This is a genomic window from Streptomyces sp. NPDC021356, assembly GCF_040641015.1.
Lineage (GTDB): Bacteria > Actinomycetota > Actinomycetes > Streptomycetales > Streptomycetaceae > Streptomyces.
The window spans coordinates 56,410-105,585 of record NZ_JBFACU010000031.1 but is presented as its reverse complement, the minus strand read 5'-3'; the positions used below and the strand labels follow the sequence as shown (position 1 = coordinate 105,585).

The 49,176-nt window shown below is 69.8% G+C and carries 40 protein-coding genes and 7 pseudogenes (1 of these 47 only partly in view); 27 read left to right on the top strand and 20 right to left on the bottom strand.

Going from position 1 to position 49,176, the window contains the following annotated elements; translation table 11 throughout:
• The 6 genes and pseudogenes from AB0G56_RS32330 to AB0G56_RS32305 all read left to right on the top strand — a co-directional run.
• A partial coding sequence (locus AB0G56_RS32330) for an integrase core domain-containing protein (protein ID WP_360976456.1) occupies positions 1-370 on the top strand: 370 nt, incomplete at its 5' end.
• Between the two features lie 901 nt (positions 371-1,271).
• Positions 1,272-2,759, top strand: a complete 1,488-nt coding sequence (locus AB0G56_RS32325; RefSeq protein WP_360976453.1) for a hypothetical protein — start codon at positions 1,272-1,274, stop codon at positions 2,757-2,759.
• 222 nt (positions 2,760-2,981) lie between these two features.
• Positions 2,982-3,799, top strand: a pseudogene (locus tag AB0G56_RS32320) (IS5 family transposase).
• 1,158 nt (positions 3,800-4,957) lie between these two features.
• Positions 4,958-5,536: a TetR/AcrR family transcriptional regulator gene (locus AB0G56_RS32315; RefSeq protein ID WP_360976450.1), complete on the top strand. Its 579-nt coding sequence runs from the start codon at positions 4,958-4,960 to the stop codon at positions 5,534-5,536.
• A gap of 234 nt (positions 5,537-5,770) precedes the next feature.
• Positions 5,771-6,652, top strand: a complete 882-nt coding sequence (locus tag AB0G56_RS32310; protein WP_360976447.1) for an alpha/beta fold hydrolase — start codon at positions 5,771-5,773, stop codon at positions 6,650-6,652.
• A 457-nt stretch (positions 6,653-7,109) separates the two neighbouring features.
• A complete protein-coding gene (locus tag AB0G56_RS32305) occupies positions 7,110-7,907 on the top strand; it encodes a DUF1963 domain-containing protein (RefSeq protein ID WP_360976445.1) in 798 nt (265 codons plus the stop codon).
• A 426-nt stretch (positions 7,908-8,333) separates the two neighbouring features.
• On the opposite strand, the gene AB0G56_RS32300 is transcribed toward AB0G56_RS32305, so the two are convergent.
• Positions 8,334-8,843, bottom strand: a complete 510-nt coding sequence (locus AB0G56_RS32300; protein WP_360976468.1) for a hypothetical protein — start codon at positions 8,841-8,843, stop codon at positions 8,334-8,336.
• 175 nt (positions 8,844-9,018) lie between these two features.
• Between AB0G56_RS32300 and AB0G56_RS32295 the strand changes: the two genes are divergently transcribed.
• Positions 9,019-10,077, top strand: coding sequence for an NAD(P)/FAD-dependent oxidoreductase (locus AB0G56_RS32295; protein ID WP_360976442.1), 1,059 nt, complete (start codon positions 9,019-9,021; stop codon positions 10,075-10,077).
• Positions 10,078-10,107: 30 nt separating this feature from the next.
• On the opposite strand, the gene AB0G56_RS32290 is transcribed toward AB0G56_RS32295, so the two are convergent.
• On the bottom strand, positions 10,108-10,680 hold the full coding sequence (locus tag AB0G56_RS32290; RefSeq protein ID WP_360976439.1) for an XRE family transcriptional regulator: 573 nt from the start codon (positions 10,678-10,680) through the stop codon (positions 10,108-10,110).
• Between the two features lie 135 nt (positions 10,681-10,815).
• Between AB0G56_RS32290 and AB0G56_RS32285 the strand changes: the two genes are divergently transcribed.
• From AB0G56_RS32285 to AB0G56_RS32240, 10 genes and pseudogenes are all read left to right on the top strand, one after another.
• On the top strand, positions 10,816-12,321 hold the full coding sequence (locus AB0G56_RS32285) for an MFS transporter (RefSeq protein WP_360976436.1): 1,506 nt from the start codon (positions 10,816-10,818) through the stop codon (positions 12,319-12,321).
• A gap of 18 nt (positions 12,322-12,339) precedes the next feature.
• Positions 12,340-12,990: a class I SAM-dependent methyltransferase gene (locus tag AB0G56_RS32280; RefSeq protein WP_360976433.1), complete on the top strand. Its 651-nt coding sequence runs from the start codon at positions 12,340-12,342 to the stop codon at positions 12,988-12,990.
• A 71-nt stretch (positions 12,991-13,061) separates the two neighbouring features.
• Positions 13,062-14,129, top strand: coding sequence for an alkene reductase (locus AB0G56_RS32275; protein ID WP_360976430.1), 1,068 nt, complete (start codon positions 13,062-13,064; stop codon positions 14,127-14,129).
• Between the two features lie 1,249 nt (positions 14,130-15,378).
• Entirely contained in the window at positions 15,379-16,485 is a 1,107-nt protein-coding gene (locus AB0G56_RS32270) for a serine hydrolase domain-containing protein (protein WP_360976465.1), read from the top strand.
• 94 nt (positions 16,486-16,579) lie between these two features.
• Positions 16,580-17,743, top strand: a complete 1,164-nt coding sequence (locus AB0G56_RS32265) for a serine hydrolase domain-containing protein (RefSeq protein WP_360976427.1) — start codon at positions 16,580-16,582, stop codon at positions 17,741-17,743.
• Positions 17,744-17,885: 142 nt separating this feature from the next.
• Positions 17,886-18,341 carry a hypothetical protein gene (locus AB0G56_RS32260; protein ID WP_360976424.1) on the top strand — a complete coding sequence of 152 codons (456 nt, stop codon included), beginning with the start codon at positions 17,886-17,888 and terminating at the stop codon, positions 18,339-18,341.
• A gap of 69 nt (positions 18,342-18,410) precedes the next feature.
• Positions 18,411-18,704 (top strand): annotated as a pseudogene (locus AB0G56_RS32255) (NADP-dependent oxidoreductase); the annotation flags it as partial.
• A 305-nt stretch (positions 18,705-19,009) separates the two neighbouring features.
• Positions 19,010-19,807 carry a maleylpyruvate isomerase N-terminal domain-containing protein gene (locus AB0G56_RS32250; RefSeq protein WP_360976421.1) on the top strand — a complete coding sequence of 266 codons (798 nt, stop codon included), beginning with the start codon at positions 19,010-19,012 and terminating at the stop codon, positions 19,805-19,807.
• 59 nt (positions 19,808-19,866) lie between these two features.
• A complete protein-coding gene (locus tag AB0G56_RS32245; RefSeq protein ID WP_360976418.1) occupies positions 19,867-20,031 on the top strand; it encodes an SDR family NAD(P)-dependent oxidoreductase in 165 nt (54 codons plus the stop codon).
• Positions 19,985-20,248 (top strand): annotated as a pseudogene (locus tag AB0G56_RS32240) (SDR family oxidoreductase); the annotation flags it as partial. The gene AB0G56_RS32245 and the pseudogene AB0G56_RS32240, both read left to right, overlap by 47 nt.
• Before the next feature lie 84 nt (positions 20,249-20,332).
• Here the strand turns inward: AB0G56_RS32240 and AB0G56_RS32235 are convergent.
• The 4 genes and pseudogenes from AB0G56_RS32235 to AB0G56_RS32220 form a co-directional block, all read right to left on the bottom strand.
• Positions 20,333-20,727, bottom strand: a pseudogene (locus AB0G56_RS32235) (IS5/IS1182 family transposase); the annotation flags it as partial.
• Between the two features lie 99 nt (positions 20,728-20,826).
• On the bottom strand, positions 20,827-22,077 hold the full coding sequence (locus AB0G56_RS32230) for a PP2C family protein-serine/threonine phosphatase (protein WP_360976415.1): 1,251 nt from the start codon (positions 22,075-22,077) through the stop codon (positions 20,827-20,829).
• A gap of 132 nt (positions 22,078-22,209) precedes the next feature.
• Positions 22,210-22,413 (bottom strand): annotated as a pseudogene (locus AB0G56_RS32225) (integrase core domain-containing protein); the annotation flags it as partial.
• 560 nt (positions 22,414-22,973) lie between these two features.
• The gene (locus AB0G56_RS32220; protein WP_360976412.1) at positions 22,974-25,049 is read right to left on the bottom strand and encodes a glycoside hydrolase family 36 protein; all 2,076 of its coding nucleotides are present in this window, start codon (positions 25,047-25,049) and stop codon (positions 22,974-22,976) included.
• Between the two features lie 429 nt (positions 25,050-25,478).
• Here AB0G56_RS32220 and AB0G56_RS32215 point away from each other — a divergent pair, with 429 nt between their 5' ends.
• The 6 genes from AB0G56_RS32215 to AB0G56_RS32190 all read left to right on the top strand — a co-directional run bounded on the left by AB0G56_RS32215 (position 25,479) and on the right by AB0G56_RS32190 (position 31,826).
• Positions 25,479-26,267 (top strand): GntR family transcriptional regulator, encoded by a 789-nt coding sequence (locus AB0G56_RS32215; protein ID WP_360976409.1) that lies wholly within the window; start codon positions 25,479-25,481, stop codon positions 26,265-26,267.
• Positions 26,268-26,440: 173 nt separating this feature from the next.
• A complete protein-coding gene (locus AB0G56_RS32210; RefSeq protein WP_360976406.1) occupies positions 26,441-27,736 on the top strand; it encodes a D-tagatose-bisphosphate aldolase, class II, non-catalytic subunit in 1,296 nt (431 codons plus the stop codon).
• Positions 27,733-28,890 carry an SIS domain-containing protein gene (locus AB0G56_RS32205; RefSeq protein WP_360976403.1) on the top strand — a complete coding sequence of 386 codons (1,158 nt, stop codon included), beginning with the start codon at positions 27,733-27,735 and terminating at the stop codon, positions 28,888-28,890. The genes AB0G56_RS32210 and AB0G56_RS32205 overlap by 4 nt, the downstream gene beginning before the upstream one ends.
• Positions 28,891-28,939: 49 nt before the next feature.
• Complete coding sequence (locus AB0G56_RS32200) at positions 28,940-29,932, top strand: BadF/BadG/BcrA/BcrD ATPase family protein (RefSeq protein ID WP_360976400.1); 993 nt, start codon at positions 28,940-28,942, stop codon at positions 29,930-29,932.
• The gene (locus AB0G56_RS32195) at positions 29,929-30,879 is read left to right on the top strand and encodes a DMT family transporter (RefSeq protein ID WP_360976397.1); all 951 of its coding nucleotides are present in this window, start codon (positions 29,929-29,931) and stop codon (positions 30,877-30,879) included. Before AB0G56_RS32200 ends, AB0G56_RS32195 begins: the two co-directional genes overlap by 4 nt.
• A gap of 95 nt (positions 30,880-30,974) precedes the next feature.
• Positions 30,975-31,826: a ketose-bisphosphate aldolase gene (locus AB0G56_RS32190; protein ID WP_360976394.1), complete on the top strand. Its 852-nt coding sequence runs from the start codon at positions 30,975-30,977 to the stop codon at positions 31,824-31,826.
• Positions 31,827-32,078: 252 nt separating this feature from the next.
• Here AB0G56_RS32190 and AB0G56_RS32185 read toward each other — a convergent pair.
• From AB0G56_RS32185 to AB0G56_RS32135, 11 genes and pseudogenes are all read right to left on the bottom strand, one after another.
• Positions 32,079-32,364: pseudogene (locus AB0G56_RS32185) on the bottom strand (IS701 family transposase); the annotation flags it as partial.
• A 153-nt stretch (positions 32,365-32,517) separates the two neighbouring features.
• Positions 32,518-32,749, bottom strand: a pseudogene (locus AB0G56_RS32180) (IS3 family transposase); the annotation flags it as partial.
• A 158-nt stretch (positions 32,750-32,907) separates the two neighbouring features.
• Positions 32,908-34,281 carry a tryptophanase gene (locus AB0G56_RS32175; protein WP_360976391.1) on the bottom strand — a complete coding sequence of 458 codons (1,374 nt, stop codon included), beginning with the start codon at positions 34,279-34,281 and terminating at the stop codon, positions 32,908-32,910.
• A gap of 61 nt (positions 34,282-34,342) precedes the next feature.
• Complete coding sequence (locus AB0G56_RS32170; RefSeq protein WP_360976388.1) at positions 34,343-35,512, bottom strand: tryptophan dimethylallyltransferase family protein; 1,170 nt, start codon at positions 35,510-35,512, stop codon at positions 34,343-34,345.
• A 334-nt stretch (positions 35,513-35,846) separates the two neighbouring features.
• Positions 35,847-37,187, bottom strand: a complete 1,341-nt coding sequence (locus AB0G56_RS32165) for a cytochrome P450 (RefSeq protein WP_360976385.1) — start codon at positions 37,185-37,187, stop codon at positions 35,847-35,849.
• Positions 37,184-37,789 carry an ATP/GTP-binding protein gene (locus AB0G56_RS32160; RefSeq protein ID WP_360976382.1) on the bottom strand — a complete coding sequence of 202 codons (606 nt, stop codon included), beginning with the start codon at positions 37,787-37,789 and terminating at the stop codon, positions 37,184-37,186. The genes AB0G56_RS32165 and AB0G56_RS32160 overlap by 4 nt, the downstream gene beginning before the upstream one ends.
• A complete protein-coding gene (locus AB0G56_RS32155; RefSeq protein WP_360976379.1) occupies positions 37,764-38,147 on the bottom strand; it encodes a DUF742 domain-containing protein in 384 nt (127 codons plus the stop codon). Before AB0G56_RS32155 ends, AB0G56_RS32160 begins: the two co-directional genes overlap by 26 nt.
• Positions 38,144-38,545, bottom strand: a complete 402-nt coding sequence (locus AB0G56_RS32150) for a roadblock/LC7 domain-containing protein (RefSeq protein WP_360976376.1) — start codon at positions 38,543-38,545, stop codon at positions 38,144-38,146. The genes AB0G56_RS32155 and AB0G56_RS32150 overlap by 4 nt, the downstream gene beginning before the upstream one ends.
• Entirely contained in the window at positions 38,542-39,732 is a 1,191-nt protein-coding gene (locus AB0G56_RS32145) for an ATP-binding protein (RefSeq protein ID WP_360976373.1), read from the bottom strand. The genes AB0G56_RS32150 and AB0G56_RS32145 overlap by 4 nt, the downstream gene beginning before the upstream one ends.
• A 449-nt stretch (positions 39,733-40,181) precedes the next feature.
• Positions 40,182-40,457, bottom strand: coding sequence for a hypothetical protein (locus tag AB0G56_RS32140; RefSeq protein WP_360976370.1), 276 nt, complete (start codon positions 40,455-40,457; stop codon positions 40,182-40,184).
• Between the two features lie 720 nt (positions 40,458-41,177).
• Positions 41,178-42,044 carry a helix-turn-helix transcriptional regulator gene (locus tag AB0G56_RS32135; protein ID WP_360976367.1) on the bottom strand — a complete coding sequence of 289 codons (867 nt, stop codon included), beginning with the start codon at positions 42,042-42,044 and terminating at the stop codon, positions 41,178-41,180.
• Between the two features lie 148 nt (positions 42,045-42,192).
• Between AB0G56_RS32135 and AB0G56_RS32130 the strand changes: the two genes are divergently transcribed.
• Positions 42,193-43,158, top strand: coding sequence for an SDR family NAD(P)-dependent oxidoreductase (locus tag AB0G56_RS32130; protein WP_360976364.1), 966 nt, complete (start codon positions 42,193-42,195; stop codon positions 43,156-43,158).
• 274 nt (positions 43,159-43,432) lie between these two features.
• Here the strand turns inward: AB0G56_RS32130 and AB0G56_RS32125 are convergent, their stop codons facing one another.
• Positions 43,433-43,927, bottom strand: a complete 495-nt coding sequence (locus AB0G56_RS32125) for a Type 1 glutamine amidotransferase-like domain-containing protein (protein ID WP_360976361.1) — start codon at positions 43,925-43,927, stop codon at positions 43,433-43,435.
• A gap of 145 nt (positions 43,928-44,072) precedes the next feature.
• On the opposite strand from AB0G56_RS32125, the gene AB0G56_RS32120 reads away from it, so the two are divergent.
• The gene (locus AB0G56_RS32120; RefSeq protein ID WP_360976358.1) at positions 44,073-45,065 is read left to right on the top strand and encodes an aldo/keto reductase; all 993 of its coding nucleotides are present in this window, start codon (positions 44,073-44,075) and stop codon (positions 45,063-45,065) included.
• A 545-nt stretch (positions 45,066-45,610) separates the two neighbouring features.
• Here AB0G56_RS32120 and AB0G56_RS32115 read toward each other — a convergent pair.
• Together AB0G56_RS32115 and AB0G56_RS32110 are read right to left on the bottom strand one after the other, a co-directional pair.
• Complete coding sequence (locus AB0G56_RS32115) at positions 45,611-45,802, bottom strand: hypothetical protein (RefSeq protein WP_360976355.1); 192 nt, start codon at positions 45,800-45,802, stop codon at positions 45,611-45,613.
• 245 nt (positions 45,803-46,047) lie between these two features.
• Positions 46,048-46,632, bottom strand: coding sequence for a CGNR zinc finger domain-containing protein (locus AB0G56_RS32110; protein WP_360976352.1), 585 nt, complete (start codon positions 46,630-46,632; stop codon positions 46,048-46,050).
• Positions 46,633-46,683: 51 nt separating this feature from the next.
• Here AB0G56_RS32110 and AB0G56_RS32105 point away from each other — a divergent pair, with 51 nt between their 5' ends.
• Entirely contained in the window at positions 46,684-48,216 is a 1,533-nt protein-coding gene (locus AB0G56_RS32105; RefSeq protein WP_360976349.1) for an MFS transporter, read from the top strand.
• Positions 48,217-48,268: 52 nt separating this feature from the next.
• A protein-coding gene (locus tag AB0G56_RS32100; protein WP_360976346.1) for an epoxide hydrolase family protein crosses the window boundary here: on the top strand, positions 48,269-49,176 show its 5' portion. The gene runs 214 nt beyond the window's last position; the window shows 908 of its 1,122 coding nt (coding positions 1-908); its start codon is at positions 48,269-48,271; its stop codon lies off the right edge, out of view.

Here is a 49,176-nt window from a genome sequence, read left to right as displayed (position 1 = left end):
CGTCGACGCGCTGAGGATGGCCGCCGGCCGAGGCGGGCTGAAGGAGGACTGCATCGCGCACTCGGATCGCGGTTCGGAATACACCTCACGCGAATATCCCACTCTCATAAGGGAGTTGGGTCCTCGGCAGAGCATGGGCAGAACGGGCTCATGTTACGACAACGCCGCAGCTGAGAGCTTTTTCGGGCTGTTGAAAGCGGAGATCGGTACCACGATCTGGGCATCCCGCGAGGCGGCTCGCGCCGATGTCTTTCGCTTCATCGAGGTCGAGTACAACCGCACCCGCCTGCGGAAGCATCCCGTCTACGGATACGTCACCCCGATCGAAACCAGGGCCCTGACAGCACAAGACCTCGCCCCCGCAGCGTAACCATCCGCTGTCCACGATCACGGGGGAACCTCACCTGTGCCCAGGTCACGACCCTGGCGAGCAGGTCATCGGCTTCCGCCGGGGTGCACTGGTGCTCCTGGAACACGGCCAGTCCCGTGGCGCTGTCCGCTCCCACGGTTATGGTCACGCGCGGCCCGGCCGTTTCTGGGCGGGCCAGGGCGTGGCGGCTGCTGAACTCGAACGGCGTCGCCACGCCCGCGTACGACTATAGGGCGAGCAGTACCAGGCGTCGGAACGCTTGCGTGTGCCGAACGGGGGTGCCGCTGCTGTACCAGGTGCTGCCGCACTCGGGCAGCAGAAACCGGGGCCGGGGATGCGGACGGCTTTCCAGCCTCCCCCCGTCTCGCCCCCGGCCTCGATCGTCGCCCACCGGCGTGTGCCTGCCACCAGGCCCTCGTCCGGCACGCGGCCCCGCGGTAGCGGCTGGCTCGCCCTGCACCCGTCCGGCAGACGCGTCCCGCACTGCCGGCATCGAAGGGCATTTCTGCTTGGAGGCCGGGTGATGGCGGAGGGGTGGGTCCGGGGATGCGGCCGCCCGCGGTGGCCGGCTGCCGAGGGGCGGGGCCGGGGCCCGGAGCGGCCAGAACAATGCGATGGCCACGAACCGGTGTACAGAACCGATACACAGAATGAACGCGAGAGGAGAAACACCTTCCATGAGAGTCATGGGGCAGTCGATACTGTGGGGGGGCGCAAGGCCCCGCCGGATGCCCCGCCTTGCCACGCACCCGGTGTCAGCACGAGCCCGGAAAGGACACCGGTGGGTAGTAACACTGCTTTCGGCAACCGTACGAGGCAGCCGGCTGTTCCACGGCCCCGGCCCCTCATACGCGGCGCGGAGAATCTGGCGGGGGCGCCGGACCGCCACAGCATCGGACCGATGATGGGGTCCATACAGGCGCTCGCCGGCAACAAGGCCGCGTCCGCCGTCGTCCAGCGTCTCGCGGGGAACGACGAGACGGCGAAGCCCGCCGACGAGCAGGCCAAGCCGGAAGCGAAGAAGAAGTCCCGTACCGGGCTGAACATCCGGGAGCGGATCGCCAGCGCGCTGGAGCGGGCCAACAAACACCTCGACGTCCTCGACACCTTCGTCCTGCGCGGCATGGTCCCGGCCAACGCGGAGATGAACTGGAAGTCGTCCCAGAACGCCGACACGCACTTTTCGGAGCAGGCCGGCGCGTCCACCGCCGCGGCCGGTGCCGAGATGGGGCTCACCGACGGGGTCACGGCGGTCAACAACATCATCGACGCCACCAAGGCGTACAAGGAGTCCAAGGAGAACCCGACGGGTCCCTCTTCCCACGCCCCGCGCAAGAAGTACCCCTCCAAGATGCTCGACGCGATCCAGAACACGGCGACCGACGCCTCCGACTTCATCGGCGTCGCCAAGAACGCTCTGCACGCGGAGGGTCTCGTGACGGCGGCGAGTGTCGCCGAGGCCGGGAGCGGGATGGTCGGCGCCGTCGCGGGCGTCAAGAGCGTCCGTGCGGCGCGCCGGTTCGGGCTGACGACGCGCAAGTACCAGAACGTCAAGAAGATCGACGTGCCCGCGCCGCCGGTGCAGGAGCCCGAAATCAACCGGCTCCGTAAGGCGGAGGTGGACAGCCACTGGGCGCTCGCGCGGGCGTATGTCGCGCTGGAGCGTGCCCATGACGGCGACGACGAGGGCCTCGCGGACCGGCTGGGCGCCGCGCTGGACCAGACCAGTGCGGCCTTCACGAGCATCGAGAAGGCCGCCGACGACGTCAAGAAGGCACAGGACACCACCGCCCTCAACACCGCCCGGGACTACGCGCTGGCGAAGCAGCGCAACAAGCTCTGGAAGCAGGGGGTCGGCGCGGTCGGGGACGGCGTGAGGTCGGCCGGCGGCGCGGTGGCGATCGCAGCGGCTGCCACGGGGACGCTGGCGAGCAACCCGGTCGGCTGGGCGCTGGCCGCGACAGCGGCGGGGCTCCTGCTCTCGGTCACCGCGTACAAGGCCGGGCGCGCCGGCAAGAAGCGTTACGACGGCGCCCGCCACCCCGAGCGCTGGGCCCCGCCCACGGAGGAGGGCGAGCAGACGACAGCCGAGCCCGCCTCCCGCCAGGACGCCCTCAAGGAAGCGCTGAAGTTCTGGAAGAAGGCCGAACACAGCAAGCGCGACGCCATGGCGCGCACCCTCTACGACCTCGCCGCGGGCCCCGAAGTCCCGGCCGGCAAGGGCACCTCGCCCGAACTGCGCACCTCGGCCCGGGAACTGCTCGTCGCGCTGAAGTCGGGCCCCGGGAACCTGCACATGACGGAGGAGGCGTGGGCGGCGTCCCTGAACGACCCCGCCGACGCCGAGAAGTGGCACAAGGAGATCGCCAACCAGCTGGCTTCTAGCTGAGGTTGGCCGGATGCCCGGCTGTCCGGGTGTCCGCCCGGTTGCCCCGCTGACGGTCTCCGGCGAGAGGCACCGCCCCAGCGGCGCCTCTCGCCGACCCCGGGGCGCGGACCGAAAATCCGGAGGGAGCCGGGCGGCATTCGGGTCCGTAAACGAAGGGTGCTCAGCTTGTCACTTAGAGCTTGTCTCACGTGGTTTGAGGCTGATGCGGCATGATGCCGTGTCATGGGTGTAGGTCTGTCGCAGCGGTTGGTTCCTGACGAACTCTGGACGCTCGTCGCACCGTTGCTACCTTCGTTTGCTTCCCGTCCGCAGGGCGGAGGCACGGCCCCGGTTGATGAGCGAGCGGTGTTCACGGCCTTGGTGTATGTGCTGACCAGCGGCTGTGCCTGGCGGCACCTGCCGGAGACGTTCGGTGTCTCGCCGGCGACCGCGCACCGGCGGTTCTCCGCATGGACCCGGGACGGGCTGTGGCGGCGGCTGCACCGTGCCGTCCTGGATGAACTCGGAGCCCGCGGCGAGGTGGACTGGACCTCGGTGATCGTGGATGCCGCCTCCGTCCGTGCGAAAAAGGGGGATCGCTGACCGGGCGCAATCCGGTCGGCCGGGGCAAGAAGGGCAGCAAGCTGCACATCCTGTCCGACGCGCAGGGCTTACCGCTCGCGCTCGGCGTCTTTGGCGCGAACGTCCACGACAGCCAGGCGCTGCTGCCGCTGGTCCTGGGCATACCCGCCGTCCGTTCCCGGCGCGGCCCCCGCAGACGCCGTCCCGGCAGGCTCCGCGCCGACAAGGCGTACCACTCCGCCGAGAGGCTGAAGTGGCTGCGCGAGCGGCGCATCGTCCCGCGCATCGCCCGACCCGGCATCGAGTCCGGCGAGCGCCTCGGCCGGCACCGCTGGAAGATCGAGCGGTCCATCTCGTAGCTGTTCGGCTACCGCCGCCTGACCGTCCGGTACGAGCGAAAGGGCAGTCACTTCCTGGCCTTCCTCGGACTCGCGGCAGCTCTGACCTGCTACAAGAAGCTCGCCAAACCCACCACGTGAGACAAGCTCTTATGGTCCGGCGTCGAACATGGCTCGAACTTCGTCTCTGAATGGGTCGGCGGCTTGGAGACCGTGACCGTGTTCGCGACGTACGCCTCGGTGAGGCTCGGAATCATCCAGCGCGCTACACCCCGCGGCTGGTGGCGAGCATGAACCAGGGCTCCCCCGTCTTCGGTCCCGTCGCATACAAGCTGAAGCTGTCGGACGCGATCCGCGTGGGGTGGGTGGCCCCGTATCAGGTGCTGTGCCTGGACATCCGGGACCCCGGCCTGTGGGCGGCGTTCCAGGCCGGGGACGTGGCCTCGGACGCGGTACGCGGAGCGCGGCTGTCCGCGATCACGGCGGGGTTGATGCGGGCCGCGTCAGCGGAACGCTACCGGCGGCTATTGCCTTTCCACTCCCGGGTGGGAGAGGCTGAGGCTATCCCGCACTATTCCCAGCGTAGCGCTGCGATTGGCCGAGGACGACCCCGAGGAATCGGCCTCCCAGATGCGGGCCGTGGCGGTCATGCACACCCGTCCCGCCCGCAGAGCGGGTATGGGCTGACTGGCATTACGGCGAGCGCCCACGCTCACCGGCGGAAGGTGCTCCATGAATTCGCCACCGATTTCCTCGGTGGTGATGAATTCACGAGTCGTGATGTGCCCGCCAAATTGCGGGTGCCTTCCTCAGTCCGTGTACTCGGTGAAGGAGCCGACACCGCCGAGTGTGACTCGGTTCTTTTCGCGGACGCCTGGGGGCTCCATGGTGGACATCGTGCAAATGGTCGGGCGCGGGCGCCGATCGGCGCCCGCCCGGTCTGAGCTGCCGTGCCGCACGTATCCGGTCCCGCTGACCCTCGGGCCGACAAGCTGTCCGGAGGGGCGCGGAAGGGGACCGCCCCGTTCGCGCCCACGCCCCACCACCTCACCGAGCCGTCCATCCGCCACTCGTGGCCGCCGGACGCGACGGGTAAAGGGACACGCCACCGCGACACCCCCACCCGCAACCGCCGGGGCGCCCCGGACGGACTGACCTCGATGATGTCCGCACCGCGGTACATCCCGTCCGAGGCGAAGAGTAAGGGGCAGATCGCGGTCCCTCTGTCCCCGGACCGCCGGTGTGCGGGACGCCACCACGTTTCTTGAACGCTAGATCCAGATACGCTATGATGAAGTCATGGCGAGAACCCGGGAATTCGACACCGAGGCGGCGGTCAGCCGCGCCATGAACCTGTTCTGGGTGCGCGGCTACGAGGCGACTTCGGTACGTGACCTGACCCAGGAACTGGGCATCGGACAGGGCTCCTTGTACGCCGCGTTCGGCGACAAGGAGGGCCTGTACCGGGCGGCCCTGGAGCATTACCGCACCACCCTCGCGGCGGACGCCCTGCGCAGCCTGAAGGAGGGGGCCGACACCCGGTCGGCCATTCGCGGGATGCTGCTCGACCGGATCCGACTCGGGGCGGAAAGCGGCGGCCGGGGCTGCCTTGCCGTCAACGCCGCCTGTGAGCGTCTGCCGCAGGACCCGTCGGTCAGACGCGTCGTGCGGGACATGCAGGACGCCGGCCGCGACGCGCTCGCCGAGGTGCTGCGGGTCGCGGTGGAGCGGGGCGAGATCGCGGCGCGACAGGACCCGTACACCCTGGCGAGATTCCTCGTCACGTTCCTCAACGGACTCCTGGTCTCCTCCAAGATCACCCCGGATGTCCGCACTCTCGAACCCCTCGTGGAGGTCGCCCTGGCCGCCCTCGGCTGATTTTTTCACGTCCGCAAACTGTATCGTCCGATCCACAAAAAGGCAGGGCTGGCAAGACTTGGAGTCCTACGACGCCTCTCCCCGGCAATCACCGAAAGAACGCACACCGTTCCACGGCCTGCCCGGACAACCCCGGGGCCGCCGGGCCCCTTTCCGCCCGATGACTCTCGTCGGGTCTCCGCAGACCACTGCTCTCCACACCCATCGCGATCTGCAACCGAAAGGCAGGCGAACATGATCCTCGATCACCAGGGAACGCCCGTCCGTACGGGTCGAGCCGCCGTCAACGGCACGAGTCTGCACTACCGCACAGCCGGGTCAGGCCCCGCGGTGGTGCTCCTGCACGGTGTGCCCAAGACCAGCTACCACTGGCGCCACCTCGTCCCGACACTGACTCCGCGCTACACCGTCGTCGTGCCCGACCTCCGCGGTCTGGGCGACTCCGCCCGACCGTCGGACGGCTACGACTGCGCGACGATGAGCGACGACATCGCCGCCCTGATGGCCCACCTCGGGCACGAGACGTACGCCGTGGTCGGTGAGGACTGGGGAGCGGTGATCGGCTACCAACTCGCCGCCCGCCACCGCGACCACGTCACCGCCCTCGTGTTCGCCGAGGCTCTGTTCCCCGGCTTCGGTTTCGAGGACCACACTGCTCTCACCCCCGAGAACGTCTCCAGCGGCATGCACCTGTGGCACCTGGGCTTCTACTTCCAGCCCGACGTTCCCGAGATGCTGATCACCGGGCACGAGCGCGAACTCATCACCTACATGATCAAGAACGAGCGCAGCCACCCCGACACCGCCACCCCCGACGCGATCGACGAATACGTGCGCTGCTACTCCATGCCCGGCGGCATCCGCGCGATGCTCTCCATCTACCGGGCGATGCTCGTCGACGCCGAACAGAACCGGCAGGCCGCACAGAAGAAGCTGGACATCCCGGTCCTGGCGCTCGGCGGATCCGCGTTCATCGGCGACCGCAACGAGTCCCAGATGCGGCTCATGGCCCACGATGTCACCGGACACGTCTTCGACGCGGGCCACGACCTGGCGGAGGAAGTACCCGACGAGATGGCCGAGGTCGTCCTTCCGTTCCTGGCCGCGCATCTGTGACCCGGCTGCCGGGCTGAAGCGGCCCGCTGGCCACGGGCCTGCTGGCACGGCGGGCCGGCCAGTCCTGCGCCGCCGGAAGGCCCGTGGCTCAGGACGCCCAGGTCGATGTACGCACAGTCTTCGCGGGCGCACAAGGCCGGTCCACGGTGGGTGCTTCCGGCCGGGGGTGCAGAGGGTGTCGTGACAGTTCGCCGCCGGACTTGCCGCACATCGGCGATCCGGCCTGCATATCGGTACAGACAGGTGTCCCGGATATGCCAGGTGCGCGGCGGCCGTCCCGCCCCTTGGCCTCAGGGGCTCTCTCGGGGCGTCGTCGGCCTGTGGCGCTTTCGGAGCAGGCCGCCCGGCGCCGGGAACTCATAGGACGCTCGGCCGGGTCGGTTGCCCTGGCGACGGGGAACCGCTGCCGCGGCTGCGAACCCCCTGCGGGGTCCATGCTCCTGGCTAGGGTGTGGCTGTGATCGATGACTGGAATACCGACAGAGTGCGTCGCTTCCGCGCCGAGGCGGCGTCCCGTGGTCTGCCGTCGGAGGAGGTCGAGGAGTGGATACGGGCCGCTGTGCCGGGCACGTTCTTCACCCAGGGCGGTGACGGTCCGCTCGCGGTGCGGATGGGTGGTGATCCGGTATTGCCGGAAGGCGTCCCGGATCCCTGTCACCTCCTGATCGCCCGCGCCGATTGCGCGCTGATACCTCAGGGCGCCACCGGACTCCCCCTGCCGTCAGCCGGCCACCTGCTGTTCTTCGCCGACATGGAGCTGGGCCTGCATGGCCCGATGAGTGACGCGGTGTGCCATGTCCCCGCCGGGACACCGGCGGCCGCCCGGCGTGTGGACACCGGGTACGGGCCGTTCGAGTCGCAGGACATGCGCACGATGTGGCACCACTTGTCCCCGCCGATGCCGGAGAGCTTCGCGGAGGCCAGGTGGGACGCCCCCGACGACGAGGAGTACGAACTCGCCGAGGAGCTGCAGAGCGCCTGGACACACGTGGGGGGCTCCTGGCCGACCTGGACGTTCGCACTCGGCGCCCACCCTGTCGTCCTCAACGACGACCCTCTTCTCCTCGCCAGGGACGACGACTCGGAGACCGGCGACGCCGCGGCGGACACCGACGACTGGGTCCTGCTGGCCACCTGGCGTGGCGGTGAACAGATCCGCGAGCTGGACTCGTACGTCGTCAGCTGGATGATCCGCCGCCAGGACCTGGCGTTGCTGCGCTTCGACCGCGTGTACGTCCACGTCGACAGGGCATGACGCCCGGCCTTGCCCATGGGGTGGTGCGCCCCGCGGGGAACACGGTATTTCGTCAGCGCGGGCGGTGACCGCCAGTTGGTGCTTCGGTGTTTCGGTGCTTCGTCAAGCCGTTCTCGCCGCGGCACGCGGAGGCCTGTTCACTCGCGAGGCGCAAGATCCTCTCGTTCCTGAGCGACAACAGGCTCGGCAACCAGGGTCCGTCTTCGGAGATCATTAGGTGGTGGATCATGGTGTGGTGATACGTCGTCACGAACTCACCGACGTGAAGGGTGAGTTGCTCGCTGCGCGCCTCGCTGGGTCTTGGCGCGGGCGTGGAGTCGTCCTCGGCATTCAGTTGACGCGACCGGTGATCCCTGACGTTCTGCATGCGTGGCTGACTTGTTTCGACGAGAGGCGGTCCGGCAGGCCGTCACAGCCAGGACTGCCTCACGCGCGGGCGGCTCGCGGCGCATAGCTGAGGAGTGGGGGGAGAATGCGCGCAGTGGGGGTGTCGGGCTCGACCGTGTAGATGGCCAGCTTTTGGTCGGGGCACTGGGGAAGTGCCGCCGCTTCGACGCCGAACTCGAGCGGGCCGCCTACCGGGTGCGCGATGCGCTTGGTGACGGATGTGCGGTCGGTGACACCCTGGTCGTCCCACCACCGGTCGACATGGGGTTCTCGGACACGCAGGTCTTCGATGAGCGCGGCGAGTGCACGGTCGTGCGGGTATCGGCCGCTCTCGTAGCGCAGCGCTCCTACGGCGGCGCGGGCGTAGTCGGCCCAGTCGACGATGCGCGCGCGGGCGGCCTCGGCCAGCAGGAGCCACCGCACGAAAGAGGATCCCGGTTTGAACGCCGTCCCCAGGACCTCGACGAGCAGCGCGTTGGTGGCCAGTACTTCCGAGCGGCGTCCCAGCAGGAGTGGCGGCAGGTGCTTCAGGGCCGTCATCACGCGCAGGAGTCCTGGCTCCGGTTGTTTAGGTCTGGCTGGATCTCTTCGACCGTCTCGCCGTTCGCGCGGCGGCGGAGCACGGCGTGCGGCATGTCGTCGGTGACGACCGGCGGCCGGCTGTCTTTTGCCGGTTCGGCAAGAGGAGTGGCATCACCGACGAGGGCGCAGCACTGTGTGCCGGATGAACACGGAAGAGATGCCGGAGGAGTTCGATGTCGTTGTCGTCGGCGGTGGAACCGCAGGTCTGTCGGGTGCGCTGACCCTGGCCCGGGCCAGGCGTTCGGTGTTGGTACTCGATTCCGGGCAACCACGCAATGCCCCCGCAGACGCGGCCCACGGCCTGTTGTCGCGCGACGGGGTGTCGCCACGGGATCTGCTGCGCACCGGTCGTATCGAAGTCGCCCTCTACGGAGGCACGCTGCTCCAGGAAGGCGCGACGTCGGCCCGCCGGACGGAGGGCGGGTTCGTCGTGGGCACGCAGAGCGGCCGCACCTTTCGTGCCCGCCGTCTGCTGGTGACGACGGGCCTGGTGGACGAGCTGCCGGAGGTGCCGGGTCTCTGGGCGCGGTGGGGGCGCGACGTGCTGCACTGCCCGTACTGCCACGGCTGGGAAGTGCGCGACAGGACGATCGGGGTGCTGGGCACCAGCGCCGCATCGGTGCACCAGGCGCTGCTGTTCCGCCAGTGGTCACCGCGTGTCACGCTTTTCCTTCACTCCGGCCCCGAGCCGAGCGAGGAGCAGTGGGAGCGCCTCGCGGCACGCGGCATCGAGGTCGTGCAGGGTGAGGTGTCCGGCCTGGATGTCACGGACGACGCCCTGAGCGGTGTCCGGTTGGCCTCGGGCCTGCGGGTCCCCGTGGACGCGCTGGTGGTGGCGCCACGGTTCGTGGCGCGCGGCGAGATCCTGTCCGGCCTGGGAGTCGACCCGGTGGAGCACCCCATGGGTGTGGGCACCTGTGTTCCCTCCGAGCCGGGCGGTGCGACCAAGGCTCCCGGGGTGTATGTGGCGGGCAACGTCACCGATTTGATGGGCGGTCTGCCCGCGGCGCAGGCGTCCGGTGTGGCGGCGGCTGCGGCGATCAACGCCGACCTGGTGAACGCCGACGCCGACGCGGCAGTGGCTCGCCGCCGGTCCGCCCAGGTTTTCAGCGCGGCCGATGAGGCACTCGTGTGCGAGCAGGTCCTGGGCGATCGCCGGCACGGCCTGGATTCGATGCTGCCCCCCGAATCCGGCCGGTGACGGGAGGGCATACGCCCGGGCGCGAGGGCGTCAGGGGGTGGGGCGGGCTCGCAGGTGGGCGCGTTCGCCCTGCTTGCCGAAGATGACCAGCAGCTCCACCGGCTGGTCGTTGTCGGGGCCCAGCCAGTGCGGGACGTGGGTATCGAATTCCGCGACTTCCCCCGGCGCCATGACCAGGATGCGGTCGCCGAGGTGAAGGCGGAACCTGCCGTTGAGGACGTAGATCCATTCATAGCCCTCGTGCGTCCGGAGCTCGGGCTCGCCGGCGGTGGGGCTCATGACGAGTTTGTGCGCGTGCAGGCCGCCCGGCCTGCGGGTCAGCGGCACGTACGTCATGCCGTCGCGCGTGACGGGGCGCAGATGAAGGCGGGGATCGCCCGTCTCCGGAGCGCCGACGAGCTCGTCGAGCGGGACGTTGTAGGCCCGGGCCAGGGGCAGCAGGAGTTCCAGGTTGGGTTTGCGGCCTCCGCCCTCCAGGCGGGAGAGAGTGCTTTCCGAGATCCCCGTGAGTTCGGCCAGCGCGGCCAGCGTGATGGCGTGCCGGCGGCGCAGGTCCCGCAGCCGGGGTCCGACGCCGGCCAGCACGTTCTTGAATTCGTCCATGCGTCGAATCTTGCTGAACCGGCATGACGGATTGCAACTGTTCGGGGCCTGGGCGCACTCTCCTGGCGACGTGAGCCACGCACCCGTAGCTCACACCGAGGCAATCCCGCCCCTCATCGCTCAGGAGAGCTGCCGATGTCTACTCCCGCTCGCACCGCCGGGAAGGTCCCGGATGCGGATGTGCCGGATCCGCGCCGGTGGATGGCGCTGATCGTCGCGTCGGTCGCCACCCTCATGGTCGTGCTGGATGTGTCCATCGTGAACATCGCGCTGCCGCAGGCGCAGAGCGACCTCGCGATGGGCGACGCGAACCGCCAGTGGATGATCACCGCCTACGCACTCGCCTTCGGAGGACTGCTGCTCCTCGGCGGGCGCATCGCCGACTTCGCCGGGCGCAAGCGCATCCTCGTCATCGGCCTGCTGGGTTTCGCAGCAGCCTCCATGCTCGGCGGTCTGGCGCCCGACCCGGGCACTCTGTTCACCGCACGCGCCCTGCAGGGTGCTTTCGCCGCGCTCCTGGCACCCGCGGCGCTCTCCCTCATCACCGTTGCCTTCACCGACCCCAATGAACGCGCCAAGGCATTCGGGATCTTCGGCGCGTTCCAGGGCGGCGGAGGAGCCGTCGGGCTCCTCCTGGGCGGCGTCCTCACCGAGTACGCGGGTTGGCGCTGGTGCATGTACGTCAACGTCCCCATCGCCCTGACCGTCGCTCTCGCCACCCGGCCCTTCGTCCGGGAGAGCCGCGCCGCCGGAAACCGGCACTACGACCTTCCCGGCACTTTGCTGGTGACCGGTGGACTGGTCGCCCTTGTCTACGGCTTCACCCAGGCCGCCGACGGCGGAGGCTGGACAGCTCCCGCCACCGTGATCCTCCTGGCGGCCGCCGTCCTGCTGCTGACCGCGTTCGTGCTCGTGGAACGCCGCACCGCCCACCCCCTGCTGCCGCTGCGGGTAGTCATGGAACGCAACCGTGCCGGAGTGTTCCTGGCCAACCTCCTCATCGGCGCCGGCATGTTCGGCATGAACCTCTTCATGACGTACTTCCTCCAGGTCAACCTCCACTACACCCCGCTGCAGGCCGGCATCGCCTTCTTGCCCTTCAGCGCCGGGATCATCGCCACCACCACACTCGGTGCACCCCTCGTCACCCGCTTCGGCCTCAAGCCCCTGATGGTCGCCGGCACCGCCCTGGCCACCGCAGGGCTGCTGTGGCTCACCCGCCTGGACAGCGTCTCCGGCTACACCGGGGAGGTCCTGCCGACCCAGATCCTCGTGAGTGTGGGCGTGGGCCTGTTCTTCCTGGCAGGCCCCAACGTCGCGCTGTCCGGCGTCGATCCGCGCGACGCCGGAGTGGCCAGCGCCGCGCTCACCACCAGCCAGCAGATCGGCGCGGCCCTCGGCCCGGCACTCCTCAATACCCTCTACCTCGCCGCCGTCACCGGCTACCTCGACCCCCGCACCCCGGCCGGCGGCGAAGCATCCCGCGCCCTGCAGCTTCAGGGCTTCCTGCACGGCTACCGCATCGCGTTCATCGTCGCCGGTGCCCTCCTGGCCGCAGCCGTCCTCGCCCTGGCCGTCCTGGTGAAAACATCCAAGACCCCCGCAGACGCACAGCCCACCGCCCCCGTGCCCACCCACTGACCGGAAAGGCGCACCCCGATGAACGACCCCACCCGAGGAGCTCAGGCCCCTGCCGAGGCGGCACGGTTCTGGGAGAACCTCTACCGCGGCAAGGACGCCGTGTGGAAGGGTGACCCCAACCCGGTGCTCGCCGAGACCGCCGCACAGTTCACCCCGCCCGGACGGGCCCTGGACCTGGGCTGCGGCGAAGGCGGCGACACCGTCTGGCTCGCGACCCACGGCTGGCAAGTCACCGCCGTCGACATCGCCCCCACCGCACTGCGACGCGTCACCCAGCACTCAGCCCGCGCAGGCGTCGCCGACCGCGTGAGCCCCCAGCAGCACGACCTCGCCGAAACCTTCCCCGCCGGGACGTTCGACCTAGTCTCCGCCCAGTATCTCCAGACCCCCTACAACCTGCCCCGCGCCGACGTTCTGCGCCGGGCCGCCCACGCCCTCACCCCCGGTGGGCTCCTCCTCATCGTCGACCACGGCTCGGTGCGCCCCTGGGCCTGGAACACCGACCCCGACACCCGCTTCCCCCGCCCGAGGGAAATCTTCGACGAACTCGCCCTCGACCCCGATCGGTTCGCTGCCGCCCGCCTGGCATCCCCCGAGCGCGAGGCGACCGGCCCGGACGGCCAGAAAGCAACCGTGACCGACACTGTCGTCGCCGTCCGGCGCATCTGAAACCCCCCGACCGCACCCCGGCTGACCCTCGTCACGACGCGCGCAGCCTCGTTCTTTCCAGGAGACCCCCCATGGCAGACCTCTTCGAGCCGGTGACCGTCGGCAAGTGGACACTGAACAACCGCATCGTCATGGCACCCATGACCCGCAATCGCGCCACCCCCGACGGCGTACCGACCGACCTCATGGCCACCTACTACGGCCAGCGAGCCACCGCCGGGCTGATCATCACCGAAGGCGTGCAACCCAGCACCGTGGGCCAGGGGTACATGAACTCACCCGGCCTGCACACCCCCGCCCAGACCGCCGCCTGGCGCACTGTCGCCGACGCTGTCCACCAGCACGGCGGGCGCATCGTCGCGCAGATCATGCACGCCGGACGCATCTCACACCCCGACAACAAGCACCACGCCGAAACCGTCGCCCCCAGCGCCATCGCCGCACCCGGCGAGATATTCACCGCCACCGGACCTCAGCCCCACCCCACCCCCCGCGCACTGGGCACTGACGAAATACCCTCCGTCATCGACGAATACGCCCACGCCGCACGGGCCGCCGTCGACGCCGGACTCGACGGCATCGAGCTCCACGCCGCCAATGGCTACCTGCTCCACCAGTTCCTCGCCCCCAACACCAACCAGCGCACCGACTCCTACGGCGGCACCCCCGAGGCACGCGCCCGCTTCGTCATCGAGGTCGCCCAGGCCGTCTCCGACGCCATCGGCAGCGAACGCGTCGGCATCCGCATCTCACCCGCCATCAACCTCCACGGGGCCATCGAGGACAACGCGGACGACACCGCCGCCACCTACCGCACGCTCGTGGACGCCCTCTCCGCTAGGGGGCTGGCCTACCTGCACACCATCGGAGACCCCACCACGCCTCTCATCGAGGACCTCTCCCACCGCTTCGGCGGCCCTCGCATCGTCAGCAACGGCTGGTCCCCGGTCACGGACGCCACCATCGCCCAGTCACTACTCGACAACGACCAGGCCGACCTCGTCGCTGTCGGCCGCGCCTTCATCGCGAACCCCGACCTCGTGCGGCGCTGGCAGACCCAGGCACCCCTGAACCAGCCCGACGCGAACACGTTCTACGGTGGTGACCAACGCGGTTACACCGACTACCAGTCCATGTAACGAGGGCCCGGGGGCCGAGAAGTCACCCTCGCCGCCCTGGAATCTGGCCAACCGTCACCCGACCGGAAACCTGGGTACCTCGCGACGGGCGACGTCCGCCGGCACGGCCCGCCGCGGACGGGGAGCACATCGCCGTGCCGCACTTCCCCAGCGGAGAAGACGGACGAGATGCTCGGCGCGGCACCCGCGGACTCCGCGCCCGCGAGTGGGTGGATGACGTTGCGGAGGACGCCCTCCAACGGCATGGCGTGGGTCCGTACCCAGGCGGCTGTTCTGCGGGGGCCGAGGGCCAGCTCATCGGGCCGGCGCAGCGTGCGCAGCGCGGAGCGGGCCGCGGCGATGAACTCGGCATGCTGATGACGAGGGCGTCACCGCCCTGTGCGGCGGTTCCCGTCCCTCGACGGACACCCGCCTCTGCGGGAAGGCGACCTCGCAATGGTGGGATCGGCTGACCACCACGGCGGCCCACCGCTGCCCGGTCTCAGCGGCCTGGCCCCGCTCAGCATCCGCCGCCCGCAACTGCCTCTACTCCCGCCACGGTGAACCGGCCGACGCTGGCATCTGCAAAACCCTTCCGTCAGCGCGACGATCACCCGCAGCGAGCTGAGCACACTCATCGACCAGGCTGGGGCCCCTGAGGCCGACGACCACGGAGTTCCCGTTCGTCGACCCGATGACATCGCCGAGCAGTACTGGGACATGTCCACCGGCGCGACCAGATCGAGCAGGTCTGCCCTCAGCTCTGGAACGGGCCCCGGGGCGAGGACGTCGTGGTCGGTGTACGGGCGACGGCGGCGAGGACCAGGTGGCTATGGAGGTCTGAGCCGGAGTCCTTTCGCAACGTGTCGGGGAGCCGATGGTGGGCTCTCGGCGTGACCGATCGCGATGAGTTCTGATGTCACTTGCCGCCGCTGATTCGGCCCGTCGGTGCTTGCCCCGGTGGCTTGAGGCCAGGCCGTTTCCTGCGGAGCATCCGATTGTTGGTTGATGTGTGTCGTCGACCGATGCGCGGTGGGCGCGGATGGAGAGCCGTACGGCCCTGGGAGTACGGTCCCATGCCCGGCCCCGCCCCGGAGCACGGTCCCGGGTACGGATTCGTCCTCTGCGCGGACGGATTGACGGTCCGTCGGATGGTCCTCTTGGAGGGCGCCGAGAAGAGCTCCGGCGCCCTACCCAGAGGGGCTTTCCTGTGAACGAACACGCACCGCAGCACCACCGTCCGAACCGCCTCCCCGGTCGCCGACGCGGGGTGGCGGTGACCGTGACCGCGGTGGCCGCCGCCGTGGTGGCCGGCATCCTGGCACCGGCCACGGCCTCGGCCGGACCGCGGCCGGACGTCGTGCAGCAGCGCCTCGACGCCCTGGTCCAGAAGGACCGGGTACCCGCCGCCCTCGCCACCGTCAAGGACCGCGACGGCCGTACCCGCACCTACACCGCCGGGGTCGGCGACGCGGCCACCAGGTCCAAGGTCCCGGGGGACGGGCAGGTGCGTATCGGCAGCAACACCAAGGCGTTCACCGCCGTCGTCGCCCTGCAACTGGTCGCCGAGGGCAAGGTCGGCCTGGACGCGAGCGTGGACACCTACCTGCCCGGCCTGCTGCGCGGCGACGGCATCGACGGCCGGAACATCACGGTCCGCCAGCTGCTCCAGCAAACCAGCGGCCTGCCCGATTACGTCAACCAAGAGGCAATCCTCAACGACCCCAAGCGCTACTTCGAACCGCGCGAACTCCTCGACGCCGCGCTGGCCCAGAAGGCCCACTTCGCGCCCGGCGCCCAGTGGGAGTACAGCAACACCAACTACCTGCTGGCGGGCATGATCGTCCAGAAGGTCACCGGACGCCCTATCGGCGAGGAGATCACCAAGCGCGTCATCGACCGGATCGGCCTGCGCCACACCTACTTCCCCGTCCCCGGGGACATGACGATCCACGAGGCCCACCCCAAGGGCTACCAGCGTGCCGCGGACGGGTCGCTGCGCGACTACACGGAGCTGGACCCGTCCTGGGGCTGGGCGGCCGGCGCGATGGTCTCGACCAACACCGACCTCACCCGGTTCTACGAAGCGCTGCTCGGCGGCCGTCTGCTGCCCGCGGCCCAGCTCGCCCAGATGCGCACCACCGTCCCCGCCGACGCGGTCGGCCCCGGGGTCCGCTACGGCCTCGGCCTGATCAGCCGCCCGCTCTCCTGCGGCGGGCTCTCCTGGGGGCACGGCGGGGGGATCCCGGGCTACTCGACCTTCGGCGGCACCACCGAGGACGGCCGCGCCGTGAACGTCACCCTGACCACGGTCACGGGCAACGCCGACGCCGACAAGCACGCGGACCAGGCCGTGGACGAGGCGCTCTGCCGCTGATCGTCCCCTGGGTGGCCCGCGCCGGTCCTCGGCGCCGGCCACCCCGCCGCACCGCCTCGCACCTCCCCCTCTTTTTCCCACCACTGGAGCCCCGATGAACGAACACACCCCGCAGCGCACGGCGCGCCGCGTCCGCATGGCGCGGTACGCCACGACGGCCACGGCCGCCGCCGGGCTCGCGCTGACCGCCATCGCCCCGACCGCGGCCTCCGCCGCACCGCGCCCGGACGTCGTGCAGCAGCGCCTCGACGCGCTGGTCAAGGACGACGGGATGCCCGCCGCCCTCGCCACCGTCAAGGGCCGCGACGGCCGCAGCCGCACGTACACCGCCGGCGTCGGCGACCTGGCCACCGGGGCCAAGGTCCCGGTCGACGGGCAGATCCGGGCCGGGAGCAACACCAAGGCGTTCACCGCCGTCGTCGTCCTGCAACTGGTCGCCGAGGGCAAGGTCGGCCTGGACGCGAGCGTGGACACCTACCTGCCCGGCCTGCTGCGCGGCGACGGCATCGACGGCCGGAACATCACGGTCCGCCAGCTGCTCCAGCAAACCAGCGGCCTGCCCGAATACATGGACGCCCCCGCGCTGACCGACTTCACCACCATCCAGTACCGCTACTTCGAGCCGCGTGAACTCCTCGACGGGGCACTGGCCCAGAAGGCCCACTTCGCGCCCGGCGCCCAGTGGGAGTACAGCAACACCAACTACCTGGTGGCCGGCCTGCTGATCCAGAAGGTCACCGGCCGCCCCTTCGGCGAGGAGGTCACCAAGCGCGTCATCGACCGGATCGGCCTGCGCCACACCTACGTCCCTGCCACCGGGGAGACCGCCCTCCGCGAGCCCCACCCGCACGGCTACCTGAACACCGGCCCGGACGCGCCGCTGATCGACTACACCGAGATGGACTCCTCGATGGCCTGGTCCGCGGGGGCGGTCGTCTCCACCAACACCGACCTCAACACCTTCTACAGCGCGCTCCTGACGGGCCGTCTGCTGCCCGCCGCCCAGCTCGCCCAGATGCGCACCACCGTCCCTGCCGAGCTCCTGGGCCCTGGCGTCCGCTACGGCCTGGGCATCCAGAGCAGGCCACTGACCTGCGGCGGCCTCGTCTGGGGCCACGGCGGCACCTCCGTGGGCTACCGGACCCGGGGCGGCGTCACGGAGGACGGCCGTGCCGTCAACATCGCCGTCACCACCATCCCGGACGCGCCCACCGCCGAGCGCATGACCGACGCGGTCGACGCGGCCCTCTGCCGCTGACTTCCGCCCGGACCCGCAGCGCAGAGCCTGTCTCCTCGGCCATCCGGGCTGGGCCGTGGCTGTCGGTTCGACGATCGTGCGTGCGCACCGGCACGCGGCCGGGGCCTGTGACAAGGGGCCCCGGCCGGCGAACCGCACGACCATGCCGCCCGGACACTCCCCCGGCGGGCTGACCACGAAGATCGGCCTCGCCGCGGACGGCCGCTGCCGCCCGCAGGCGTTCGTCCCCACGGCCCCGGCCGGTCCGACGACGCCCCCGCGTGGTGCGGTCCGTGAACGCAGCCGACGGCCTTCGTCCTCCAGGCCGCAGCGGTCGACCATCTCGTTGAGCTCGGCCGACCCGGTGGGGGCGCGGTACGGCCGGTGGGGCGGCGGGCGGCGGCGGGGGCTGGGTACCTCGCGGCTGCGCGGCAGTTCTTCGAGAGGGAGGGACACCTCCGGGCCACGCAAGGCGGCGGAAGCCCTGCCGGACGGGACCGAGATCAAGCCCCGTGCCGTCGTCGACGACACCCGGCGCCGGGCCGACAAGCTGTCCGATGAGCAGCGGGCGGAGTGGACCGCTCTGGGGATACGGTGGTGGGCGATGGTGGGCGGATAGCGTCACGGGCAGGCGTCACACGGTAATGCCTGCTGAACGCGAATGCCGGCGCCAGGCCCGGGTACGGCAGGGCGCATCGTCCGGATCGGTACCATCAGCCGCTACAACAGCCAGGACGCGCCCCCGCCACACGTAAACCACTCGGACATCGTTCAGAAGAGCCTCCGCATGGAGGGCTTCCTGGTCAGCAACTACCGCGACCTGCAGGACGAGCTGTATGAGGTCGCGGTCCCCCATTTGCAGAGCGGCCGGCTGGCGCTGGACCAGACGGTGGCGGACGGGTTCGCACACATTGTGGACGCGTTCCTGGGAATGCTGCACGGCAAGAACACCGGAAAGATCATCGTGCGGGGCCACGCGTAGGTCTGGTCCGGCCGCCGCTCGCGTGCGCATCGCTTCGGCGGCCGCTCGCCGAAGCCTGGAATGCCAGGTCAGGTCAGGTCAGAGCGGAACCACCGGCCCTGGTGGCGGGGGTTCGTCGACGGTCGCCTTCTTCTCGACGCGCCGGGAGCCGACCCTCGTACTGGACGGCAGCGGTGCTGGGCGGGGCCGCCGCCGCGGGACTGTCCTTCTTCCTCCCCACCGGGCCGGCCGGTCCCGGTGGGGCGCGGCCGGTCCCCGGGACACCGCCGGTTTGACGGGCGGCCCGGTCGGGATACCCATCGCACATGATCCCCTCCCGGGTCGAGGAGACCCTGCCGGAACTGGTCCCGTTCCTCCGCGCCGTGCAGGCGCGGCGACCCGACGACGGCACCTGGTGCGAGGCGTGGACGGTACGGGACATCCTGGTCCACCAGACGGGCAACGCCGAGGAACTGGCCCGGGTGCTCCAGGCGTGCCTCGCGGGAACACCTGTGGAGACCAGGGGCTTCGAGCGTGAGGCCCCGTACCGGCGGATGTCCGACCCGGAACTCTGGGCCGCCTTCCTGGGCCACTGCGAACAGCTCGCTGAGACCGCCGCTGCCGCCGCGCGGGACCTGTCCCCGCACACGGAGGTCGTGTGGACCGGCCGGACTGTGGAAGTGACGTTCTTCGCGGAACACATGCGCGAGGAGCTGATCCTGCACCGCTGGGACCTGACCGGCGACGACCCCACCGCCGTGCGGGCACTCGACGAACCATGGATGACCGAGCACAGTGTGGTGTCGGTCGGCCGCCCGCTGCTGGCCCGGGGCCGCGCCGGACTGGACCTGGGACCCGGCGGCGGACCGTTCGAAGGACGGTTGCGCACGCCGGGCACGGACGACGTCGTCGTGCGTGCCGACACCGACGACTACAGCGACGGCGACGGCGACGGATGCAGCATCCGCCTGGCCGCTCCCGAAGGTCCCGCCACGATCGAGAGCGACGCCGCCACCCGGGTGCTGCTGCTGTGGGGACGGCGTCCCGCCGACCCGTCACGCTGGCACAGCAGCGCCGATCCGCAGGCCCTGCGCAGGGTACGCGCCCTCCTGAGCGGCTACTGAGGGATGAGCGCTCGTGCGGCGGGGGCGCCAACAGCAAGGGCGCCCGCACGCGGTCCAACGTGGACGTCCTGGTGAACGACGCCGGGATCATGGACAGCATGTCGGCCCTGGCCGACGTGAGCGACCCCGAGTGGGAGCGGGTCATCAGGGTCGATCTGGCCCCCTTCCTCCTCGCCCGTGCCGTACTGCCGCACATGCCGGCAGCAGGCCGCGGCACCACGTGAACACCGCCTCCGAAGCCTCCCTGCGGCAGCACGGCGGGCGGCGTCCAAGCACGGTGTCGTGGGACTGACGAAGTCGCTGGCGGTGATGTACCGGAAGAACGGCATGCGCTCCAACCCCGTCTGCCCGGGCGGCACCGCGACCGCCATCGCGGTCGACGTCGACCAGAGGGCGCACGGCCCGACGGTGCCCGGACCGCACTTCGTCAACCTCGGCCGCGTGCCCCAGCCGGAGGAACAGGCCGCGGCGTTCCTGTTCCTCCCATCGGAGGCCGCGAGTAAGAGGCCGACTTCTCCCGTCGTTTCATCCAGACATCTGCGGCTGGTGTGCCTTTGCGGGGTCGTGCCAGGAGATGGTGTTCGCGCCGGTGAGGCGGCGGGCCATGAGGTCGGTCATGGCGAGGTGGATCACGGCCTCGGAGCGGGCGGACAGAGTCTCGTAGTCGTAGTCGCGGGCGCGTCGGTGCAGATCCGCCAGCCGTAGGTCCGCTCGACCGCCCACCGTTCCGGGATCGGGGTGAATCCCATGGCCCCAGGGGTGCGGTCGGTGATTTCCATGTCGATGCCGAGGGTGGCTGCGTGCTCGACGAGGTGCCGGCGGTAACCACCGTCCAGCCACACCTTGCGGATGCCGGGGTGGTCAGCGGCGACCTGGTCCAAGAGCCGAGCGCCGGCGACGCAGTCCTGCACGCTCGCCGCTCGCAGGCGAGGACCGACAGGATCACCATGCGCGACGAAGCCTCCCGCCGCCTTCGTGCGGCAGCCTCGGACGCTGCCGCACGGGTGAGCCGCTGGTGTCTACTGTCGGTGGCCGTAGCCTGTGCGGCGCAGGGCGATGACCGCGGCGTCGTCGTCGAGTCGGCCGCCGGCGTGCGCGATCAGGTCGTGCCGCAGAAGATGCACCAGTTCCTCGGGGCGGCGGGCCGCCCACTGACCGACCCGCTCGGCGAGTGGGTAGAAGGTGCCGTCGGCGTTGCGGGTCTCGATGACGCCGTCGGTGTAGAGCAGAAGTGTGTCGCCGGGTTCGAAGGAGAAGACGTCGACGGTGTCATCGGTCGGTCCCAGGCCGCCGACCCCGAGGGGGAGTGCCGGATGAAGCGCGACGGTGCCGGCGCCGTTGGAGCTGAGCAGCAGCGGTGGCGGGTGCCCGCAGCTGATGACCCGGGTGATGTTGTCCTCGTCGGAAATCTCCACCAGCAGCGCGGTGGCGAAGCGTTCCTCGGCTTCCGCGGTGGGCCCCAGGTGGGCCAGGTTCCGGGTGACGCTGCGTTCCAGGGCGGCAGCCAGCGTCGGCAGAGTGGCGTGCTGGTGAGTGGCTTCCCGGAAGGCACTGATGAGCAGGGCCGCCTCGCCGACGGCGGGCAGGCCTTTGCCTCGTACGTCGCCGATCATGACGCGGGTGCCGGCTTCGGTGGGGGTGGCGGCGTAAAGGTCGCCGCCGATCTGGGCATCGTCCTCGGCGGCCAGATAGAGCACGGCGATCTGCACGCAGCCGAGCCGGTCGGGCAGTGGCCACAGCAGTGCGTGCCGTGTGGCCTCGGCGATGGTCCGCATGCGTGCCAGCTGGTGGCTGCGGCGATCGCGTATCACGCAGAAGATGACGACCATGGCGGACAGCACCGCCAGGGCGAGGATCTGCACCAGGACGTTGCGTGTCGTGAGCACGTCGAAGTGCCAGCCGATGTACGCCTGCGCGCCCACGGCGAGCAATCCGATCAGCGCGGTCACCCCGGCATTGGCGAAGTAGGCGGTGACTGCGGGAGCGACGACCAGCAACGGACTGAGGTGGACGTCCTCCGGCACAAGCTGGTCCACCGCCGTGATCACCACGATGAGTGCGACAGGAATCGCCAGCAGCGCATGACTCTGCGTCCTTCGGTGCGGCAGGAAGTCTTGCTTGATCCGCACTTTCCCCATATTGCCACGGGCACGGCTGGCACGCGAGCGCTTCGCGCCTGCGGCACGGCGTGTTCGCGCGCCGCCTTCCCGGCCGCACCCCCCAGCAGCCGACAGCCGACCAAGGAAGGTCGTGGCGAAGCCCAGGACCATGACGAAGAGGCGAGGCCGGCGACGGCCGTCGGCATCTCGAGCCGCTGAGGTGCTTGTGCGAAGACTTGAGCAGGCAGAAGGAGCGAGCAGTTACGTAAGCGGGTCGTTACACACGCATGCTGGCCACAGACCTCACCGCGGGCATGCTCGCAAGCGGCGCAGCCGTTGAGCTTGTTCCGCTTTGACGGACACCATCGGTGTGATGGTCAGGCCCGCAAGGGCGGCCTCGTAGTCGGCGGGTGTGCGGTAGCCGAGGCTGCGGTGCAGCCGCTGCGAGTTGTACCAGCTCTCGATCCACTCGAAAATCGCGGTGCGGGCGGCTGCCCAGCTGGGCCAGGGGCGGGTGTCGGTCAGCTTGCCGAAGTTGGTCACCGCACACAGACAGGGCCGGAACTCCTGCGGCCGGTCTCCTCCGTAGAGCCGGATGAGCGGGGAGCCGGCGGCTGTCCCGGCCGCCCTCGCCCCGGCGGCCGCGCAGACCGTGACCACGAACAGCCAGAAGGTGTCCGCCTACGAAGCAGCTGGTGGCCAGCGCCTGGACAGTGAGCGTCACCGCGTGGACGCCGCGCGCGCCGTGCCGGTCCGCCAGATGACCGACGGTGACGCCCAGGACCAGCGCGGCCACACCGGCCGAGCCGAGTCCGAGCCCCACCTGACCTGCCGGAAGGTGGACCGCCTCGGTGAAGTGGAGCACCCCGGCCGTCAGATGGAGGCCGTAGCCCATGGTGCAGACGAAGTTTCGTGGCCGCGAGGACGCGCTGCGGCGGGGTGTCCGGTACCAGGCGGGGCATGCGGGACTCCACGTCACAGGTGGAGAAGCGGGGGCCCGGAAGGCCTGTGGCACGCCACTCGCATTATCAAGAGTGTCGCCACGGCCGCCCGGCCGCCCCGGCTGATCAGCCGATGGGCTCGGCCACGATGAGCTGGAACCGCTCGAAGGACAGCTTCAGGGTGTTGTGCCGAGCAGTGGCAGTTCCGAGTGACTTGCCGGTGAACGGGTCGGTCAGGCGGTACCGCGTGCGGCCCAGACCGCGCAGCTCGACCGTCCCGTCCCACTGGTCGGCGTAGAAGGCGTAGTGGAGGGTCCGCTTCTTGGCCACGACATGCGCCTCGGGCTTGTCGAAGCCGATGTCGTACAGCTCACCGCGGTACTCGCCGGTGGACAGCATGTTCTTCTCGTACAGGGACACCCACTTGCGCCAGAGGACCTCCTTCTCCGGGGTGAGGTCGGTCGCCTTGTCCGGGGCTCCGGTTCCGGGGAGGGTGAACTTGGTCGACAGGACGGCTCCGACCCCGTAGGAGGACGCGAAGTCGTTCCCGCCGTCGCTCAGCTCGACGTGGTCGCCGGCGTAGCTGCTGCCCGCGCCCATCAGCGCCTTCATCGACTTGCCCTTGCTCCGGACCTGGTAGGAGGACTCCGGGTCCGAGCTGGGGTACTGGTCGACGTAGGGCAGGTTGTGGAAGGCGAAGGCGGTGCCGCAGGGGCAGAGCTCGACGAGGGCGTCGGGGTTCGCCTCGTGCACGGCTTCGTGGATCGCCTTCCAGAACAGGGCCACGCCCTCGGTGGATTCCTCGGGGCGGGCGTGCCGGTGCTTCGGGTTGTGGCAGGGCGCGACGCTGTTGAGGTGCTGGCCGTCGATCTTGAGCCCCTCGTAACCCCAGTCGCCGATGAACCTCTTCGCCTGCTCGACGAAGTAGTCCACCGTCGGCTGGTAGGCCGGACAGAGGGTGTAGGCGTCCCACCAGGTGACGTCCTGCTTGTTGCCGTCGCGGTCCAGCAGCAGCATGTCGGGCCGGTCCCGGAACAGGTTGCTGTCGGGGTCCGCCGCCAGCGGGGCCCACCACAGGCGCGGCCGCAGACCGGCGTCCCGTATCTCCTTGGTGAAGGCCCGCATGTCCGCTTCGCCGCGCGGGAACTTCACCGTGTTGATGTCCCAGTCGCCCTCGTTGGTCTGCCAGCCGTCGTCGAGCGCGGCCCAGCGCAGACCGACCTCGTGCGCCTTCGGCAGCGCTCCGGTGACCTGCTCGGTGGCGAAGCCGCGCTCGTAGCCCCAGGCACACCAGATGGGCTCGAAGGCCGAGGCGGGGACCTTGGGGGCGCGCTGGCCGATGTCGCTCATGTAGTCGCGGTACCGCTGGAGCGGCACGAAGTGGTCGCCCGGGAGGGCGGTCAGGAACGTGGTGTCGGTGCTGAGCCGACGGCCCGGCTTCAGGGTGCGGGCGGTGTCGTCCTGGATGGCGATGCTCGCTCCGGCGGCCGTCTTGCGGACCGGCATGCGCAGGACCGTCGCCACGGGCTCGACATGCCCGACGGAGAGGCCCGCGCCCCGGCGCCAGACGGTCGCCAGCGGGGTGCCGCCGCCATAGTCGGAGGAGTCCATCCCCAACGAGTTCTCCTGGACATAGCCGTCCTTCACCGGCATCACCCAGTCGCGGCGGTCCGTGTGCGTGGTACCGGAGAAGGTGTAGAAGCCGCCGGGAGTCCCCAGGAGTTCGTGGGCTCCGTTGCGCCACCCGGTCACCTTCAGCACGGTGGAGGATCTGTTGGTGTAGGTCACCTTCATCACGATCATGCCGGTAAGACGCTCGAAGGAGGTAAGCACGACCGTCTTCTGTACGCCTTCCTTGGACGTGCCCTCGATCGTCACCCGGACGCCCGCGCCGTGGCGGGGGTGCCGGGTGTCGCGGGTCCGGTGCCCGCGGTAGGCGAACGCGTCGATGGCCTTACCGCCGACCAGCAGGGCTTCACCGGCGTCGAAGCGGGTGAGGTCGACGCCCTTGAGCGCCACCCGGCTGCGCAGTTGGTCGTCGAACTCCAGGGTGATGGAGGTGTCCCCGACTCCGACGAGGTCAGGATCCGAGTTCGGTGCGGCGGCCGCGGGTGAGGCGCCCATGGCCACGGCGGGGAAGGCGGCCAGGCCGGCACCCCCCAGCGCCACCTTCAGTACGCTTCGCCGGTTCATGTCCGTCATGTCGAACTCTCTTTCGGTCGTGCCTGCCCGACTGGGGCAGCCGCCTCTTGTCCGTCGTTGTGGATCGTCGAAGTCGAGCCGCACGCTCGCGACGAAGCGACCGTCCGTATGGCTGGTCGATGCCTGGTCTACTACCGGTCTACGCAGTGGGTCGGCTGAGGTCAGGGGACGGCGTATCGTGCGAACGGGAACCCCAGTGCGAGGTCACCTCCGGCGGTAGCGGGCGGGCATCCTCGGTGAGCTGCGCCAACGCTGCCTCGATCCCCGGCGGGTGCCCGGGGCACGGCGAAACGGAAGGTCGCTCACGGGCGACTTCTTCATCATCGGGTGGCCTGCTTCGAGAACGTAAGCGGTATTCGAGTGGCATGTCAACGGGTGGGCCTCCTGGTCGAGGGTTCGCACCGTCGATCGGATTGGTATGCTTCTGGTATGACAGATGTGAGAACATCGATGCCCAGAGGCCTGTTCGGTGACGACGTCCTCCCGTTGTACGAGCGCACAGCCAAGCAGTTGCTCGACGACCTGCGTGCCGCTGCCGCCCGCCCCGGTGACCGGCTGCCCTCCGAACGGGCTCTGGTCGACCGGTACGCCGTGTCGCGCGTGACGCTGCGAGCGGCCCTCGCGCAATTGGAGTCGCGGGGCATCGTGCGGCCGTCGTCGTCGCGGGGGTGGTTCGTCGCCGAGCTCGGTCTGCTCCCCGAGGCGACGATGACGTCCGCCTCGGCGGCCCCGCAGGTCCAGGGGTTCGCCGACTATGCGCAGGTCAACGGCTTGACGACGGCCGGCAAGGTGCTCTCCGCCACCGTTCGCCCGGCCACGGTGTCCGAGGCCGAGCAGCTCCGGATCGCTCCGGGCGCCGACCTCTTCGACCTCCACCGACTGCGCTTCCTCGACGGCCTGCTCGTCGTGCTCGAGCACAACCGGCTTCCGTTGGCGGCCTGCCCTGCCCTGGCCGAGACCGACTTCAATACGGCCTCGCTCTACGCCACCCTGCGCGCCGCCGACCCGCCGCAGCTGCCCCGCATCGCCGACTATTCGGTCGAGGCCCGCCACCCGACGCCACGGGAGATCGAGCTGTTCGAGATCGAGGAGACCATGCCGATGCTCGTCGCGACCCAGCTGACGTCGAACCAGGAATCACGCCCGATCGAACTGACCGTCCAGGTCTACCGGGGGGATCGCTACCGGTTCCGGGCCTCCATCACCAACCAGACTTAAACGATCACCAATCGGTTGGGACGATCACCGCGGACCTGTCGGCTCCTGTGCATACCAGATGCATACCAGAATAAGACTATTGACGACCCCCAATAAGACCAGTACTGTCCAAAATGAGCCGCAGGCCATGACGGCACATTGGCTTGCGATACACGTTGAGTAAGGGGTTGGCAATGCAGAGCCCATTGAGCGAGGTGGTCCGGCGTCAGAAGGCCGGACAGCCGCAGGGCATCACCTCGGTGTGTTCGGCTCATCCGCTGGTCATCGAGGCAGCCGTGGTGCAAGCACGGGAGACCGGCGGTCATGTACTGGTGGAGGCGACCTCGAACCAGGTCGACCAGTACGGCGGTTACACGGGCATGCGGCCCGCGGACTTCCGCGACCTCGTGTACGGCATAGCCGCCGAAAGTGGTCTGCCACTGGACCGCGTGATTCTCGGCGGCGACCACCTCGGACCGAACCGGTGGCAGTCCCTGACGCCCGACGAGGCGATGGAGCGGGCCGACGCCCTGGTCGCCTCCTACGTGGCGGCGGACTTCACCAAGATCCACCTGGACTGCAGCTTCGCCTGCGCCGGTGACCCCGTACCGCTGACCGACGACGTGGTCGCCGAACGCGCCGCGCAGCTGATCCGGGTGGCCGAGGAGACGGCCGGCCCCGAGCGGGCCGAGCGGATCCGGTACGTGATCGGTACCGAGGTGCCCACACCCGGCGGCGCGCACGAGACGCTCGACGCGCTCGTCCCGACCACGCCCGAGGCGGCGCGCACCACTCTGGAGCAGCACCGCAAGGCGTTCGCCCAGCACGGCATCGACGAGGTCTGGCCGCGCGTCATGGCCCTCGTGGTCCAGCCGGCCGTCGAGTTCGACCATGTGCAGGTCGTCGACTACCGGCGCGAGCTGACCGAGGAGCTGCGCAAGGTCCTCGACGACGAGCCCACCATGGTCTACGAGGCCCACTCGACCGACTACCAGACCGCCGAGGCGCTCACCGCGCTGGTCGAGGACCACTGGGCGGTCCTCAAGGTGGGCCCCGGGCTGACCTTCGCCCTGCGCGAGGCGCTGTTCGCCCTCGCCGCGATCGAGGACGAGCTGGTCCCGGCCGCCGAGCAGTCACGCCTGCCCGAGGTCGTCGAGGAGCGGATGCTCGCCGAGCCCGCCAAGTGGGAGGGCTACTACCCGGGCAGCGCTGCCGAGCAGCGCCTCGCACGCCGCTACAGCTACAGCGACCGGATGCGTTACTACTGGCCCGACCCTGAGATCGAAAAGGCCCAGGCCCGGCTGATGGACAACCTCTCGGCCGTGGACATCCCCCTGCCGCTGCTCAGCGCCCACCTCCCGCTCCAGTACGCCCGCGTCCGCCACGGCGAGCTCGCCGCCCGGCCGCGCGACCTGGCCGTGGACCACGTCCGCGACGTTCTGCGCGACTACGACCGCGCCTCCCACCCCCACCTGATGGAGCACGTGTGACCACGCCCCCCGGCGCCCTGTCCCTGGACGACGGCGCCGCCCACACCGTCCGCGAGATCGCCCAGCAGCCCGCCCTGTGGCGGGAGGTCGACCGGATCGTCGCGGCCTCCCGGGAGTCGCTGGACGCCTTCGTGCGTCCGCTCGTCGCCCGCGGTGACCTGCGCGTCGTACTCACCGGTGCCGGCACCTCCGCGTTCGCGGGCCAGGTGCTCCAGCCCGCCCTGGCCCGGCGCCTGGGACGCCGCGTCGACGCGGTCCCCACCACGGACCTCGTCGCCGACCCCCGCGGCTGTCTCGCCGAGGACGTTCCCACGCTGCTGGTCTCCTTCGCGCGCTCGGGTGACAGCCCGGAGTCCGTGGCCGCCACCGCCCTGGCCGACCAGGTCCTCTCCGAGGTGCACCACCTCGTGATCACCTGCAACGAGCAGGGCCGCCTGGCCCGCGAGCACGCGGAGCTGCCGAAGTCCCACGTGCTGCTGATGCCGGCCGCGTCCAACGACCGCGGTTTCGCCATGACGTCGAGCTTCACGTGCATGACGCTCGCGGCACTGCTCGCTCTCGGCGGCAGCGCCTACGACGGGGTCGCCGAACGCCTGGCCGAGGCGGTCGAGTCGATCTGCGAGAGCGACGCCGTGGACCGCACCGTCGGCGCCCTCGTGGCCCGCGTGCCCGAGCGCATCGTCTTCCTGGGCAGCGGCCCGCTGAAGGGCCTCGCCGAGGAGTCGGCGCTGAAGGTGCTCGAACTCACCGGTGGGAGGCTCATGGCCGTCTCGGAGACCTCGCTGGGATTCCGGCACGGTCCCAAGGCGGTGCTCAACGACCGTTCGGTCGCCGTGGTGTACATGTCGAACGACCCCTACACCCGCAAGTACGACCAGGACATCTCCGCGGAGCTGCGCGGAAATCTTCCCGCCGGCAGCGTCGTCACAGTCTCCGCGGGCCCCGACGCGGAAGCGGACGGCAACGACGCCTGGCCGCTGCCGGGCCTCGACGGCGTCGAGGACGTCGCCCTGGCGCTGTCCGCTGTGGTGTACGCCCAGCTCATCGCCCTGCGCGCCTCCCAGGCCCAGGGCCTGCGGGCCGACAACCCGTTCCCCTCGGGTGAGATCAACCGCGTCGTGCAGGGCGTGACCCTGCACTCCTTGCACAACTGATCAAAGGCATCAACGGCGCGGATCCAGGGCGCCGGACGGAGGTACAACGATGTTCCTAGGTGTCGACGGTGGCGGTACGAAAACCGCATTCTGCCTGGTCGACCGGGGCGGACAAGTCGTGGCGCGAGCGCAGGCGGCAAGTTCGTACTACTTCTCCCACGGCATCGAGCTCGTCGAGCGTGTGCTGGGGGAAGGCGTCGACGCTGTCTGTACGGCGGCCGAGCTGACCCCCGCCGACATCGAGTACGCCTTTTTCGGCTTGCCCGGTTACGGGGAGGCGGCCCGCGATCTGCCCGTCCTGAACGCGACCCCGCGAGCCGTGCTCGGACACGACCGCTACGCCTGCGACAACGACATGGTCTGCGGCTGGGCCGGTTCACTGGGCGCGGTCGACGGCATCAACGTCATCAGCGGCACCGGCTCCATGACCTACGGCGAGCGGCTGGGCCGGGGCGTGCGCGTCGGTGGCTGGAGCGAGATGTTCGGCGATGAGGGATCGGCGCACTGGATCGCGGTCCGCGGCCTCAACGCCTTCTCGCGGATGGGCGACGGACGGCTCCCCCAGGGCCCCCTGGCCGAGGTGTTCCGGCGCCACCTGGATCTCGCGTCCGACCTCGACGTGATCGACGTCGTCCACAACCAGTGGCAGGGCGACCGCAGCCGGATCGCCGCGCTCAGCCGCTCGGTGGCCGAGGCGGCCGGTCTGGGCGACGAGGCCGCCTCGGCGATCCTCGCCGAGGCCGGCCGGGAACTCGCCCTGCTCGTCGAAGTCACCCGCGAGCGGCTGGAGTTCGGCCCGGACGAGACCGTGCCGGTCTCCTACTCGGGCGGCACCTTCGGCGCGGACGCGGTTCTGGAGGCGTTCGCCACCGGACTGAAGAGTCGTTTCACCCACTACGAACTGCGACACCCTCTGTACGAGCCCGTCGTAGGTGCCGCCCTGTACGCGGCGAAAATCGCCGGAACCCCGCTCGACCAGCCCGCGCTCGACGCGCTGCGCATGGCCTCCGGGATCTCTGCCTCAGAAGGGGAAGACCGATGAACAGAGGCACGAAGAGCTGGATCCTGTACGCGTCGCTGCTGGTCCTGTTCTGGGGTGTGTGGGGCGCCTTCTCCAGCGAGCCGAACAGCAGGTACGGCTACCCCAACGAGATGATCTACATCATCTGGGCCTTCACGATGCTCATACCCGCGTACTTCGCGATGCGCGGCAACACGTTCGACCGCCGGCCGATCGCCGCCGTGTACGGACTGATCGCGGGACTGACCGGCGCCGGCGGCCAACTCCTGCTGTTCCACGCGCTCGCCAACGGCCCGGCGTACCTGATCTTCCCCCTGGTGTCGCTCTCGCCGGTGGTCACCGTCCTCATGGCGATGGCGCTGCTGCGGGAGCGGATCAACCGGCTCGCCCTGGTGGGTGTCGTCGCGGCGCTGGCGGCGATCGTGCTGCTCAGCATTCCCAGCGGCAGGGACGACTCGAACTCGCACGGCCCGTGGTTGCTGATGGCCATCCTGATCTGTGTGGCCTGGGGCGTGCAGGCGTTCTGCATGCGCAAGGCCGCGGTGGTCGGGGTCAACGACGCGACGACCTTCGGCTGGATGACCATCAGCGGACTGCTGCTGGTTCCGGTGGCGTTCGTGATGATGGGCGATTTCCCGTCCCACGCTCCGTGGCAGGCGCCGGCACTCACCGCGGTGACGCAGGTCCTCAACGCGGTCGGCGCGTTGTTCCTGGTCATGGCGTTCAGCCGGGGCAAGGCCACGGTCGTCGCCCCCATCACCAACGCGCTGGCCCCGGTGCTGACCATCGTGCTGTCCCTGGCGGTCTACCGGACGCTCCCGAACGTGTGGGGCGCCCTCGGTATCGTGCTGGCCCTCGCGGGCTCGACCCTGATGGTCTACAGCGACGAGAAGAGCGGCGAGAACTCCGTCGCCCCGGGCGCGGCGGACGACGGCGCGGACGTGAGTCCGGTCCCGCAGAAGTCCTGATCGCCCACGTATCCGTACCGGCCGAACCACGTAGCGGTACGGGCCGACACCGGCCCGTACTCACCGAACCGACATGAAAGCGAGGGGACACCTTTATGCCCCTGGTTCCCACGCGCGAACTCGTCTCGAAGGCCGCCGCCGCAGGGCGGGCCGTCGCGGCGTTCAACGTGATCACGCTGGAGCACGCCGAGGCGATCACCGCCGGCGCGGCCGCCGCGGGCGCCCCGGGGGTGATCCTGCAGATCAGCGAGAACGCCGTACGGTTCCACGGCGGCCGGGTCGAGCCGATCGCGCGGGCCGCGGCCGAGGTCGGCAAGGCCTGTGACGTCGACGTCGCACTGCACATGGACCACGTGACGGACATGCGGCTGCTGCGCACGGCGGCCGACGCGGGGTTCTCCTCCGCGATGTTCGACGCCGGGGCGCAGCCGTACGCCGAGAACCTCGCCGCCACCCGCGCCGCGGCCCAGTGGGCCCACGGCGCGGGCCTGTGGCTGGAGGCCGAACTCGGCTATGTGGGCGGCAAGCCCGACGCTCCCGCGAGCGCCCACGCGGCCGGGGTGCGCACCGACCCGCAGGAGGCGGCGCGCTATGTCGCGGACACCGGCGTGGACGCCCTGGCCGTCGCCGTCGGCAGCAGCCACGCGATGACCGAACGCTCCGCGACCCTGGACCACGCGCTCATCGAACGCCTGCGGGAGGCCGTGCCCGTACCTCTGGTGCTGCACGGTTCGTCGGGCGTCGGCGACGACGATCTGCGACAAGCCGTTCAGGCGGGCATCGTGAAGATCAACATCGGTACCGCTCTCAACGTCGCGTTCACCGGCGCGGTCCGCGAGACGCTGGCGGAGCGCCCCGACCTGACCGACCCCCGCCCCTACGTCGCCCAGGGCCGGGAGACGATGGCGGAGACGGTCCGGGTCCTGCTCGGTGTGGTGAGTGGCTGAGCGGCTGAGCGGGGCCGAAGCTTTCCCCGCACCTGATGTCGCCTAGTACTCCAGCCGGACTTTGCTGTCTGACCTGCGGGTTTCGCTGGGCGGCTGGAGTGTAGCGGGACTTCGACCGTGTGGGGGCGGTCTCACGGGGACCGCCCCTCGATCGTGCGACAGCGCCGCAGGTAGTGACAGCGGCGGGCGACTGTCGGCGTCGGCGACGCCAGTTCGACCAGCTCAGCGCGTGGTGTAGTCCTCGGTGTCCGCTCAGGTGCGGGGACCGGGCACAACAAGCTGCCAGGAGTCGCCGAACCTCCGCCGCTGTGAGCTCGATGGCCCCGGCTGTCCCACCTGTTCCGCCCCTTTTTCCCAGGGCCGGCGTGCCGTGGCGGCCCTGGAAGGCGTGCGCGAGCATGGCCACAGTGATGTGCCGATACCAGCCCACGTAGCGGCGGACTTCGTACAGGTCCAGGCCGCATTCGTTCTTCGCGGCCTGAAAGCATTCCTCGATCGCCCAGCGTGCCCCGGCGACCCGCACCAATTCCTGGACAGTGACCTGATCACCGGCCGCCAGGATGCGGGGCAGCCTGGCGCCCCTTGACCGGCCGGTGACGTCCTTTTCCTGGTCACGCCAGAAGTGGAGATCTGCCTCTACCCAGACGGGCCATAAGGAGCGGGTGTACATGAGAGTGGACAAGCGAGGTGCCTTCAGCCGCCTGATCTCCGCGGCCTCTTCCGAGGTCACCCCGGGACGTCGGCCGGTGTCGACCTCGGCCTTGGCATACCCATGCCCGCACCGTCTCGGCGGAACCGATGCACAGCTTCGCGACGACCGCCTTCATCGCGGCCCATTCAGCTGGGTAGTTGGAGCTGACCTCCGCGACCATGCGCACCGCACGCTCACGAAGCTCGGCAGGGCAAGGGGACGGACGGGCCATGGCTCGATCCCCTCAAGGAATCGAGCCTCCACCAGACCCGGAGCGCTTCACTGTGGCGGCAGGTTGACCTCTTCCTTCGTCGTGGGGCCGTCATGACCGCTCGCTCGGCCACTTCGGTGCACCAGGCGGTCGCCGGACGGGCGGGGTCGGCGAGGGCGTCACCCTGCAGGGTTCACCGGTTCCAGTCGAATGCTGAAATGGCGAAGGATCGGGGACTGCCCCACGACGCGGTATCCGTGTACCGAGCCGGGGTCCTTGGCTATGTCCGCCAGGGTCTGGGCGACGTGGTCGTAGTGGCTGCGGGTGTAGACCCGGCGCGGGAGTGCCAGCCTCACCAGCTCGTACGGAGCGCTCTTGACGGGGTTCCCCTGTTCGTCCTCCTCGCCGAGGTAGAGGGATCCCAGCTCTGCGGAGCGGATGCCTCCACGGAGGTAGAGCTCGCAGACCAGGGCAGTGCCGGGGTACTGATGAGGAGGGATGTGGGGCAGCAGGCGCCCGGCGTTGAGATAGAGGGCGTGCAGGCCGGCGGGTTCGACGATGTCGACGCCTGCGGCACGGATGGCATCGGCGAGGTAGTCGGCCGCTTCGGCGCGCTCCGCCAGATAGGCCGGCTCGGTGACCTCAAGGAGGCCTTGGGCCATCATGTCGAGGTCACGGCCGGCCAGGCCGCCGTAGGTGGAGAAGCCTTCGGTGGCGATGAGCAGCCCGTTGCACTTCTCGGCGAGTTCGGGGTCCTTGAGGCCGATGAAGCCGCCGATGTGGACGATGCCGTCCTTCTTCGCGCTCATGATGCACCCGTCCGCCAGCCTGAATGCCTCTTCGGCGACCTGGCGGGGGGTGCGGTCCTGGTAGCCGGGTTCGCGGCGGGTCACCAGCCAGGCGTTTTCCGCGAAACGCGCGGCGTCCAGGATCATGGGGACGTTGTGAAGGCGGCACAGGTCGGCCGTCCGTCGCAGGTTCTCCATGGAGACGGGCTGCCCGCCACCGCCGTTGTTGGTGATGGTCATCACCACGGCCGAAACGGGGGATTCCTCTGCGCTCTCGAGCGCCTGCTGGAGAGCGGACAGGTCGATGTCGCCCTTGAAGGGATAATGGCTGTCGAGGTCGGCGGCCTCGGCGCACGGGAGGTCACGTGCCTGGCAGCCGGTCAGTTCCACGTTGGCTCGGGTGGTGTCGAAGTGGGTGTTCGACAGGACGGTGCCGCCGGGTCTGAGAAGCACGGAGAACAGAACGCGTTCCGCCGCTCTTCCTTGATGGACGGGCAAGATGTGCGGGTAGCCGGTGAGTTCGCTGACGACTGCGTGCCAGCGGTAGAACGAGCGGGATCCTGCGTAGGACTCGTCGCCGTTCATACCGGCGGCCTGTTGTGCCGCGGAGAGCGCGCCGGTTCCCGAGTCACTCAGCAGGTCGATGGTGACCTCGTCGGCACGCAGATCGAAGGGATTGTAGGCGACCCGTTCGAGGGCCTCCTCACGCTGCGTCCGGGTGGTGAAGGCCAGGGGCTCGACAACCTTGATGCGGTAGGGCTCCACTTGGGTTCTTCCTTTTGCCTTGCGTGTGCTTCGTGAATGGCTTGCGATGCTTCGTCCCTGCTCAGGGGAGGCTGACTGCTTCCCGCAGGGGCAGGGTCAGCGGCGGACGGACCGCGTACGCCTCGGAGGAGAGGTAAGCGGTGACGCGCGGCTGCCGGTGCTGTTCGTGCGCCAGGGCCAGGTAGGCGATCAGGCCGACGCCGTCGGTGAGTTTCCGGGGGGTGAGCGCAGACAGGGCTCGGCGGAGAGCCGAGGCACCGATGCCGAAGTGGCGCAGCAGAGCCGTCGCCCGGGCGAGGGCCTCGCTGTCGTCGCGGACGTAGTCCCGGACGGGAATGTGCAGTGTGAAGCCGCTCGGTGAAGTGGCCTTGCCGTCAGTGAAGGCATGACAGGTGAGCGCGGGCCGCCGTAGGAGCCGCTGTCTCTCCTCGGCCCTCCGACCGGGCAGCGGAACCGTTCCTGCGGCTAGCTGGAAGAAGGTCGTGACCTGGTCTTCCGCCAGGCCGGGCGTGGTACGGCTCACCGTGGCGGCGTCGTCCGCGGACATACGGGGATGCTTGACGTACACCTTGACGCGGGGCGTCGCCCAGTCGCCCAGGTCGAGGGCGATGAAGGGGTAGCCCGCTCCCGCGGGAAGCACGTCGAATGCGTGGGGGTGGCCGAGCCGGCGCAGCGCTTCCCGCACCGTCCGGGCGGCGTTCCCGGGGCCGGCAGCTGAGGGATTCAGATACACCTTGACCCCGGGTACCCCTCCGGGACGCAGCTCCAGCGCGTACCAGAGGGCCAGCGGGCCCTGTGGGTCGGCCGGGAAGAAGAGGTCCTCCACGGCGTCGAGCTGAGCGGTGGAGAAATCCCATCGGGCGGCCATCTCACGGATGGCCGCCAGGCCGACACGACCGCTGCCGGCCACGTCACCGACGGCGCAGCCGGGTTCCACCAGCACCCGCAGATGCGGATCGGCGTCCCGGGTGAAGGCGAGGGAGAACTCGACCGGGGTGTGGTCGTCGGAGATGAAGCTGGGCGAGGCCGGCGGCAGGGACAACGGCCGGTGCGCAGTGTCCGACAGGGACTCCATGAGTACCTGGCCGTATGCGATCGTGTCCGCGTCCTTCAGCTCGGCGACGGGGGCGAGGCGCACCAGTTGGTCCAGGACGTGGCCGCCGAGCGTGGCTCTGCCAGGTCCTGCCGCGGATGCTGCCCCCGGTGCGGCGGACGTCGACAGTGCCTTCACCGTCCCCCCAGCGGCGGTCGGCACCCGGACCGGTGGCACGCCGGCATCAACCACGCGGGCGACCTGCCGGTGAGCGAGGAGCCACCCGGATACCCGCCGGGAGAGACGGGCGTCCGACCGCGTTCTTCACCGCGCCCGGGCCTGTGCGCGAGGTTGTCCGGCTGAAGGAGGGACCGTCGCCACCGGGGTGGCCCTGCCATGGATTGATGAACAGGTATGTCGTGGGACCCCACTGTCTCTCCTTCACCTTGTGACAACCCCGAACAGTCCGCGCAGTCCTACCCCAGTGGTTCGCCATTCATGCAGCTAGCAACGACCTCGTGTGTCGCGTGCGTCACTTCTGTAGCCAGGCGAGGAAGGCGCTCCACCGTCCGGGGCGCTTGGAGTTGCTCTGATCGATGCCGGACGCCGAGGGCTGAGGCGTCTGCGGCCGCAGAGGCGCCTCCGGCTGCTGAGGCTGCGCGGAGACCCGTGGCTTGACCGGGGCGAACCGGACGGGAAGCTGCGCCAACGCCCGGTTGAAGGGGCCGGGCCGCCAGACCAGGCTCTCCTCCGGGACCGCGAGTTCGACATCGGGCAGTTCGTTGAGCAGATGCTCGATGGCCGTCAAGGTGATGAGACGGGCGGGCTCCTTGGAGGGGCAGGCGTGAGGGCCGGCACTCCAGGCGAGGTGAGCGCGATTGCTGCTGGCCTGGTCCGCCAGAGCGGCGTTGGCGGCGGCGAAGCTCACCAGTACCAGCTCTCCGGCGCGGACCTTGTGACCCGCCACGTCCGTGTCCACGGCCGGGTAGTGCGGCGCGTAGTTGGCCATGGGCGGATTGCGCCACAGCGTGTCGTCGAGGGCTTCGTCCAGCAATCCGCTGCGCGCGAAGCGCTCGTTGGTGAACACCTGGTGCAGGGTGTTGCCGATGAGCCCGCGCAGTGGCTCTGCACCGGCGCCGAGCAGCAGTACGAGTTGGTGAACCATCTCCATGTCGTTCAGCTGCGCTGGATGCTCCATCAGCCAGGAGGTGACGTCATCGCCCGGCTGGGCCCGCTTCAGCGCGACCAGTTCGCCGACGGCCTGGACGAGCACCTGGTTGGCCTGTTCCGCGTTGATGCCGTCGAACATGCCGGCGATGCCGAACATGACCCGGTCACCGATCTCCGGCGGACAGCCGAAGAGTTCGTTGAACACGAACAGGGGAAGCGGCTTGGCGTAGTCGTTGAGCAGGTCGGCCGAGCCGCGGGCGCTGAACTGGGCGATGAGATACTGGGCGACCCGCTCGACGGTCTGGCTCAGGCGGACGTCGTTGATCCGGGCCAGACTGTCGGTGACGGCCTGGCGCAGCCGCAGGTGAGGGGCGCCGTCGGTGAACATGCAGTTGGGCCGTGGGGCAAGCAGGGGAAGGACCGGGCTGTCGGCGGGTATCCGCCCTTCACCGAGGGCTCGCCAGCGGTGTGAGTCCTTGTGGAAGACGGTCGGATTCTGCAGGAGATCGAGCGCCGCGCCGTAGTCCGTCACCAGGGTCGCTTCCACGCCGGGAGCGAGCTCGACGAGCGTGGCGGGACCGTGCTGACGCATGTAGGCGTAGAAGGCCTTCGGGTCGGCGGCGAACTGCGGGGTGTGAAGGGGGATCGGCTGGCCGCTGCCGTGCGCGGGACAGCCGGGTGGTGGAACGGGGGTGGTGGTCATGCGTGCTCCAGGGCGGCGCGTTGCTGCAGGTAGCGAACCAGCGTGATCAGGGCGTCTGTCGACGATCTCTCGTCCCGTGCGTCCATGACGACGACCGGGGTGTCGGGGAGCAGATCGAGCGCTTCGCGCACTGCCGCCTCCGTACGTGCAGGGGTACCGTCGAAGTGGTTGATGGCGATGGCGTAGTCGAGTCCGTGCTCCTCGATCAGATCCATGACGGCGAAGGAGTCCGCCAGCCGCTCGGGATCCACCAGGACCAGGGCTCCCAGGGCGCCGCGGGCCATGTCCTGCCAGAGGTTGACGAACCGCTGTTGTCCCGGGGTGCCGAAGAGGTAGAGCACCACGCGGTCGCTGAGCGTCAGCCGCCCGAAGTCCAGGGCGACCGTGGTGGTGGTCTTGCCGCGTACTCCCTTGAGGTCGTCGACGGCCTCGGAGACGCGCGTCATGCTCTCCTCGGTGGACAGAGGGGTGATCTCGGAGAGGGTGCTGATGAGTGTGGTCTTGCCGACAGCGAAGTGTCCGACGACCAGGATCTTCACAGCGGTCTGCTCCGCGCCGCTCCGTACGTAGGCAGCGTCATCCAAGACGGGCCTTGAGACCATCCAACACCTCCTGCAGGAGTTCTTGGTCGACCAGGCGAGCCCGGGGCACCGGCGCGCGGGTGACCAGGTAGCCGCCCTCGGCGAGGGAACTGAGAAGGACCTTGAGCACACCCAGCGGGAGGTGGGCGTGACCGGCGATCTCGGCGACGGAGAGGTAACCGCCCGAGCACATCTCCAGGAGTTGCTGCTCCTCCGGAGAGAGCCGAGTGGGACGCTGCCGCTGGTCGGTGGCCGTCGTGACGAGGGTGATCAGCGAGAACTGATCCTCGCCGGGCAGATCCCGTCCGCCGGTGATGACATAGGGCCGGACTAAATGAGCGGATTCGAGTTCGGACTCAGGAAGGCCTTGGTCGGTCATGGGCGGTGACCGATGCCTTCACGGGGAGGTGTCGACAGTTCCTTGCCGAGCTGGCCGACGAGCTGCTGCATACGGAAGGTGATGTCGGCCATGTCGACCTCGGGCGACGCCGCGACCGCCAGGTATGCGCCAGGTCCGGCTGAGACGAGGAACACCCAGCCGCCGTCGAACTCGACCAGGGTCTGGCGCCACTGCAGGCTGTCGTCGTCACAGAAGAACCCGAGGGAGCGGCTGAGTGACTGAACTCCACTCATCGCGGCAGCGACCCTCTCGGCCGAGTCACGCCCGAGCTCCGCAGTGCGGGACATCGCCAGTCCGTCGGCGGAGATCAGGACCGCGTGCAGGGCCCCGGGAATCTCCAGTGCGCTGTCGAGCATCCAGGACAGATCAGTATTCACGGGGTGTCAGGTCCTTTGCGTACGTCGGCGCGGTCCGGCTGGCGCGCGAAGTCCGGCAGTGTGGTCCGGCCGCGATCGGTGCCACGCTGGAACGCGCCCATGATCGATGCCGTCTCACTGCTCGAACGAGCGAGCGGGCGAGCGGGCGGCTCACTGTTCGACACGACACTCATGCTTCGCTTGCGCCTGCGCTTGGGCAGCCCGTCGGCCGTGGTCCCCGGCGCCTCCGGCTCGCTCCCGTTCGAGCCTGGGTCCGTCAGAGCTGCGGCGGGCTTCGGCTCCGGCATGCTGGTGAGCAAGTCCTTCGGCAGGAGAACCACCGCACGGACGCCACCGTAGGGAGAGGCGGTGTCGACCGTCACGCTGAATCCGTAACGAGCACACAAGGCGCCGATGACCGCGAAGCCGAACTGCGGCGGATTGCCCAGATCGCTGACGCTGGCCGCACGCGCACCCGAGAGGAGGGCAGAGGCGTGGGTCTTCTCCTCCTCGTTCATCCCGACGCCCGCGTCGTCGATCACGATGCAGATGCCGCTCGGCACCGTGCGCACGTTGACCTCGACCACGGTCTCAGGTGCCGAATAGCTCGTGGCGTTGTCGAGCAGCTCGGCGACTGCGAGCGCCACCGGCTCTACCGCCCGGCTGATCACGGCGAAATTGACCTGCGAGAGGATCTCGACCCGCGGGAAGTGGCGGATCCTCCCCTGAGCGCTGCGAATCACGTCGTAGACCGATGCAGGATCCCGCTGTCTGCCGAGCCAGCCCTGGCACAGCACGGCGATGGACTGCGCGCGCCTGCCGAACTGACTGTTCATGTGGTCGATGTCCAGCATGTCCCGCAGAACAGCCGAGTCGCCGTACTTCTGCTGCAACTGGGAGATGGCCTTCTGCTGCTCCGCGGCAAGACCCTGAAGTGTCCGCATCGCGGACTTCAGCACGGTCTTCGTCGCGTTCTCCGCCTCCTCCTTGGCCTGCCGGACAACCTCGTCGTAACCGCTGCGCAGTTCGGCGATGGTGGCTTCGAGGTCGACGCACTGGCTCCGCAGCCCGGCGTTGGACTCTTCGAGCCCCTGTCCCTCCTGGCGTAAAGCTCTGATCGTCCTACGCTGACGCACAGCGAGCGTGGCCGCAGCAGGGACGCCGGCAGCCAACGCCCAGACCGCCGGGTCCTGCAAGTAGTTCGTCATATGACTCTCTTCAAACGACTGGAGTCCATTTACTGGAACCTGTCCATGAGGTCCTCGGCGGCGGCCGCACTCGCCGCCCGGACCGCCTTGCCGAGGGCGACTTGTGAAGGGGACGTCCCGCTCGGCAAGCCCAATGACCATATCATTTAGTCATGTTGACTGATCACCAAGTGAGCGCGCGGGTGCCCGGGGCCCGGCACAGCGGGCAACTCCTGTCGACGGTCGCCCGACCTCCGTCGTGGTAAGCGGAACGCCACAGCGCAGCCTGCGCGGTCCGTAAACCTGGGCACCGCCGACCGCCATCGGGTGGCAGCCAGGCCGCGTCCCGCGCAGCGGGGCCCGCCGCCCGCTCCTCCACCAGGAGACCCGTGCCGGTTGACTTCGACTCGCCCACCCGATCACGCGATCGCCTCGCACACGCGTACGGCAACGCGACCGATCATTCGGCATCAGCGCGAGCGATCCGCTTCGCTCCCGGTCCCCGTCCCGGTCACGACAGTGGCCTCGGGTGCGGAGACCGCCAGGGCCTCGATCAGTTCCTCCCGTGCGATCGTCAGCCTGTCCAGCTCGTTCTCCGCAGCCCCCAGCGCCCCGGCCGGCCGAGCGGCTTCCTCCAGCAAGCCCTCCGCCCGCACACGGGCAGCCGCCTCCCGCTCCGCCAGCTTTCCCACCAAGACCGAGTCACCTGCCCCGGCAACCGGCTGCCCACTGATCTGGGAAGCCATGGGCCGACCGAACCTGCCCCCTTGCTTTCCGAGTCTTCACTGCGCTCGCCCAGGAGACAGGACGGGCGAAACCTTCGACGAGGTGAGTGCCGGGGCGGAGGTGGCGGTCGTCGTGGGTGAAGCCGAGCACGCGCGCCTGGCTCCGGCGCTCGCGCCCCCCTCACCCTGGCACGGGGATGTTCCCCGCGCCGCTTCGGCCGCGTCTCCGCCGCCGCCCCGCCCTCCTCCAGGCAGGGCGAAGGATCGCGACTGACCTGCCGCCCCAAGCGGCACGTAGGTCACCAGCGCGGGACGGTCACCCAAGCGGCACGTAGGTCACCAGCGCGGGACGGTCACCCAAGCGGCACGTGGATCACCAGCGCGGGACGGTCACCCAAGCGGCACGTGGATCACCAGCGCGGGACGGTCACCCAAGCGGCACGTGGATCACAAGCGCGGGACGGTCGGCGCAGTCACGCCTGGGCCGACTGTGCGCGGCCACCCTTCGGGGCGGCGCTCCACCCGGCCACGACATGACACCCACGAGTCGACTGGACCGCACTGGGCGTGCGCCGATCACCGTGTCACGAGCTGCCGCCCAATCGGCTCATGAGTTCGTCCCTGGTGATCCCGTGTTCCTGGCCCCATGCCGCGGCATGATCCAGTGTCTCGCGTGTCCAGGATCAAGGGTCAAGGCCCGTTCGTCCAAACGGCGTGGTGAACGCGTCCAGCAGTCGTCGGTCAGGGGAGTGCGGTGGCGGTGTGGCCACCTGTGACGCGAAGAAGGTCCAGTTTGCCCGCGTCGCTGCTTCCGGTCGCTGCCGTGTAGGTGACCATGCGCAGGTCTGCGCCGGGGACGACGAGGACGTCGCAGTCGAGCAGGATGTCGCCGATCTCCGGGTGCCGGATCGTCTTGCGGTCCGTCGTGTGCTGGGCGGCGGCCGTTGGCGTGGCCCAGTGATGGGCGAAGGCATCGGATGCTTCTCGCAGTTCCTGCACGAGGTGATCGAGCTGGGCGTCCTTGGGGTAGCGGGAGGCGGCGTCCTTGAGGTCGGCGACGATCGACTCCGCGAAGGCGTCCTGTCCGCGCTCGGACCGGACGGGACGCATCGAGGCATGCGCGGCACCGTTGCCGAAGAGCGCACGGGCGAGATTCCGTTCGGCGGCCGGGAGGATGGCGGGGTCGCCGTGCAGGGCGCTCCACGTGGTGTTCCACCACACCAGGGTCCAGTCAGCGGTGAACACCCCGATCGGTACGTCGCCCAGGCGCGCGGCCAGCCGTTGGATGCCCGGGGGCACATGGGTGCTGACCGTCCCGTCCCGGGGCGGAAGGAGGCCGGCGCTTCGGTACAGCTGGTCGCGCTCGGCGCGGGAGAGCTGAAGGGCCCGGGCCAGGGCGCCGACGACCTGGGCCGAGGGGTTCTTCGCGCGCCCCTGTTCCAGGCGCAGGACGTAGTCGACGGAGAGCCCGGCCAGCTGCGCGAGCTCCTCGCGGCGCAGTCCCGGCGCTCGACGGCCGTCCGTCATCGTGAAACCGGCGTCGGCCGGCGACAGCCGGTCGCGCCAGGCGCGCAGGAGTACCGCGAAATCGGAGCGGGAGGAAGCCATGGGTTCATTGTCGCCGCGCGGCGCCGGATGAGCCTGGGTACTGCCAGTCCTGGTGACGGGGACGGCACTGGTCGGCGGCGGTACCACCGGCGAACGTGGAGATGCGCCCCAGCCGGGCGCCATCGGCTGACCAGTTGAGGAGCCTTCCATGAAGCACACCATCGTGATGACGGGCGCAAGCCGCGGAATCGGCCGCGTCGCCGCAGAGCACATCCTGCGCCGGTCGCCGGACACGCACCTCCTGGTCGTGGCCCGCGGCTCTGGCGCGCAGCTCACCGCGGAGCTCGGCGCGGGCGGGCACACGGTCTCGCACGTCCAGGCGGACCTCGGCTCGCTGGCCGGTGTCCGCTCGGCTGCCGGCGAGATCCACGACCGGCTGGAGCGCGGTGACCTGCCGCCGCTGCGCGGTTTCGTGGGCAACGCGGGCATGCAGTACACGAACGCGCTGACCGAGGGACCCGACGGGTTCGAGGCCACCTTCGCTGTCAACGTGCTCGCCAACCACCTGTTCGTCCGACTGCTCCAGGACCGCTTCACCGCTCCCGCCCGGATCGTGATCACCGCCAGCGACACCCACTTCGGTGACTTCAAGCACAACATGGGCATGGTGCCCGGCCCGGCCTGGAAGTCCCCGGACGTCCTCGCACGCACGGGCGCCTTCCCCAAGCCGGACACCACAGCCGCCGGGCGTACCGCCTACTCGACGAGCAAACTGGCCACCATCTACCTGGTTCACGAGTACGCGCGCCGGCTGCCGGCCGGGATCGACGCCGTCGCCTACAACCCGGGGTTCGTCCCCGGCACCGGCCTCACCCGCAACGCCGGACCCGTCTCCCGGTTCGCGATGCGCCGCATCATGCCGGTGCTGACCCTCACCCCGTTCGCCACCAGCCGCAACGCTGCCGGCCGCTACCTCGCCGACGTCGTCCTGGGCACGACCCAGGCGCCGACCGGCTCCTACGTCGACCGCAGCCGTGCGGACCGCTCGTCGCAGGAGTCCTACGACCCGCTGCGCGAAGGTCAGCTCTGGGAGGCCGCCGAGCGATTCACCGCAGCGTACGCAGGGCGGGCGGAACCGTCCTCAGACGAGGTGCCGAGCGGCTCCCCCCGATAGATCGAGCCGGGACCGAACCGCAAGACCAACAAGGGCCGGACGAAGAGATCGGCTCGATGCGTTCGTCGTGGCCGTGCTCGCGCCGGACTGCCTTGCCTCCGGGCTCGCCCGGGTCGGCGCAGGCTGGCCGGCCTTCGCGTCGCACAGCGGGCAGCGGCGGCGGATCCAGAACCGGCGGGCGACCTTCTCGTACAGGGGGACTTTCCGGCCCGTCGGGCGGGGCTGGACCGGCTGCACCGTCTTGTTGAGTCACGGATGGAACCGCCACCGGCCTTCAGAAAATGACATTCACCTTGCCGTCCCTGACGCGAACGGCCGTCTCGTCGTCGATGAAGTAGACCGGGAAGTCCGCCCGCGCAGCGATGCGATCAGCCCAGGCGTCGTCCCGCTCGGGGATCCGATGAGTACAGGTGAGGCTTGAGATACCAGTCGAAGAGATACCAGTCGAAGAGGCCGAACGGTGGCTCCACGGTCGTCGCGCCGAGCACGTGGAGGTCCGTGGTGCCCCGATGACGTCGGCAGAGTGTCCGGTGCGATGACGGCCGAAGATCATTGATCCGGCCCTGAACCCCACAGAGAACCGGCTCTTCAGCGCCTCCAGGAAGCCGTCGGCCAGGCCGCTGCCGGTGATGCTGCGCGCGAGGTGGTAATGGATGCCGCCCCCGACATAGATGACGTCGGCGTGGAGCAGCCGGTCGAGCACCATCTGCCGGAGCAGGCCATGGGTGTCCGGGCCCTGCGGCGACCTGCTGCCGGTGGTCCGCTTCACCCTCACCCGCTCCTGCCGCGCCCGACCCGTCGGCGGGGGCCGGTCCTCCGGCTTGACTTCGAGCGCGCTCCAAGTCCTAGTTTCGGAGGCGTTCGTCAGCCCTCGAGGTACCGCCCGGTCCGCCGGGCAGGAGGAGTATCCGCGCATGATCACTCGAACCACGCTCGGCTCGCCCGGTCTCACCGTCAGCGCGATGGGCCTGGGGTGCATGGGGATGAGCGAGAGCTACGGCGCCGCCGACTGGGACGGCGGCCTGGCCACCATCGACCGGGCCCTGGAGCTGGGCATCACGTTCCTGGACACCTCCGACTCCTACGGCACCGGGCACAACGAGGTGCTGGTGGGCCGGGCCATCCACGGCCGTCGGGACCAGGTGCAGCTGGCCACCAAGTTCGGCATCGACCGCAGTGCCGGCGACCGGGGACGCCGCATCCGCGGTGCCCGGGACTTCGTGCTGCGCTCCTGCGACGCCTCGCTGCTGCGGCTGGGCGTCGAGGTGATCGACCTGTACTACGCCCACCGCCCGCCCCAGGACGTGGAGATCGAGGAGACCGTCGGGGCGATGGCCGAGCTGGTCGAGGCGGGCAAGGTCCGCCATCTGGGCCTGTCCGAGGTCGACGGCGAGCTGCTGCGCCGGGCGCACGCGGTGCACCCGATCACCGCGGTGCAGAGCGAGTACTCGCTGTGGACCCGCGACGTCGAGGCGGTCACCCCCGTGATGGCCGAGCTGGGGGTCGGGCTGGTGCCGTACTCGCCGCTGGGACGGGGGTTCCTGACCGGCACCCTGGACCGCTCCGCACTGGGCGAGAAGGACTTCCGGCGCACCAACCCCCGCTTCGCCGGCGAGGCGGGCGAGGCCAACGAGAAGATCGCGCAGACCGTGCGCGAGGTGGCCGACCGGCTGGGTGCCACCCCGGCCCAGGTGGCGCTGGCCTGGGTGTACGCCCAGGCCGAGCGGCTCGGGGTGGCGGTGGCGACCATTCCGGGCACCCGCAGCCCGGCCCGGCTGGAGCAGAACGCGGCCGCGCTGGAACTCACCCTGGACGCGGAGGCGCTGGCCGCGCTGGACCCGCTGAGCAACCAGGTGATGGGCGAGCGCTACACCCCCGCGCACACCGCTGAGGTCGCTCGGGGCTAGCCGGTGGGCTCGACGCGCACGACGCCCAGCTCGACGACGTCGTTGACGTCGCGCCCACCCGGTGACCTCGCCGGTCACGACCAGCCGGGATGGGGCCGGCGGTGCCCCGTCCTGCTCGACGGCCAGGATCGCGCCCCGGTTGCCGGAGCCGGGGCGATCTCGCCGTAGAAGGCCAGCGCCCGGCACCCGTCCGCGCCCACATGATCATCCGTGGGTGGTGCGTTGATCACTTGAGGGTGCCATCGTTTGCCGACAGGGTGAGGAGTGGCAGCCGGGACGGTGAAGAGGCGTTGGCCACCGGTACCGGGCCCGGAGGGCGGCTTCCCGAGCGATCACTATCCCGGTCGAGGCCCGCCTTGAGCTCCCCTGGAAGGCCCATGCCGGTGCGTGGGGGCTGCGGCCGTGCGGCCATCCGCTGCCCGCACGGTGCACGGTGTGCACGTCATCCCGGCCCCGGGGCTTGGGCCACCCGGATTCCGTGTCAAGTCCTGCTGTGTTGCATGGGTGCCCAGGGCCTGCTTCGGCACCAGCCCCCACGGGTCGGCTCAACCTTGCTTGAGATCCGCCGTTGCCTGGACGTCGAGGTCGAGAATTGCCCGTCGAATCGCGCGAAGGTCTTGGCCCGAAACGTCGAGCCCGATGTGTTGCTCCTCGCCGTCGTCGCCTTTGAAGGGCAAGTGACCTTGGGGAGCGTAGTTGGTGTGGAGCAGATCGACGTAGGCGCCGTAGTCGATCACCCAGAGGTCAGTCGGTCCGGCTCGGGATATGCGCGAAGAGCACGTGCCTTGTCGGACTGATACCGGGCTCGCGCTGCGTCCTGGACGATCGGAACGGAGATCTTGCGGTCTCGGGACTGCATTGCGGCTTTCGCTGCGATGCAGTTCGCATCGCGAGGAACGCCTCTCGGAGGCCCGAACGAGTTCGCCGAAGGCGGGCTCGGACGACACCCCGGCGCCGGCCTGACAGGGTCGGGTGCCGGCGCTCAACGCGGGCTGCGCCGGCTCCGGTAGGCCGCGACGCTGGCCCGGTGTGCGCAGGTTCGGGTGCAGTACTGCTTCGAGCCGTTGCGCGAGAGGTCCACGAAAGTGGCCCGGCAGGTCGGCCCGGCACATACGCCGAGACGAGCGGGACCGAGCGTGGCGATCACGGAGGCCAGTGCGCTGAGCGTAGTCGCGGCAAGGTGCGCCGAGCAGCGGACGCTGTCGGAGGTCACCTCGGTCCACCAGCGGTCGTCCTCGTGGCGCAGTACCGGGGTGGCGCGGCTGCGACGCAGACCGTCGTTGATCAGAGCCGCAGCTTCGTCCGCGTCCGCGTTCGCCCGTTCGAGCACCTCACGCACCGTCTCGCGCAACGCACGGACTTCCGCCAGGTCGGCGCGGGTGAGTTGCCGCGGACCGGTCCCTTGGTTCGCGGCCGAACTCGGAGGCTCAGCCGCGGGATGGTCGTCAAGGAAGTCCCGGAGCTGCTCCACGGTCTCGAGCGCGTCCTCTCCCTTGATCGGCCTCAAGGTGTTGGCCAGGTCGACGGCTGTCTGGACCACCAATGGGCTGTAATACGCATCCTGCATTTGACGTGTCTCCTCACCGCTCCGTAACGTTACACTCAAAGGAGGTTTAGCATGTCACAACATACCCGGCAGGGGACGACGCCGCAGGCGATCCCGTCCGGGGCCCCGGCGCCGGAGCGAGCCGAGGCCCCGGACGGGCGTCGGCTGGGGCTGACTTCGGGGATGCTGGTGCTGCCGATGTACGTGGCACTGGGAGCGCCGTCGGTGGCCCTGCCGGCCATCGGCCGCGCACTCGCGGTGCCGTTCGGGGCCACCGCATGGATTCTCGCCGCGTGGTCGCTGACCTCCGCGCTCGCGATGCCGGTCGCGGGTCGGCTGCTGGTCCGCTGGAGCCCCTTCCAGGTTCTCGTCGCCGGGGGCGTGGCGCTCGCCGCGGGCTCCGTGCTCGCCGGAGCCGGGCCGACACTGTCCGTCGTGATCGTCGGCCGACTGATCGGCGGCGCCGGGGCGGGCGCGACCGTGATCGCCGTCTTTGCCGCGGCCACCGCCCTTCCCCGGCGGCAACGGATCCGCGCCCTGGGCATCATCGCGGCCGCCAGCGCGACGGCGTCGGGGTGCGGGACACTGTTGGGCGGGGCGGTGACCGCATGGCTCGGGTGGCGTGCCGTGCTCGCGATCCCGGCCCTCGCGCTGCCCCTCCTGCTGGCCGCATTGCCGAGTAGGCGTGCGCTGACGCAGAGCGGCAGCGGCAGCGGCAGCGGCAGCGGCAGCGGCAGCGGCAGCGGCAGCGGCAGCGGCAGCGGCAGCGGCAGCGGCAGCGGCAGCGGCAGCGGCAGCGGCGAGCGAAACGGCTCGACCGGGCGACTCGATATCGTCGGCGCGGCCGTGCTGTCGGTACTCGCCGGCTCCTTGATCACGTTGCTGCAGGCACACTCGGTCGGCCTGCCCGCTCCGGTCACGCTCGTCGTGGCTGCCGCCGGGGCGCTCGCCGCCGTGGGACTGTGGTGGCGCGTGCGAAGCACGCCCGACGGGTTCGTGCCTCGGCGGGTGATCGCATCCCGCGGCTTCCTGGCGGCCGGGCTCATCGGCGGGACCGTCTTCGCCGGCTACTACGGGGTGCTGTTCCGCGCCCCGTCCCTGATCGAGCAGGCCACGGGCGGTGGCCCCCTGGAAGCCGGCGTGCTCTTGGTCCCGGCCGCCGCCTGCTCGGTGCCGGCCGGGCGGCTGGTCGGCACCTTGACCGACCGGTTCACCGGCTGGCAGGTGTCGGCCGGGCTTGCGGCACTCACCGTCGTCGGCGTGCTCGTGGTCGCGATCTTCACCGGGCCGATCCCGATCGTCGTCGGCACGGCGTTGACCGTGTGCGGGTTCGCCGGCGCCCAAGCCGTACTGGTGAGCCTCGCGCCGGACCTGGTCGCCACGGACGACCGCAACACCGCACAGGGCCTGCTCAACTTCATGAACGCCCTGGGTGGCGGGATCGGTCCGGCCGCTGTCGCGGGTCTGTCCGGCATCGTGCCGGTGCCGGTGGCCCTCGCCATGCTCGCGGCACTCCCCCTGGCCGGACTCGTCCTCAGCCTGACCGGGCGCCCTACCGCCGACCGTCGCCCCGAACCCGACGCCACGCGTGGGAGCCCGCGATGACGGTCCACCTGCATCTGATCCGATAACGCCTTGACCAGTAAGGAGCCTTGCCATGTCCGCCGAGCCATTCGAGGTCGGCATCACGGAAGCCGAGATCGCGGACCTGCGTGAACGATTGCGACGGACACGGTGGCCCGAGCGCGAGCCGGTGGACGACTGGTCACAGGGTTTGCCGTTGGCGTATGCGCAGGAGCTTTGCCGCAGCTGGGCCGAGGACTACGACTTCGGGTTCGCCGAGCGGCTGAACGTGTTCCCTCAGTACCGCGACACGATCGACGGGCTGGGCATCCACTTCCTGCACGTCCGCTCGCCGGAGCCGGACGCGTTCCCGCTCGTGCTCACACACGGGTGGCCGGGTTCGGTGCTCGAGTTCCTGGAGGTCCTCGGCCCGCTGACCGACCCGCGCGCGCACGGCGGTGACCCGGCGGACGCGTTCCACGTGGTCGCGCCGTCGTTGCCCGGGTACGGCTGGAGTGACAAGCCGTCGACGACCGGGTGGGGCATCAATCGCACCGCGCGCGCCTGGGACACGTTGATGGTCTCGCTGGGTTACGAACGGTACGGCGCGCAGGGCGGTGACTGGGGTTCGGCGGTGTCCGCGGTGCTGGGCGAGGTGGCGCCCGAGCGGGTCGTCGGCGTGCACCTGAACCTGGGATCCGTGGCGGCGGGCACGTTCGACGACCCGACGCCCGCGGAGCTGGCGAATCTCGAGGCCGAGAAGGAGATGCAGCGCACCGGCCGGGGGTACTCGGCGATCCAGGCGACCCGGCCGCAGACGCTCGGCTACGGTCTCACCGACTCCCCGGCGGGGCAGGCCGCCTGGATCGCCGAGAAGTTCTGGGCGTGGACGGACAACGACGGCCATCCCGAGGACGCGTTGTCGCGGCAGACGATCCTCGACGAGATCTCGGTCTACTGGTTCACCGCGTCGGCCACGTCGTCGGCGCGCCTGTACTGGGA

What these genes read in the sequence shown, in the direction of transcription:
- AB0G56_RS32190 (WP_360976394.1), top strand. Translation starts at nt 30,975, where the DNA reads ATGCCCCTGGTTCCCACGCGCGAACTCGTCTCGAAGGCCGCCGCCGCA.
- AB0G56_RS32285 (WP_360976436.1), top strand. Translation starts at nt 10,816, where the DNA reads ATGTCTACTCCCGCTCGCACCGCCGGGAAGGTCCCGGATGCGGATGTG.
- AB0G56_RS32215 (WP_360976409.1), top strand. Translation starts at nt 25,479, where the DNA reads ATGACAGATGTGAGAACATCGATGCCCAGAGGCCTGTTCGGTGACGAC.
- AB0G56_RS32120 (WP_360976358.1), top strand. Translation starts at nt 44,073, where the DNA reads ATGATCACTCGAACCACGCTCGGCTCGCCCGGTCTCACCGTCAGCGCG.
- AB0G56_RS32155 (WP_360976379.1), bottom strand. Translation starts at nt 38,147, where the DNA reads ATGACCGACCAAGGCCTTCCTGAGTCCGAACTCGAATCCGCTCATTTA.
- AB0G56_RS32135 (WP_360976367.1), bottom strand. Translation starts at nt 42,044, where the DNA reads ATGGCTTCCTCCCGCTCCGATTTCGCGGTACTCCTGCGCGCCTGGCGC.
- AB0G56_RS32145 (WP_360976373.1), bottom strand. Translation starts at nt 39,732, where the DNA reads ATGACGAACTACTTGCAGGACCCGGCGGTCTGGGCGTTGGCTGCCGGC.
- AB0G56_RS32130 (WP_360976364.1), top strand. Translation starts at nt 42,193, where the DNA reads ATGAAGCACACCATCGTGATGACGGGCGCAAGCCGCGGAATCGGCCGC.
- AB0G56_RS32265 (WP_360976427.1), top strand. Translation starts at nt 16,580, where the DNA reads ATGAACGAACACACCCCGCAGCGCACGGCGCGCCGCGTCCGCATGGCG.
- AB0G56_RS32275 (WP_360976430.1), top strand. Translation starts at nt 13,062, where the DNA reads ATGGCAGACCTCTTCGAGCCGGTGACCGTCGGCAAGTGGACACTGAAC.
- AB0G56_RS32250 (WP_360976421.1), top strand. Translation starts at nt 19,010, where the DNA reads ATGATCCCCTCCCGGGTCGAGGAGACCCTGCCGGAACTGGTCCCGTTC.
- AB0G56_RS32165 (WP_360976385.1), bottom strand. Translation starts at nt 37,187, where the DNA reads ATGACCACCACCCCCGTTCCACCACCCGGCTGTCCCGCGCACGGCAGC.
- AB0G56_RS32105 (WP_360976349.1), top strand. Translation starts at nt 46,684, where the DNA reads ATGTCACAACATACCCGGCAGGGGACGACGCCGCAGGCGATCCCGTCC.
- AB0G56_RS32315 (WP_360976450.1), top strand. Translation starts at nt 4,958, where the DNA reads ATGGCGAGAACCCGGGAATTCGACACCGAGGCGGCGGTCAGCCGCGCC.
- AB0G56_RS32195 (WP_360976397.1), top strand. Translation starts at nt 29,929, where the DNA reads ATGAACAGAGGCACGAAGAGCTGGATCCTGTACGCGTCGCTGCTGGTC.
- AB0G56_RS32140 (WP_360976370.1), bottom strand. Translation starts at nt 40,457, where the DNA reads ATGGCTTCCCAGATCAGTGGGCAGCCGGTTGCCGGGGCAGGTGACTCG.
- AB0G56_RS32210 (WP_360976406.1), top strand. Translation starts at nt 26,441, where the DNA reads ATGCAGAGCCCATTGAGCGAGGTGGTCCGGCGTCAGAAGGCCGGACAG.
- AB0G56_RS32295 (WP_360976442.1), top strand. Translation starts at nt 9,019, where the DNA reads ATGAACACGGAAGAGATGCCGGAGGAGTTCGATGTCGTTGTCGTCGGC.
- AB0G56_RS32160 (WP_360976382.1), bottom strand. Translation starts at nt 37,789, where the DNA reads ATGGTCTCAAGGCCCGTCTTGGATGACGCTGCCTACGTACGGAGCGGC.
- AB0G56_RS32310 (WP_360976447.1), top strand. Translation starts at nt 5,771, where the DNA reads ATGATCCTCGATCACCAGGGAACGCCCGTCCGTACGGGTCGAGCCGCC.
- AB0G56_RS32325 (WP_360976453.1), top strand. Translation starts at nt 1,272, where the DNA reads ATGATGGGGTCCATACAGGCGCTCGCCGGCAACAAGGCCGCGTCCGCC.
- AB0G56_RS32230 (WP_360976415.1), bottom strand. Translation starts at nt 22,077, where the DNA reads ATGGTCCTGGGCTTCGCCACGACCTTCCTTGGTCGGCTGTCGGCTGCT.
- AB0G56_RS32290 (WP_360976439.1), bottom strand. Translation starts at nt 10,680, where the DNA reads ATGGACGAATTCAAGAACGTGCTGGCCGGCGTCGGACCCCGGCTGCGG.
- AB0G56_RS32110 (WP_360976352.1), bottom strand. Translation starts at nt 46,632, where the DNA reads ATGCAGGATGCGTATTACAGCCCATTGGTGGTCCAGACAGCCGTCGAC.
- AB0G56_RS32200 (WP_360976400.1), top strand. Translation starts at nt 28,940, where the DNA reads ATGTTCCTAGGTGTCGACGGTGGCGGTACGAAAACCGCATTCTGCCTG.
- AB0G56_RS32220 (WP_360976412.1), bottom strand. Translation starts at nt 25,049, where the DNA reads ATGACGGACATGAACCGGCGAAGCGTACTGAAGGTGGCGCTGGGGGGT.
- AB0G56_RS32260 (WP_360976424.1), top strand. Translation starts at nt 17,886, where the DNA reads ATGCCGCCCGGACACTCCCCCGGCGGGCTGACCACGAAGATCGGCCTC.
- AB0G56_RS32280 (WP_360976433.1), top strand. Translation starts at nt 12,340, where the DNA reads ATGAACGACCCCACCCGAGGAGCTCAGGCCCCTGCCGAGGCGGCACGG.